The 51,989-nt window shown below is 38.6% G+C and carries 35 protein-coding genes and 1 pseudogene (1 of these 36 only partly in view); 22 read left to right on the top strand and 14 right to left on the bottom strand.

All coding sequences use genetic code 11. From position 1 onward, the window contains the following. Positions 1-471, top strand: partial view of a DNA replication terminus site-binding protein gene (locus GQR39_RS15515; protein ID WP_101217264.1) — the 3' portion only. 405 nt of this gene lie to the left of the window's left edge; the window shows 471 of its 876 coding nt (coding positions 406-876); its start codon lies off the left edge, out of view; its stop codon occupies positions 469-471. A gap of 69 nt (positions 472-540) precedes the next feature. On the opposite strand, the gene GQR39_RS15520 is transcribed toward GQR39_RS15515, so the two are convergent. Then, a complete protein-coding gene (locus GQR39_RS15520) occupies positions 541-1,755 on the bottom strand; it encodes a hypothetical protein (protein WP_024591590.1) in 1,215 nt (404 codons plus the stop codon). Between the two features lie 773 nt (positions 1,756-2,528). Here GQR39_RS15520 and GQR39_RS15525 point away from each other — a divergent pair. From GQR39_RS15525 to GQR39_RS15545, 5 genes are all read left to right on the top strand, one after another. Next, on the top strand, positions 2,529-3,767 hold the full coding sequence (locus GQR39_RS15525; protein ID WP_007583176.1) for an AAA family ATPase: 1,239 nt from the start codon (positions 2,529-2,531) through the stop codon (positions 3,765-3,767). Positions 3,768-3,782: 15 nt separating this feature from the next. Next, complete coding sequence (locus GQR39_RS15530) at positions 3,783-4,745, top strand: transcriptional regulator (protein WP_165736078.1); 963 nt, start codon at positions 3,783-3,785, stop codon at positions 4,743-4,745. Between the two features lie 426 nt (positions 4,746-5,171). Further along, a complete protein-coding gene (locus GQR39_RS15535; RefSeq protein ID WP_010552907.1) occupies positions 5,172-8,318 on the top strand; it encodes a DEAD/DEAH box helicase in 3,147 nt (1,048 codons plus the stop codon). Between the two features lie 1,258 nt (positions 8,319-9,576). Next, positions 9,577-11,043, top strand: a complete 1,467-nt coding sequence (rmuC, locus tag GQR39_RS15540; protein WP_007583680.1) for a DNA recombination protein RmuC — start codon at positions 9,577-9,579, stop codon at positions 11,041-11,043. 61 nt (positions 11,044-11,104) lie between these two features. Next, on the top strand, positions 11,105-11,296 hold the full coding sequence (locus GQR39_RS15545; RefSeq protein WP_007583678.1) for a DUF3185 family protein: 192 nt from the start codon (positions 11,105-11,107) through the stop codon (positions 11,294-11,296). Positions 11,297-11,647: 351 nt separating this feature from the next. Here GQR39_RS15545 and GQR39_RS15550 read toward each other — a convergent pair whose 3' ends face one another. Further along, entirely contained in the window at positions 11,648-12,055 is a 408-nt protein-coding gene (locus tag GQR39_RS15550; RefSeq protein ID WP_165736079.1) for a MerR family transcriptional regulator, read from the bottom strand. A 100-nt stretch (positions 12,056-12,155) separates the two neighbouring features. Here GQR39_RS15550 and GQR39_RS15555 point away from each other — a divergent pair, with 100 nt between their 5' ends. Both GQR39_RS15555 and GQR39_RS15560 read left to right on the top strand, forming a co-directional pair. After that, the gene (locus GQR39_RS15555; protein ID WP_101163558.1) at positions 12,156-13,394 is read left to right on the top strand and encodes an NADH:flavin oxidoreductase/NADH oxidase family protein; all 1,239 of its coding nucleotides are present in this window, start codon (positions 12,156-12,158) and stop codon (positions 13,392-13,394) included. 351 nt (positions 13,395-13,745) lie between these two features. Next, complete coding sequence (locus GQR39_RS15560) at positions 13,746-14,912, top strand: aldo/keto reductase (protein WP_165736080.1); 1,167 nt, start codon at positions 13,746-13,748, stop codon at positions 14,910-14,912. Between the two features lie 496 nt (positions 14,913-15,408). On the opposite strand, the gene GQR39_RS15565 is transcribed toward GQR39_RS15560, so the two are convergent. Further along, on the bottom strand, positions 15,409-15,837 hold the full coding sequence (locus GQR39_RS15565; RefSeq protein WP_010552903.1) for a PACE efflux transporter: 429 nt from the start codon (positions 15,835-15,837) through the stop codon (positions 15,409-15,411). A 90-nt stretch (positions 15,838-15,927) separates the two neighbouring features. Here GQR39_RS15565 and GQR39_RS15570 point away from each other — a divergent pair, with 90 nt between their 5' ends. Beyond that, on the top strand, positions 15,928-16,809 hold the full coding sequence (locus tag GQR39_RS15570; protein ID WP_165736081.1) for a LysR family transcriptional regulator: 882 nt from the start codon (positions 15,928-15,930) through the stop codon (positions 16,807-16,809). 37 nt (positions 16,810-16,846) lie between these two features. Here GQR39_RS15570 and GQR39_RS15575 read toward each other — a convergent pair whose 3' ends face one another. Next, positions 16,847-17,749, bottom strand: a complete 903-nt coding sequence (locus GQR39_RS15575) for a LysR family transcriptional regulator (protein ID WP_165721998.1) — start codon at positions 17,747-17,749, stop codon at positions 16,847-16,849. 106 nt (positions 17,750-17,855) lie between these two features. Here GQR39_RS15575 and GQR39_RS15580 point away from each other — a divergent pair, with 106 nt between their 5' ends. Beyond that, on the top strand, positions 17,856-18,632 hold the full coding sequence (locus GQR39_RS15580; protein ID WP_165721997.1) for a class III extradiol ring-cleavage dioxygenase: 777 nt from the start codon (positions 17,856-17,858) through the stop codon (positions 18,630-18,632). Positions 18,633-18,712: 80 nt separating this feature from the next. Then, positions 18,713-19,390, top strand: a complete 678-nt coding sequence (locus GQR39_RS15585) for a haloacid dehalogenase type II (protein ID WP_024591580.1) — start codon at positions 18,713-18,715, stop codon at positions 19,388-19,390. Positions 19,391-19,451: 61 nt separating this feature from the next. Here GQR39_RS15585 and GQR39_RS15590 read toward each other — a convergent pair whose 3' ends face one another. After that, positions 19,452-20,327: a LysR family transcriptional regulator gene (locus GQR39_RS15590; RefSeq protein ID WP_010552899.1), complete on the bottom strand. Its 876-nt coding sequence runs from the start codon at positions 20,325-20,327 to the stop codon at positions 19,452-19,454. Between the two features lie 114 nt (positions 20,328-20,441). Between GQR39_RS15590 and GQR39_RS15595 the strand changes: the two genes are divergently transcribed. From GQR39_RS15595 to GQR39_RS15605, 3 genes and pseudogenes are all read left to right on the top strand, one after another. Then, the gene (locus GQR39_RS15595) at positions 20,442-20,942 is read left to right on the top strand and encodes a lactoylglutathione lyase family protein (protein ID WP_002959229.1); all 501 of its coding nucleotides are present in this window, start codon (positions 20,442-20,444) and stop codon (positions 20,940-20,942) included. A 112-nt stretch (positions 20,943-21,054) separates the two neighbouring features. Continuing rightward, positions 21,055-21,332: pseudogene (locus GQR39_RS15600) on the top strand (IS3 family transposase); the annotation flags it as partial. A 45-nt stretch (positions 21,333-21,377) separates the two neighbouring features. Continuing rightward, positions 21,378-22,130 carry a TonB-dependent receptor gene (locus tag GQR39_RS15605; RefSeq protein WP_346774500.1) on the top strand — a complete coding sequence of 251 codons (753 nt, stop codon included), beginning with the start codon at positions 21,378-21,380 and terminating at the stop codon, positions 22,128-22,130. Positions 22,131-22,712: 582 nt separating this feature from the next. On the opposite strand, the gene GQR39_RS15610 is transcribed toward GQR39_RS15605, so the two are convergent. Both GQR39_RS15610 and GQR39_RS15615 read right to left on the bottom strand, forming a co-directional pair. Continuing rightward, the gene (locus GQR39_RS15610) at positions 22,713-24,236 is read right to left on the bottom strand and encodes a sensor domain-containing diguanylate cyclase (RefSeq protein ID WP_165736082.1); all 1,524 of its coding nucleotides are present in this window, start codon (positions 24,234-24,236) and stop codon (positions 22,713-22,715) included. A gap of 276 nt (positions 24,237-24,512) precedes the next feature. Beyond that, the gene (locus tag GQR39_RS15615) at positions 24,513-28,367 is read right to left on the bottom strand and encodes a S8 family serine peptidase (RefSeq protein WP_165736083.1); all 3,855 of its coding nucleotides are present in this window, start codon (positions 28,365-28,367) and stop codon (positions 24,513-24,515) included. Between the two features lie 1,006 nt (positions 28,368-29,373). On the opposite strand from GQR39_RS15615, the gene GQR39_RS15620 reads away from it, so the two are divergent. The 3 genes from GQR39_RS15620 (at position 29,374) to GQR39_RS15630 (ending at position 34,092) form a co-directional block, all read left to right on the top strand. Beyond that, the gene (locus tag GQR39_RS15620) at positions 29,374-31,185 is read left to right on the top strand and encodes a glycoside hydrolase family 3 protein (protein WP_165736084.1); all 1,812 of its coding nucleotides are present in this window, start codon (positions 29,374-29,376) and stop codon (positions 31,183-31,185) included. A gap of 1 nt (position 31,186) precedes the next feature. Then, a complete protein-coding gene (locus tag GQR39_RS15625; protein ID WP_165736085.1) occupies positions 31,187-31,921 on the top strand; it encodes a 5-oxoprolinase subunit PxpA in 735 nt (244 codons plus the stop codon). 152 nt (positions 31,922-32,073) lie between these two features. After that, on the top strand, positions 32,074-34,092 hold the full coding sequence (locus GQR39_RS15630; protein WP_165736086.1) for a S9 family peptidase: 2,019 nt from the start codon (positions 32,074-32,076) through the stop codon (positions 34,090-34,092). A gap of 816 nt (positions 34,093-34,908) precedes the next feature. Here GQR39_RS15630 and GQR39_RS15635 read toward each other — a convergent pair. Next, positions 34,909-36,510 (bottom strand): isocitrate lyase, encoded by a 1,602-nt coding sequence (locus GQR39_RS15635; RefSeq protein ID WP_165736087.1) that lies wholly within the window; start codon positions 36,508-36,510, stop codon positions 34,909-34,911. 241 nt (positions 36,511-36,751) lie between these two features. Here GQR39_RS15635 and GQR39_RS15640 point away from each other — a divergent pair, with 241 nt between their 5' ends. Further along, on the top strand, positions 36,752-38,941 hold the full coding sequence (locus tag GQR39_RS15640; protein ID WP_165736088.1) for a malate synthase G: 2,190 nt from the start codon (positions 36,752-36,754) through the stop codon (positions 38,939-38,941). A gap of 200 nt (positions 38,942-39,141) precedes the next feature. Here the strand turns inward: GQR39_RS15640 and GQR39_RS15645 are convergent, their stop codons facing one another. From GQR39_RS15645 to GQR39_RS15660, 4 genes are all read right to left on the bottom strand, one after another. Continuing rightward, a complete protein-coding gene (locus tag GQR39_RS15645; RefSeq protein ID WP_024591562.1) occupies positions 39,142-39,867 on the bottom strand; it encodes a YebC/PmpR family DNA-binding transcriptional regulator in 726 nt (241 codons plus the stop codon). A 133-nt stretch (positions 39,868-40,000) separates the two neighbouring features. After that, positions 40,001-40,618, bottom strand: coding sequence for an HAD family hydrolase (locus GQR39_RS15650; protein WP_007583617.1), 618 nt, complete (start codon positions 40,616-40,618; stop codon positions 40,001-40,003). A gap of 322 nt (positions 40,619-40,940) precedes the next feature. Then, positions 40,941-41,435 (bottom strand): DUF6702 family protein, encoded by a 495-nt coding sequence (locus tag GQR39_RS15655; RefSeq protein ID WP_024609288.1) that lies wholly within the window; start codon positions 41,433-41,435, stop codon positions 40,941-40,943. Beyond that, positions 41,435-43,882, bottom strand: a complete 2,448-nt coding sequence (locus GQR39_RS15660) for a M1 family metallopeptidase (RefSeq protein ID WP_165736089.1) — start codon at positions 43,880-43,882, stop codon at positions 41,435-41,437. The genes GQR39_RS15655 and GQR39_RS15660 overlap by 1 nt, the downstream gene beginning before the upstream one ends. A gap of 580 nt (positions 43,883-44,462) precedes the next feature. Between GQR39_RS15660 and GQR39_RS15665 the strand changes: the two genes are divergently transcribed. The 4 genes from GQR39_RS15665 (at position 44,463) to GQR39_RS15680 (ending at position 50,357) form a co-directional block, all read left to right on the top strand. Then, positions 44,463-44,699 carry a hypothetical protein gene (locus GQR39_RS15665; protein WP_002959190.1) on the top strand — a complete coding sequence of 79 codons (237 nt, stop codon included), beginning with the start codon at positions 44,463-44,465 and terminating at the stop codon, positions 44,697-44,699. Between the two features lie 78 nt (positions 44,700-44,777). Next, positions 44,778-46,025 (top strand): exonuclease SbcCD subunit D C-terminal domain-containing protein, encoded by a 1,248-nt coding sequence (locus GQR39_RS15670; protein WP_165736090.1) that lies wholly within the window; start codon positions 44,778-44,780, stop codon positions 46,023-46,025. Beyond that, positions 46,022-49,672, top strand: a complete 3,651-nt coding sequence (locus GQR39_RS15675) for an AAA family ATPase (RefSeq protein ID WP_165736091.1) — start codon at positions 46,022-46,024, stop codon at positions 49,670-49,672. Before GQR39_RS15670 ends, GQR39_RS15675 begins: the two co-directional genes overlap by 4 nt. Before the next feature lie 28 nt (positions 49,673-49,700). Continuing rightward, positions 49,701-50,357: a class I SAM-dependent methyltransferase gene (locus tag GQR39_RS15680; RefSeq protein WP_010552879.1), complete on the top strand. Its 657-nt coding sequence runs from the start codon at positions 49,701-49,703 to the stop codon at positions 50,355-50,357. 328 nt (positions 50,358-50,685) lie between these two features. On the opposite strand, the gene GQR39_RS15685 is transcribed toward GQR39_RS15680, so the two are convergent. Together GQR39_RS15685 and GQR39_RS15690 are read right to left on the bottom strand one after the other, a co-directional pair. Continuing rightward, positions 50,686-51,453, bottom strand: coding sequence for a DUF2971 domain-containing protein (locus GQR39_RS15685; RefSeq protein WP_165736092.1), 768 nt, complete (start codon positions 51,451-51,453; stop codon positions 50,686-50,688). 52 nt (positions 51,454-51,505) lie between these two features. Beyond that, on the bottom strand, positions 51,506-51,898 hold the full coding sequence (locus tag GQR39_RS15690; protein ID WP_165736093.1) for an ACT domain-containing protein: 393 nt from the start codon (positions 51,896-51,898) through the stop codon (positions 51,506-51,508). Positions 51,899-51,989 lie beyond the last annotated feature (91 nt).

Below are 51,989 nucleotides of genomic sequence, written 5' to 3' on the forward strand. Positions count from 1 at the left end.
GCTATACCAAATTTAATAACGCTTGCTGCATATCGTAAAATTCATAGTGAAAGCGAATCGCCATTTTCGGTTAGGTTTACTTGGATGCACAAACACGCAACTAAAACGCTGACTAAAAAAATGGCTCTCGAAATGCTCGACAAATCGGCCAGTTATCGAAATCCAAGAATGATAGATCAACAAAAATGGCAATCACTTGTAGCTCAAGAACAATTACGGGTTGCTAGTTTAGGCGAAAAGGAAAAACTTAGAATTCGCCGCCCTACTCGAGTGAGTCCACAGGTAAATGTGAGATATACGGCGCAAAATCGCTATCATGTGAGTGCTGCATTACCCTTTATTCTGATTAATCCAGAACCAGACGTAAAATTAGGTATATTACCTGATTATCAAAAACCCGAAACTCACCCTCGTAAGCGCGAGTATGATTTTTTGGTTGATAGGTTATATTTAGAACAGGTTGAGCGGTAGTCATTATGTTAAAAAGGCCACATAGTGTGGCCTTTTTAGTTATCCGTACAGTATTTAAAATAACGGTTATTATTTTTCTACTATTTCTTCAATTTTATCTTCATCAATCAGTACGGCATTTTCAACAATGCGTTTACCGCCTTGGATTTCAATGCGTTTATTGTGTTTGTTCAATGTAAGTATTTCATCGCAAAACTGATCAGACGGGTGCATTTCGTATGTGTAATCGATAATGTTACCGGTTTTGTCATCTTTAACATTTGTAATGCTGTATTCTGATATTGCACCTTTTTCAATCAAATCTTTCATTGTGGTGGTCATATCACGACGAAGTGCTTTTAATTTATTTTCGGTAATATCATCAGTTGAATAAATAGATCCGTATTTTTCCATAATTGAAAGTAATCTAAAATGGTACGTTTTACCTGGTGCTGCATAACGCCAAAGGTGATACAAACGAAGCATCATCCAACGCGATAATCCACGTTTTAATTCTTGAGCGCTATTAAAGTAATACCCTTTGTATTCAAGGTTATCAATCATGTTATGAACAAATGCATTTAAACAGGCAACACATTTTACATTGCCACCCTGACCTTTTTTGCCACTAAAATGCAGTGACGATAAAAAGTTCATGTTTGACTCGTAAAACGAATCATCTATATCAGAATTTTTAGTATCTGTTGCCGAATATTTAAATGAAAGTTTAGAACCTTGCAATGCTTCAAGTGACTCTTTTATTGCAGGATATGGCATTGACTGCCCTACCGCTTTGAGTTCTTGTGCTAATTCGTTCATAGAAAAAACAACCGCGTATTGAATACCGGATTTAAAATTAATTTTAACTATTTTGCCTTTAGAAGCTAAACGAATAAGTGCTCGCTCTACTTTTTCTTCTCTATCTGATGGCCAAACAAGGTATTCAACATCTTCGCCATCTTTGCGTGTACTTACAACAGCTGGCGTTATTTTTATTTCGCCATCGTACAAAATACCATCTACTTTTTCAGATATTTTACGCGTAATAATTGTTTTTTTAGGCGCTTCTTCAAGTGGCAATTTTTTATAGCCCGAGCGAACAAAGCGTCCCCACAAATCATAGTGATTAAACGTGTTTGAATATGCACGTAATCCATGTGCTGCGTTTTCAATAGAAATTCGCACGTCTTTGTTGTCTGTAAATAGTGCTAAACTTTCGTTATCTATTGCACTTTCCACCCCGTGGATTTGGCCCCTAAGTGTATCGGGCAAGTTATCTACCGAGATGTTGACCTTTCGGCTCATTGTTCTTATTTCCATTTTTATTGCGACAGCTAATAACAACACATTAAGCAACAAAAGTTAAATGTTTAAGTTAGTATAAAAGTGATCTGACTTTAAATAAAACGTTTGGATCACTATTATACTAAGTGATGTACATTACTTACGATTTCAGATCATATTTATACTAACTGGACTATCACAAATCTAATTTTTACTAACTCAGCTGTTATTTTGTCCATTACAATGGCTTAATTTTAAAATTAAGCACGACAAATACACCAAAAAATATATTCCCCTGTGGATAAAGCCTTACCGAGTTAGAATAGATCTGATCTGTACCAAGTACAGATCAGATCTATACTAATTAAAAGCGTATTTTTATGTTGCGACTAGTGCATAACTTTATAATTTACTTAGTAAAAAACTGATCTGCAGGGCTCTTTTTGTTCATAACTTCATGCGTAACCTGTGCATAACTCTATATTTAAAATAGACCTTAGTAAAAAGCTGATCCGCAGGTAGATAAAGATCTGATCTTAACCAAGTATAAACCTGATCTGCTTTTTTAAACATTATTCATATAAATCATAATGTTATGTGCTGTTTTTACACCCTTAGCCTTTATTACCTTATATATTTAACCACCTTTAAACTTCTTTATTTATACTAAGCAATATTAAAGGTGTAAAAATATTTTTAGATGTCTTGTTTTTAAAATGCATGTCGTCTTAAATAGTTGTTTACAGCTATTTGAATGGACATTATACTAACTGCCTAACTTTGAGGAAGAAAGTATGTCTATCAACAATAACGCATTAAGTACCTATCGGCTTTTGAAAGCCACAGCTGAAGTTGCTGAAAAATCATTAGAAGGACGTATTCAGCACTACCGTGCCCATCTTAAATCAGAAGAAAAAGAATTAAGAACGTATACACAAAAAGCAGCTGCTGATTTACTAGGTTGTAATAATCGTACTTTAAAAAGACGTCATGATAATGGCGACTTCGATGATTTAAACATAAAACGCGGTGCTAACGGTCACTATGCTTACACATTAGTAAATATTTTTGCTATGGCCGATATTATGGACATTAAACCAGATCATCGTACTGGTGATGACAAACTGCAAGTTATTGTAATTAATTCTCTCAAAGGCGGCTGCGGTAAAACTACCAGTATGGTTAATATAGCGGCAGCGCTTGCAACTACAAATATTAAACGTTATCGCATTGGTATTATAGATTTAGACCCACAAGGCTCTTCTTCAAGCTTTTTTCCTTCAAGTGAGCACGACCCGATTACTGTTGGTGATTTAATGCGTGATTGCATAGATTTAGACGAGGGTGAAACATGGCCTGAATTTGTGTCTAACTCATTTTTACCAACGCATATCCCAAATATTCGTGTATTACCATCGGGTATGGATGACTTTTACTTTGAGCACGAAACGGCAACATTGCTCAAAGATACCTCAAATTATGAGCAAACTCGCCATTACCACAAGTTACTTGAGAAAGTAATTGATCCCGTTAAAGACGAGTTTGATATTATCTTAATTGATACTGCACCTACCCTTAACTTTATGTTTTATAATGCATTAATGGCATCTACTGCGATGCTTATTCCTGTTCATCCGGAAGCTGTAGATTTTGATGCTAATAACAAATATTTAAAACGACTAGGTGAGATTTACCATACAGTTGCAGCACTTGGCCATGAGGGCTGGGACTTTATGCAATTTTTAGTGACCAACTATGTGAAAGGTAATCACTCACAGCGCGATATCGTTAAAGATGTTCGTAGTGCATTTGGCCGCCAAGTAATGAGCTACCCAATCAATCACAGCTCCGCGATTACCGCTAGTTCATCGTCTTTCAACACTATTTTTGATCAAAAAGCATCAGACAGCTTAGCAAGTCGTGAGTCATTAATGCGCGCTCAAGAAAATATTAAAGACGTGGTCGATGAGCTAGAAATGCTTATTCGTTCAAATTGGCAGTCAACTCAATCAACACTCAATACCCCTAAGTAAGGATGTTAAATAAAAATGGCTAAAAAACGTAAAAATGACACCCGCTTAGATCCATTTGCAACTGCTGTAGGTAGCAGTAGTCTTGATGCATTACTAGAACAAGCGAATGCTGGCGATGTAATTAGAATGCCTGCACCGAGCGACCCTGCTCGTCAAATTACGCTTGTTTGTAAAGTGATCGCACATGCTGATATTGAATCTACCACTGGTGTATATGGCAAAAATCGTCGTGTACAGGCACTTCTAAACGAAAAGTCAGTATCAGACATTCTTCCTGCAATTCGTGAGGATGGCCGAAATCAACATCCTGCCCTACTTTGGGATCAAGGTGACAAAAGTTTAGTTCTGGCAGGTTCACGTCGTCGTATGGCCTGTATTTTAGGTAACGCAGATTATTTAGTACTTAGTTCAAGCGATTTTACTGATCAAGATGCAAAAATTTTAGCGGTATCTTCAGATCAATACATTGCTCCTAGTTTATGGGAGCTTGGCCAAGCTTACCAACAAACTAAAAATGAGCTTATTGAGCAAGGTAAAAAAGGATCTTACAGAGAGATTGCCGCGGTAGAAGGTGTATCGCATACTGCAATTGCAGATGCAATTAAAGCTTATGAGCAAATTCCTGCTGATGTCATTGCGCTTTACCCTACTGCTAATCACGTAGGTCGCGAAGTCGCTAAAAAGCTTGTTAGCGCAAAGGAGCGAGACGAAGAGGCGTTTAATCAACTTGTTAGTGCCCTTGCTAGTGATGAAGAGTTAAATGCGATTACAAGCGACGACAAGCGTGCAATGGCGATCACTAAATGCCTAACTTCAGAGCCACAAGTAGTTGTTAAGCGCGAAGCTGTACTAGAAAATAACTTTATATCGGTACAACGCAATTTAAAAAGCGGTGATGTCTCTATCAAAATTGATAATAAAGTGATGACAGACAAACGCTTAGAGCAATTAACTAAGTTATTAAGTGCCTTTAATTAGTTAGTTAAATAATGATCTGTCAGGCATATTTACTTAGTTAAATAGTGATCTGGCAGATTGTTTTGTTAGTAAAAATCTGATCTTTACTAGCCTATTTCCTCTTTAAATAATCATATTCCTTCCTCAAGATCACTTTTTTACTAACTAATCTCCTCTTTTTAGCTACATTCCTTCATTTATTATTATTGTTAGTAAAATCGTGATCTGTAATGCTTACTTTTATGTTTCTAACTATATGTAACTTCTACCATTGCAGTTGTTTTAAATATTATTTTGTAAAATTGGATGCTTATTTTTACTTACAAACCGATTTTTTACTAAGTTATCAGCTCCAACCAGTTTATATCTTGTTAATAGTGCTTTAGCTCAGAGCACATAAGGCATATACTGGCAGGATTATTTTTAAAATTTAATGCTTAGAGTGACATGTCTGCTAACTTATCAAAAAATGATTTAATGGCTATTTTTGAAGAAATTAAAAATGAGCAGGCTACCCAGTTTCCTCTGTCTGAACGCTTTATTAAAAAACTTTTCCGTGAAAATGTTTTAGATAAAGGAAAAGAATATTACAAGAAAGGTCAAATCACTTGGCTAGAACACACCCCTAATTTTTCTGTAGTCGACTCTACTGTACAAGTGGATAATGGATCATCGTTTAACCAACGTATTGAGATCAGTAAAGTACCAACTGGTTATTCTGTTGATACGCATTGTACGTGTAATGCAAAAACTAAATGCCGACACTTAGCTGCTATTTTATTTAAGCTCAAAATAGAGCACTCTGGTGAATATGGCGAAGATTACTTTATTAATGACTGGTTTAGCGAATTAAGCGCACTTAAAAGTGGTGATCAAAACACGCCATCGCAAGTATTATTATTTGTATTAGATATTGAGAATAACAAAGTATTCTTAACACCTAAAATAGCGAATGTTGAGACTAAAAAGAATTACACGCTAGGTCGAAACCTGACCGAGCAGCAGTTAAATAGTTTTGTAACGCCGAGTGACTTACTCGAAAGTGATTTTAGATTATTTAGTTGGATACGCTCACAAAATGCAGTTGGGAGTATTGAGCTAAAAGGCCAGTGGGGTTTTAGTGCCTTACAACAGTTGATAGCTACAGAACGCCTGTTTTTCCAGCGTTCTCGAGTGCCAATTAAAGCGCAATCTGGCCAAGCATTAAGTTTTAGTTGGGAGCAAGATAAAGATCTCTCACAATTAGTTATTAAGCTTGAGCAAACACAAAACTGGGCTTTATTAAAAACAACACCACCTACTTACCTCGATTTAGATCATTTAAAAGCGGGCCGTCTTCGCACCCCATTGAGTGCAGACGAAATAGCACATTTACAAACTATGCCTGCTTTGCATGACGCTAACTTTGATAGAATATATAAGCAGCTTGCCGATAACTTTGGTGCAGGTGTAATACCCCACCCTACTAATTTACAGCCAACATTGCCTAAAATCTCTAGTAATGCTGTTTTAAAAGTAACTATGGGCGATCAAGGTTTATCTCTTTCGTTGTTATTTAAGTATAAAAATAAAAACTATTTAGCAGGTGCTGCACCTGCAAGTACGATTAATAGTGCATTTGAAAATACTGTAACTAACGAGCTAATTAACTTAGGATTTGAATTTTGTAAAGGGGGTTTACAAAGTGAACTGGTATTTACAAAGCAGTCTTCAATCCATTTGCATTGGCTAATATACGAAGTATTCCCTGGCTTTAAGCAACGCGGTTGGCAAGTAAGTGTAAGTAAAGTAACGAGTCCTAATCCGCAGTGTGAAGTTAGTTTACATGTACACCGCGCAGCAGGGCATCAAATGCACTGCAAAGTATTGCTATGTGATGCTAAGGCATCGCTGTTGTTTACTAATACTGACCCGCTATATCAGTCATTAAATCGCCAAAGTGAACTATTTTACTACTATCCGCTTGGTCGTGAATTTGGGGTTATTAATAAGTCAGCAATTAACTTATTAAATGAATTTAAAGAGCGTTTTGAATTTGTAAAAACACGAGACGAATTTAATATTCCGCTTTCGTATTTACCTGAATTAGTAAAGCACACTGCTATAAACGTAGAGCTTCACGACGACTCATTAGAGCTATACTTACAAGAGCTAAATAGTCCCGATAAAGCAATTACTAAGGTTTCATTACATGGCTTAAATGACTCAGTAACACTTCGTGAGTACCAACAGCAAGGTGTTGACTGGCTTAGCTTTTTAAAACGTCACCAATTAGGTGGTATTTTAGCTGATGACATGGGTCTGGGTAAAACCTTGCAAGTTATTGCATTTTTAGCCAGTACATTTAACCGCCCGCAAGCGGGCCCTACACTTATAGTGTGTCCAACTAGTTTGGTGAGTAACTGGAAAAACGAAATTATTAAGTTTGCTAAAAGCTTAAAAGTCACCACTATTTTTGGTTCAAACCGTAACGATCCTTTACAGCACTTAGCGCAAGCGCAGTGTATACTTACTACATATCCACTTTTAAAGCGTGATATTGCATATTATTCGCCATTATATTTTGAAAATATAATCCTCGACGAAGCACAATACATTAAAAACGATACCGCACAGGTTTCGCGATTAGTTAAACGCTTAAATGCCGACTTTAAACTTTGTTTAAGTGGTACTCCAATCGAGAATAATTTACTTGAGCTTAAATCGTTACTCGATTTTGCTATGCCATCGTTACTTGGGTCTCAAGCCCACTTTAAGCAGCACTTTCAAACGCCTATTGAGCGTGAAGCTGATATGGAGAGAGCTGAGCAGTTAAAAGCGTTAATTATGCCTTTTATAATGCGCCGCACTAAAGCACAAGTAGCGCAAGAGCTGCCTGAAAAAACAGAGCTAACTAAAGAGTTTGAGTTTGAGCCTAAGCAAAAAGAAATGTATCAAGGTATTACACGTTCATTAGAAGAGAAGCTAATAGACTTATTTGCCGAACAAGGCGCACAAAAAAGTAAACTTGCATTTTTAGAGGCACTTTTAAAGTTAAGGCAAATTTGTTGCCACCCTAAATTAATAGATCCAGACACTCAAGCAGGCTCCGCTAAGCTTGAATGGTTAACAACACACTTACCGCTTATGTTAAGTCTCGGTCGTAAAATTATTATATTTAGTCAGTTCACATCGGCACTTGATTTAATAGCCCAACGCCTTGAAGAAATAAACATTAACTTTAGTATGCTTACAGGCCAAACGCGCCACCGAGATAAAGTAATCGACGAGTTTACCAGTGGTAAAACATCAGTGTTTTTAATTAGCTTAAAAGCTGGCGGTACAGGCCTTAACCTTACACAAGCCGATACAGTTATTCACTTTGATCCATGGTGGAACCCTGCTGTAGAAAAACAAGCGACTGATAGAGCTTACCGTATTGGCCAAACTAACCCTGTATTTGTGTATAAGCTCATAATGAGTAATTCAATAGAGCAAAAAGTATTTAAAATGCAACAAGACAAACAAGCCCTTGTAGATGCGTTATTTACTGATAAATCAATGAGCTTTACAAAATTTGATGAACAACAAATGTTATCGCTAATTAAAAACTAAATTGATTTAAAAAGTTTTGATCTTTTTATGAACTTAATTAAAAAGCGGACGTCTACAATTATGCTTGTTGGTTAATTGCAGTTAGCACAAGCATCATGTTGATTCCCCATTTAGTTACTAATTTTAGTAATGATTAAGCCAGCCCATTTTGAGTTGGCTTTTTTTATGCCTAAAATTTAGCGTTCGGCACTTATTTTAAAAGTTTTTACTTTTTTATGAACTTAATTTAAAAAATGGCGTCTACTATTATGCTTGTTGATTAATTGCAGTTAATACAAGTTTTCATGTTGATTCCCCCATTTAGTTACTAATTTTAGTAATGATTGAGCCAGCCCATTTTGAGTTGGCTTTTTTTATGCCCAAAATTTAGCGTGTAGCACTTATTTTAAAAGTTTTTATTTTTTTATGAACTTAATTAAAAAAGTGGCGTCTATTATTATGCTTGTTGATTAATTGCAGTTAATACAAGTTTTCATGTTGATTCCCCCCATTTAGTTACTAATTTTAGTAATGATTGAGCCAGCCCATTTTGAGTTGGCTTTTTTTATGCCTAAAATTTAGCGTGTAGCACTTATTTTAAAAGTTTTTATTTTTTTATGAACTTAATTAAAAAAGTGGCGTCTATTATTATGCTTGTTGATTAATTGCAGTTAATACAAGTTTTCATGTTGATTCCCCCCATTTAGTTACTAATTTTAGTAATGATTGAGCCAGCCCATTTTGAGTTGGCTTTTTTTATGCCTAAATTTAGCATTCAATTTTTATTTTAAAAGTTTTGATCTTTTTATGAACTTAATTCAAAGAGCGGCGTCTACTATTATGCTTGTTGATTAATTGCAGTTAATACAGGTTTTATGTTGATTTCCCCCTATTTGATTACTAATTTTAGTAATGATTAAGCCAGTTCATTTTGAACTGGCTTTTTTTATGCGCATAATTTGATTTGTTTAAATCAACCCGAATAAAAATAAATGATCTTTCGTAAATTAATTTGAATTAATTATTTTGTTTTCCGGTCTACTCTAATGCCTGTTGTTATATAGCCTCACCCAGTAATATTAGTTATTTTGGTGATTATGTATTTAAGTTGCAGCTTACTCGGGCACATGTTGATTTTCCCTTTGATTACTTAATTTAGTAATATTTGACCAGCTTATTTTGAGCTGGTTTTTTTATGTCTGTAATTTCTTTGCTCCCCTACTTCTATTGCGTGTTATTGGTTATGATGGCATGTCTCTAAATTTTATAAGTTTATTTTATGCTCACTCAAGTACTCACTAATATTGATTGGCTAAGCGCCGGTGCTGGTGTTGCGTTAGGCGTTGTATTTTACGGCGTTGTATCAACACAGCTTCGCAAAAAGCTACATCTACAAATAAGCGAACAGCAGCAACAGCTTTCCCTATTACAAAATCAATTTGATAATAAAGAGCTGCAATATAGTGCCTTGCAAGAAGATCACGAACTGCTAGAACATACTCACCAAGAACAGCGCGATGAAGCCCAGCATTTTAAAACGCGTTTTAGCGAACAAGAAAAACAAAGCATTCAATACAATCACTTTTGGCGTAAAGCCGAAGGCGAGCTTGCAGCGCTTCGTGAGCAATATAATCAACGCGATGTTGAATATAATAATATGCGCACCACCCTCGAGCAAAAACAACAAAGCTTTACCGAGCAACTCGCGCAAATTGAGCAAAGTAAAAATATGCTCAAAAAAGAATTTGAAAACCTAGCCAATAAGATTCTAGAAGAAAAATCACAAAGCTTTAAAACCTTAAATCAAGAAAGCATTGAACAATTATTAAAACCGGTTCAAGGCGAGCTAAAAGGCTTTAGAGAAAAAATGGAATCAATACATGTTGAAGACATAAAACAACGAACCGCGCTTAAAACCGAGCTATTGCATTTGCAAGCTAAAAGCCAAGCTATAACAGATCAAGCCGACAAGCTCAGCAACGCGCTACAAGGGCAAAAGAAAACCCAAGGTAATTGGGGCGAACTCATGCTCGAAAACGTCTTAGATAGCGCTGGCTTACGTGCTGGCGTTGATTATAAGCGCGAAGTGTCGTTTAACACTGAAGATGGCCGCTTACGCCCTGATGTAGTTGTTTACTTACCACAAGGCCGCCACTTAGTCATTGATGCTAAAACATCATTAAATGCTTATACACGCTATGTGAACGCTGAAAATGAGCTAGATGCTAATCAAGCAATTAAAGAGCATGTAAACGCCGTTACAGCACGTATTAATGAGCTTGCGAGTAAATCGTACGACCGTTTACCAGGGCTTAATTCGCCTGAAGTTGTGGTTATGTTTGTACCAATAGAATCAGCTTTTGTAGAAGCACTTAAATATCAAAGTGATATTTACCAACAAGCAATCGAAAAAAATATACTGGTAGCTACACCTACTACCCTGCTTACTAGTTTAAATATTGTTAAACAGCTTTGGCGTTTTGAAGAGCAAACCAAATACTCAAAAGAGCTGGCAAATCGGGCTGAGCGTTTTTATAACAAGCTCAATGGTTTTTTATTAAGTATGGAAGGCGTAGGTAAGCAGCTTGATAAAGCGAAAGAAAGTTACGACAAAGCGTTCTCGCAATTATACCGCGGTAAAGGTAATTTAATTAAACAAGCATCAGAGTTTAAAGAGCTTGGTGTATCGGTACAAAAAGAGTTACCTAGTGAGAGCGTTGAACGTGCGCAGCTAGAGCTTGATTAGATTTATTAAGTGTTTTCAATTAAGTATGTTAAATAATGTACGTTAGAAACCAGAGGTGTTTATGAATAATAAGATTATAGGTATTGTTTTAATCGTTATAGGTATCGCTTTAATTATGTGGGGATATGACGTTTATGATGCGGCGGCTTCGCAGTTAAGCCGCGCATTTAGTGGTGATACACCAATAGAAGCATGGGCGGGTATTATTGGCGGTGCCATCTGTGTGTTAATTGGCATTAAAAAGCTTAAGTAACATAAATAAAATACAGCTTACTGGGGCTTGTTGACCTCTCAGGATAAAATTTGTTCAATCTAGGGGCTATTTAATCGCGGCGCGAGGTTTGTAATTTAGTGGGCTCGATAACTGCTCCTGCGTTATTCTAATGGCTTACATCCATGTAATAATAAGTAAAAACCGAGCTACAAAGAGTAAATTGCCCCTAGGCAGAACCCTTAGGGCAGCACATGTTTGGCATTTATACTACGTTATCGTCTGTTTATGGGGAATAACCACACTACATAGACTCTGCCTTGCCTAAATACCAAACAGTCGCTGCAAATTTAACCTCAAAAGATAAACAGGCCCTGAATAAGCTGTATTAGTTTATTTGTAATCCATCACTTCTAGTAATCCATTTAATTTACTTTCTGGCAGGCATTCGCCTTTATCCCAATAAGAGTTTAGTAACGCAGTTAAACTGCCAATACGCTGTGACTTTTTCTGCATTTGCTCAATCAAAATGTCAGCTTCTTTTTGTTTTTTTTCTAAACGTTCGATTATTACTGTGTGGTTTAGCTCGCCGTTTTCGTTACGTAATAAAGGTATTTCGTTGAGTGAAAACCCCAAGCTTTGTGAAAATTTAATTAATTGCAGTTTTTCTAAGTTTTGTTGGGTGTAAAGCCTATAACCATTAGCACTGCGAGTGGTTGGTGCTAATAACCCTTTGCTTTCGTAAAAACGAATAGTGCTGGCAGGTATGTTGGTAAGTTTTGCAAGTTCGCCTATTTTCATAACTAATAATAACTCCACTTTACATAAACTTAGTAGGTTGACCTTCAAGCTAACTTTAAGGTTATAGTTGTTTTAATGTCAATTTAATTAGCCAATAATTATGCGCAACCCTGTGTTTACCTCCTTTACCTTGCCAAGTGGTTTAGTATTAAAAAATCGTATTGCCAAAGCCGCTATGGAAGAAAACCTAGCACAAGAGGACCAAACGCCCTCCCAAGCACTTAAAAATGTTTATAGCGCATGGGCTAAAGGCGGTACAGGGCTAATTATTACTGGCAATGTAATGGTTGATCATTTAGCGATGACAGGCCCAGGTGGCCTAGTGCTTGAGCAAAGTACCGATATTACTGCCTTTGCAGAGCTTGCTCGTTTATCAAAGCAAAATAATTGCAAAGTGGTGATGCAAATTAATCACCCTGGTAGGCAAGTATTTAAAAAAATGGGTGGAAAGGCTCTATCAGCGTCAAGTGTTGCACTTAATATGGGTAAGCACTCGCACTTATTTGGCGTACCAAAGGCAATGACGCAAACCGACATTGACGATGTTATTACCCGCTTTACGCAAACTGCACTACAAGCTGAAAAAGCCGGTTTTAATGGCGTACAAATACATGCAGCGCATGGCTATTTACTTGCCCAGTTTTTATCGCCACTTACCAATAAGCGCGACGATAAATGGGGGGGAAGTTTACAAAATAGAGCCCGTTTACTTCTCGAAATAACCCGCAGTATTAAAGCAGCTTGCTCCCCCACCCTTTCGGTTTCGGTAAAGTTAAACTCTGCAGATTTTCAACGTGGTGGGTTTGAACCCAGTGACGCGCAAGTTGTAGTGGATTTATTGAATGAACTCAATGTTGATTTTGTAGAGCTTTCGGGTGGTAGTTACGAAGCCCCTGCCATGCAAGGTAAAACAGGTGACGAACGCACACTTGCCCGCGAAGCATACTTTTTAGAGTTTGCTAAAGCGATTAGCCACCGCTCATCAATTCCAATAATGACCACCGGCGGCATTAGTCGCTTATCTATTGCCAACAACGTGATTGAAAGTGGAGTGGCCCTCGTGGGTATTGCCACTGCGCTTGCATACCAACCAAATTTACCAAACAAATGGCAAAATGAGCCACTGCAACTAGCCGTATTACCCAGTGTTACTTGGCAAGATAAAACCCTTGCAGGGCTTGCCACTATGGCACTGGTAAAAAGGCAAATACGCCGTTTAGGCCAAGGCAAACCTGTAAAAACGAACGCTTCACCAATATTTACTTTAATTAGCGACCAGCTACGTTCGGTTAAATTAACTAAGCGTTACCGCAATCGCTTTGCTAGAGAGATTAACTAAGCTTTGGTATTCACTCTTTTTATGTATTCCGGTTTTGTTTACTAATTTTTACACTTGAATAAATGTAACCATTTTTATGTTGTGTAAATGAGTATTAAGGCGTGCACCAATTTGGAAGTTTGCTTTTTTATCAAGCTATTATAGTGCACTATTTTGTGCATGTTAAAGTACTGTACGAGTAAAGAAAATAATCATTCTAAAATGTTAATTAAAGTGCGCGTTCAGCGTTTGTTAATTTAACCATCTTATTGAAATTATTGATATTTATTGTTTTTCTCCCGCTTGAGTTTGGTTGGTATTTATACTAGTTTATAGCGTAGATATTTAACCTTACTCAAGGAGAATAGTTACATGGTATCTCGCAGAAATTTTATTAAAGCAGGCGCTGCTTTAAGTTTAGGCTCTATTTTTAGTGCTTCAGCTTTGGCTGAACAATTAAAAGTAAAAATGTCTAACGGCAGTGTTATGCAAACTAAAGGAGCAATAGATAAAAGCGCTGCTCTGCCCACAAACGATGTTACTAACGCTAAGCATTACCGGCCTGAATCCAGAATGGGCTTAGGCGGTCTTGCCGCTGGGAATGGCTTTAATACTATATCAAGCGATGCAGAAATTTTAACAATGCTAAATGCAGCATGGGATTCTGGTATTCGTCATTTTGATACGTCACCTTTTTACGGCTTGAGTTTAAGTGAAAGGCGCTTCGGTGATTTACTTCGAAACAAAAAGCGTGAAGATTATGTTTTATCCTCAAAAGTAGGTCGCCTTCTTACTCCTTCAGCAGAGCCTCTAGAAAATAGCTGGCATTGGGCTGATCACTCACCTTTTCATTATAAATATGATTACTCTGCATCAGGTACGCGCCGTTCAATAGAAGACACGTTGCATCGTATTGGAGTAGCTTCACTCGATATTGTTTATATTCACGATTTATCACCGCAAAATAGTGATATGGGAGATGATTGGCTTAAGTATTTTGATCAGGCAGCAAAAGGGGCTATTCCTGAGTTAACTAAAATGCGTGATGAAGGAATAATTAAAGGCTGGGGTTTTGGAGTAAATACACCTCATGCTATTTATAAAGCGCTTGATATGTCAGACCCTGATATTTGCTTACTAGCGCTGCAATATTCAATTTTAGATCATAAGCAGGCACTTGATAAAACCTTTCCTATGCTTGATAAACGAGGTGTTTCAGCAGTCATTGGTGCTCCGCTTAATGGTGGTTTTTTAGCCGGTCGTAACCGCTTTAATTATTCACCTAAAATTCCTGGGCCTATGCAGCAAAAGTTTAATGCAATAAACGACATTGCATCTAAACATGGGATTGATATTAAAACAGCTGCACTGCAATTCGCAGAGGCGCCTTCAACGGTATCCTCAATTATTCCTGGCGCACGCACGGCAGAGCAAATTAAAGCTAATGTAGCCTCAATGAAAGTTACCATACCAAGCGAATTTTGGAGTGAATTGAAATCTAAACAGCTTATTGCAGAAAACGCCCCCATACCCACATAACAAAATAGGTGTGCCATTTGCTTGGCACACCTCGTTATAGCTAATGAGGTTGATTTTCAAGCAACGCTTAGTAGTAAGTACATTGATTGTTGGGCATTTGTATAAGCGCAGCTTGCTGGCGTTTAAAAACGAAGTTTTTAAACTTAGTTATTAGGTAGTCAAAAGCATTATTACGTGCCTATTACATATTACGTGCCTATTACATATTACGTGCCTATTACATATTACGCATATCGGTATCATGCAGCGCTTCATCCAGGTGGTGAGAGCGTGTGGAACATATCGAAAGAGCTAAATATATAAAGTAAAAAGTTACTGTAAACCCCCATTACAGTTAGCCGGTAAATTGTACAAGTAGTAAATTAGCACTACTTAGTCAATTGAGCAGTGCTAATTGGTTTAATTAAAAACCACGTTTACCGTTATTTATTGCCATTGCTCTTTTGCCAAAACGATCTCAATACCCCACAACTTTGCTTTTATAAACTTAAAAATATCAAGCACATTGCGATTTATTAACCCATTTTTTGTAAGGTTGGTACTTATCGTACAACACATTAAAAATATACGTGTATATAAGTATAAAAACTAAAAAGCCAGCTTCTAATGCTGTAGCGGCTAGCCATGTAATATTTAAATACCAAGCAAGTATTGGCAGCGTTATAACCACCATACCCAGCTCAAAGCCACATGCATGCGTAATGCGGGTTACTAAACCTCGCTCGATTCGGTTATGCCCAACTATTTTATCAAACACTATGTTGTAAATGTAATTCCAAAGCATGGCGAAGATTGATAAACCAATACCTACTATTGCCATTTTTCCTGTTGCAAACCCACCAAAATAAGATGATGCAGGTACAACAAAAGATAATGCTATCATCTCAAATATTAGTGCCTGAAAAATACGTTCTGCTGTGTTCATATATAAATAACTTCTTAAGTTGATGACGATGGCTGTATTTTCATTCATTATAAAGATATGTGTTAGTTACTTAGTATCGGGAAAAGCGATATGTTTAGTGTTGAACAGCTTCAAGCATTTGTGGCTACCGTTGAAGCTGGATCGTTTTCAGCTGCTGCGCGCGGTTTAAGTAAAGCGCAGTCGGTAATAAGCCAGCATATTATTAATTTAGAAATAGACTGTAATGCGACATTATTTGAGCGCACAGGGCGCTATCCACAATTAACCGAAGCCGGTAAACAGTTACTACCCCAGGCTAGGGCCGTGCTTAATCAACACCAGCGATTAACAAACTCTGCATTAGCACTAAACGAAAAAACACCAACCGAAATCACTATCGCACTTGACGAAGGGATCCCGTTTAAAACTATCGCGAGTATTATTAGCAAGCTGCAAAGTAAGTATCCTTACGTATCGCTTGAGTTTTTAAGTGCATCCAGCCATGACATAATTGACATGCTAAACAGCGAAAAGCCTATAACGGGTATTATTTTTAGTGAATTAAATATACCGAGTTACTTAGACTATGAATGTATTGGATCAGTAAAATTTGATTTATATGTTGCTAAATCGCACCCTTTAGCGGGGATCAGATGTGAAAATATGGATGGCCTTCGGCTACATCGACAACTTCTTCTTCGTTCTCGCAATACGCAAACAAGTAGCTTTCAGCTAAAAATTAGCCCAGAGATTTGGTATGCCGATAATTACTTTGTATTACTCGAGCTAGCAATACAAGGTAACGGGTGGTGCTTATTACCAAACCATGTAGCTGTAGATGCAGTACAAAGTGGTGAGCTGGTTAAACTTCCTCTTGAGTTTGAAGAAATGGGTTGGTTGGCTAATGTTGATGTATTACAGCATCAGCAACACAGTAATCAAGAGGTGTTTAAAGTACTAAGAAATTTACTACGGAATTTTTTAAAAATTTAGCTTTTTATATAATGCCTGTTAGGCGGTTTACTTTTTATTACGCTAAATCCCAGTAAGGTGTATCGCCATAATAGCCACTTGCAAAATCAACAAACGCACGTACTTTACTGGGTAAAAACTGTCTGTTTGCATACACCATGTAAAGCCCCATTGGCTCGGGTTCATAGTCTTTTAAAATGCGCACTACTTTACCTTGAGCCAGTGCTTCCCCTGCTATAAATGTTGGCTGCATAGCAATACCACCACCCGCAATGGCTGTATTTAGTAGCAAATCACCATTGTTAGCCACAAAGTTACTTTCAAGCTTTAGTTCGCTTTTTAACTCATTAACTCCAAATAGTCGTTTTGTGGGCTCACTGTGGGAATAGCGTAAATAATTATGTGACTGTAAATCTAAAAGCGTTTGTGGCGTGCCATGGCGTTCTAAATAGTCGGGTGATGCAAACACCGCTAGGTGTATAGGTGCAATTTTTTTAGCTATCAATGTTGAGTTTTTTAATACACCAATGCGCAGAGCAATATCAATACCCTGCTCTACTATATCTACATATTGGTCTGTGAGCCGTAAATCTAACTTTAAATTTGGATACTGCTTTTGAAAATCAACCAACAAACCTGCTAAATGCTTAGTACCAAACGACATAGGCGCACTAATACTAAGCACACCCGATACATTTTCGCTTAAGTTGTTTAGTGAGTTTTCCATGTCTTCAATATCAATAACCACCTGCTGACAACGCTGATAATATTGATTTCCAGCCTCTGTAACACTTACTTTTCGCGTTGTACGATGTAATAAACGCGTGCGTAGATTATCTTCCAATGCAGAAATATATTTGCTGACTAACTGCGGCGAAATATCGAGTTTATCGGCCGCTTTTGAAAACGAGCCTTCTTGCACAACGGCTAAAAAGGTCTTCATGGTGGTGAGCTTATCCATTTTTTAACAATGCTTTGTTGATAATGTATAAATAAGTATCATATTTATCGTCAAATTAGAAACTTATATAGTGTTTATAACACGTTTATTTGTTTAAGGTTTTAGTATGACTCAGCCTGCTTTATTTATATCTCACGGCTCGCCAATGATGGCTGTTCAGCAATCGGCTACGTCAGATTTTTTTGCATCATTAGGTCAAACGCTTAGTAAGCCTCGTGCTATTGTGGTGTTTTCTGCCCACTTTGATGAAGAGCACGATATAGTTATTACATCAGGAGATGCGCCGCATACTATTCACGACTTTTATAACTTCCCCAAGCCCCTGTATGAAATTCAATACCCCGCACCAGGAGACCCTAAGCTTGCTAATACTATTAGTGAGTACTTTTACAAAGCGGGGATTAAAACGGTGAAAAATGCAGATCAAGGGTGGGATCATGGTGTGTGGATCCCGCTGCGCTTAATGTACCCAACAGCTAATATTCCCATTGTTCAGGTGTCTATTAACACGCGTTTAGGCGCTCAGGCGATGTATAAATACGGGCAGTTACTTGCACCACTGCGCAGCGATAACGTATTAATTATTGGCTCCGGCGGTATTAGTCACAATCTACGTGAAATATTTAAAAGCCCTGCTACACCTAATCGTGTTCAAATGGTTAATGAGTTTACTCATTGGGTTGAGCAAAAATTAATAGCGCAAAACACCCAAGCGTTACTTAACTATTTAAATGAAGCACCCCATGCTTTATTTAATCACCCTACCCAGGAGCACTTTTTACCTCTTTTTGCAGCGCTTGGAAGTAGTGACGGTAAAGCAAAAAAAATACATGAAGATATAGAAATGGATATTTTAGCACTCGATGCTTATAAGTTTTATTAATTTGAGCGTTCGTTCAAATTAAGTTAAGCTGTAAGCAAGTACTCTAAAACCAACTTAATTTATTTTATTGCGGAGCAAACATGGCAACTACACTTGCATTTGACGTATACGGTACGCTAATAAACACTCACGGCGTACTGTCCTTACTCGACGACATGATTGGCGATAACGCCCAAGCATTTTCAAATACATGGCGCGAAAAGCAATTAGAGTATTCATTTAGACGTGGATTAATGCAAAATTATATTCCCTTTTCGCTATGTACAAAACACGCACTCGATTACGCCTGCTTAGCGCACAAAACCGAGCTAAGTGAAGATCAAAAAGGGCAACTGCTAGAGCTTTATAAAACGCTTCCTGCGTTCGACGATGTAAAAGCAGGCCTTGAGCAATTAAAAGCGAAGGATTACCGTTTGTTTGCATTTTCAAACGGCGCTGCCGACGCAGTTCATACCTTATTAGAAACCGCTGGCATTAGTGAGCTTTTTGAAGGGGTAGTAAGTGCCGACGACGTTAAAACCTTTAAACCAAACCCTGGGGTTTATAGCCACTTTTTACGCGAAACCAATTCAACAGGCGCAAACACGTGGCTTGTATCAAGCAACCCGTTTGATGTAACCGGTGCCATATCGCACGGCATGCGCGCGGCGTGGATTCAACGATCTAAAGACTCAATCTTCGATCCGTGGGAAATACAGCCAAATACTATTGCAACCGATTTACTCGATTTAAAAGCAAAATTAGAAAGCGTTAACTAATTTTCTGTACCCCCTTTTGCTTATGGTATTAAGTGCCGTGGGTGTAAAGGGGGTTTACGTTTTAACTATTTACTCCCGCCTTTATTAGCTCAATTACTGTATTCATACGTTTTGCCAACGGCCTATTTCGATGATGGCACACATAAATAGATTCACTAACCGGACATTCTAAATGATGCGTTTTAATAAGCGCGGGCTTATTGAATGCGCCAACAGCATGAGCAGGTAATACCGTAAAACCCAGTCCTAAGCTTACAGGTTCTAGTATTAAACTAATTTGGTTAGAAAATCCCGTACGTCTTATTTGGTCAATATGCTCAAACTCACTGTAGTTTTCGCTTAGTAGTAGCTGCGCATGATGGCTTGCATCGGGATGAGCAATAAACCCTAGCTCACACAGGGTTTGCCAATTAGGCATGTTTATACCTGCAGGCGTTACAAGTAGTAGTGGCTCTTGGCTTATTTTATGGCTGGTTAGTTCGCTAAATGTTGGAGCTTGAGTTAAAAACCCGATGTCGGCACTATGGTTTGCTACAGCTTGTTCAACACTTACATTGGGCGCAAAGCGGTAATCAATAATCAGCTCTTTATGCTCAGATTGCAGTGCTAATAATTGATTATAAAACTTTAAACCACAACTGCCCGGAGATTGAATCTTTACCGCTCCGCTGTACGGCGAATCATCTTTTAATTGTTGTTCTAAAAACTGCCAATCTTTAAGAAGTAGGCTGCCCTGCTGATACAAGTTTTGGCCCTGAGGGGTAAGCGAAAACTGCTTACCATGGCGCTCAAGTAAAGCGCAGTTAACTTGTTGCTCTAGCTTTTTAATGTGCTGGCTTACACCAGATTGGGTCATATAAAGGCGTTCAGCTGTTTGGGTAAAATGATTTACCTCAACCAAAGTACAAAACGTATTTAACCATGTTGGATTTATCATTACAAAACGTACTCAAAATGATGATTAATGATAATTTTACTTAATGTTGGTCGATTCGTAAACTAACTCCATCAACTAGTCACAAGATAAGTCACAAGTTAAAGAGGAAGCATTATGAGTCATACATATCCACGTAGTTTTTCGCACATTGGTATTTCGGTTCCCGACGTTGAAAAAGCAGTCGAGTTTTACACTAAGGTTATGGGTTGGTACACCATAATGGAACCGACTTTAATTACCGAAGACAAAAGCCCAATCGGCGAAATGTGCACAGAAGTATTTGGCGAAAAGTGGGAAAAATTCAAAATAGCGCACCTATCTACAGGGGATCGTATTGGTGTCGAAATTTTCGAATTTAAAAACCAAGAAAACCCAAAAGACAATTTTGAATATTGGAAAACAGGCATCTTCCATTTTTGTGTTCAAGACCCTGATGTAGAAGGTTTAGCTGAGCGTATTGTAGAAGCTGGCGGTAAAAAACGTATGGAAGCCCCTCGTTATTACTACCCGGGTGAAAAGCCGTATCGCATGATCTACATGGAAGACCCGTTTGGTAACATCCTTGAGATTTACAGCCACAGCTACGAGCTTATTTACAGCGCAGGCGCTTATTAAGCTGTCTTGAACTTAATATTAAACTTAAAAATAAAGGTCGCAGTATTTGTACAGCGACCTTTTTGTACTTTATGTCTCGTCCAGAAATGTGTTTACACACTTAGGACTTATTATGACCAAGTCAAACAATACACCGCTCAAACGAACACAACGAGATTATTCATTAGGCTTTAAATTACAAACTGTTGATGCTGTAGAAAAAGGCGATATGACTTACAAACAAGCCCAAAAAATTTATGGCATACAAGGTCGTTCAACCGTGCTTACTTGGCTAAGAAAACACGGTAAGATGGATTTGACTCGATCACCTAAGAGAACTATGCCTACATCCCCTAAAGCAAAAAAAATCCTGTTCAGAAAATCAAACGCCTCGAACGAGAGCTTGACGATATTACCGATTCTGCTTTTTCGCCTAAGCTAGGTGTTATATACCAAGTGGATGATAACTTATCGTTGTACGGGCAATACGTACGAGGCTTTAAAATACCACCACACGACCAAGCCTATCAAAGCCACGGTGTTGAGCCGTTTTATCAAATATTACCAAACGCCGATTTAGACCCAGAAAGCAGCGACTCATTTGAGCTTGGGCTAAGATACGCCAGCAGCGATATTAGCGTAAACTTAAGTGCTTTTTATGCAGCATTCGATGACTTTATTGAAACTGCAGTAGTGGGTGTTGAGTCAACGTACATTCCTGGCGTAAACAAAACTTTGTATCAATATCAAAATATTAGCGAAACACAAATAAGCGGTGTAGAAGCCGGAATTGCCATGTATGTCGCTGAAAATATACTACTTGAGGCAAACGTAGCCTACGTTGATGGTGAAAATAAAGAAACTGATCAGCCACTTACCAGCATTAGTCCGTTAAATGGCTCAATATTGTTAAGTACAGAGCTGGGTAATATTAACTGGACCGCTGCGTTGCGTTTAGCTAAATCGCAATCGGATGTAGTACTTGATGCAAACGATGATAAAACTACGCAAGGGCATGGTTACGGCGTTGTTGATTTATACGCAAATTACGAATGGCAAGCGTGGCAGTTAAATGTAGGGATACTTAACTTGCTCGATAAAGAATATGTACCTTTTGAGTTGATTGCAGGTCAATCGCAAAGTGCTGATTTTAGCCAATACACCCAACCTGGGCGTAACTTTTCAGCAAGGGTAAGCTATCAGTTTTAATTAGGGCTAAACAAATGGCAATAAACGCTGCATGGGTATGCAGCGTTTGCCTGCCACATATTTACTCAAGTCAAATTACTTAATGGTGAGTATATTCAGGTAAAGGGTTTTTAAATAGCTGGGGGCGTTTTTAAAACATGCCGTTAGTTTACTTGCAAGCGTTGTATTTATTGCGCTGTCGCACTCTAATTCCCCGTTATACTTCCCCCTAGTAAGCGGCACTAAGCTTAACGATTACTTTGTATTTTATGAATTACCAAGCCTTATTGCTGCGTTATTTTAACTAATGAAAATGCATTTTTTGTGTTTTATTTGTCGTTAGCTTTTCAACATATAACTGATTTTAAAAGGTTAGTTTGGTAGTGAAACTGCTTTGGGATTAGCGTATTTATCAAATTTTGTGATTGACGATTTAGGGTTTACTAAAATAACTGTAAAGGGGGTTAACAGTCACTATAGCAAAGGCATAGTAATGATTTACAAGCCATCAAAAGCAGATGGCTGGCTTAATAAACTCATGCACTCTGTGTAAAGTATTTATCAATTTAAGGTAATACAGAGTATTACTTAACAAAGCTGTGGTTAGCTAATATCGGCCACTACGCATCGGTTACGACCATGCTCTTTAGCATGGTATAGCGCCTTATCGGCACATTTATATACTTGGGCAATATCAGTACTATGCTCAGGCCAGGTTGCAATACCTATAGAAATAGTGATTGTTCCAATGGTGTTTATTTCTGTCGATTCTACTGTTTTACGTAAACGCTCTGCTATTTTATAGGCACTTTTGCTGTTTTCATTTGGTAGCACAAGAACAAATTCTTCACCGCCGATTCTTGATACTATGTCGTCTCTTCTTGATAGTTTTTTAATTATATTTGTTAGCGAAACTAAAGTTTCGTCGCCTTTATCATGTCCAAAAGTATCGTTAACACGTTTAAAAAAGTCGATATCAATTTCTAATATAGCGAATGGGGTTTGCTTTAGCATAAGCTGGTTAAGTAGGCCGTTTAAGCTTCTTCTGTTATGCGTATCTGTTAAGGGATCTGTTTGTGAGTCATGGCGTAGCACACCTATTTGTGCTTGTAATAAAGTAACCTCTCTTAACATCGCTAACTTCAGTTTTTGACTTTCAAAATACCACGACTTCACGCTTTCAAGTTTTTCTAAGCTTTTTGGATCATCGAGTGTATTTGCGTTATCGGCTAATCGCTTTAGCGGCCTTGCTATAAAGTGTGCGAATAAACCAATAAAAATAAATGTGACTAATGCCATAGGTATTGTTTGTTCAATGACTTCAATAGTTAATGTATCTAGCGAAGAGAGCGTTGATTCTAATGGTCTTTGCGCCACTATTCCCCATTTAGATAAAGTAATGGGTGCGTAGCCTGCGAGCATCGGCTTATTTAAGCTATTAATAACCGTTGAAGTGCCTATTTCGCCATCTATAACAGCGTCAATCACAGCATTGTTAGCAATAACGTTGCCGATTCTGGCAGGTTCTGGGTGATATAAAATGCGCTTATTTGAGCTAACAACATAAAGGTACGAACCACCTTTGTAGTAATGTTGTTCTAAAAGCTCATTTAAAATATTTTTCTCTTTTAAATAAAGAGAGCCCCCAATATAACCTAAATACTTATCTTCAGAATCAAATAGCGGGTGCGAAATAAAAACAATTAAATTATCAGCTGCCGATAAATAAGGCTCACTAATTAATGGGCGTTTTTCTTTTAGTGCTTCTATTGCTCCCGGAGACTGTATTTGTTGGCCTATTAAACTTTCAAAGTGAGGCGACGTCGCTGCAACTACACCATGTAAATTAATCACAACAGAGTTAAAGCTATCCGTTTGATGATTTAAACGAATGGCTTCATCGTTTAATAATTTGGAGTTATTTGGTGATTGCTCAATAATTTTAGCTGAGTATTCAAGCTGCTGAAGCGCAGACTTTAAAAAGTTATCAGTTGCGGAGGCTAATTTTTGTGCATAGGCTAAATTACTTTTTAGCGTATATGATGTTAACTGCTCTTTTTGAACCTGATAGGTAGAATAAAAACTCCCTATCAATGTGCTCAGTGCTGCAGAGAATGCGAGTAGCAATATAAGAAATCTTAAATTTAAAGCGGGTAGTAATTTATATAGCAAAGCTGCATTCCAAAGCACTCAAATTCAGCGCGTATTATACGAAGTTAGGTATTATACCCGTTTAAGTGTTTTTAATTAAGTTGGTTTGTTCAATTTAGCGACAATGCGTTAGGGTATGGCGTGATAAATAATATATTCCAGCATTGCCATTTTTTATCCTCCAGAAAGTAATAAAAAAACCATTAGATTCAAATGAAACTAATGGTTTTTATTTATAGTACGTATTTAATCTTACGAATTATTTTTTCTACGACGTGCGAACAGCAATGGTGTAAGCAAGGCCATTAACCAACCAAATGAACCACTTGAGCTCTTATTAATAATAGACGTTGATGCAACAGCTGTATCTGTATTACCTTTGCTATCACTAACTTCTAGTTGGAACGAGATAGTTTCATCGCTTGATACCTTAGGTGCATTAAATTTAACTTCAGAAGCCGAAGATAAAATAATAGTAACAGGTGTACCAGATAACTGAGTCCACGTATAAGTTAGTTCGTCATTATTTGCATCTGTTGATTCAGAACCATCAAATATAACAACATCACCTTCAGTTGTACTTGAAGTACCTGTAATTACAGCAACAGGTGCAGCTTCATTAACACCAAAGCTATAAGTAGATGAAACAGTACTATCGCCAATCGTATTTGTAAGTGTTAGCTCTTTTTCAGTTCCTACTTCTCTAGGAATTAAATCAAAACCTACAGATAGCAACTCAGTTGATTCGCCAGCCTTACGAGTAATAGTCCACTCAGCAGTATTTCCGCTTACAACACCATCATTAGTTACATTAGCAATTTCTTGACCTTCGGTAACCATTGCTTTTAATGTATAAACTTTATCTGCATTGGTAAAGTTTGGCTCTATATCAAAACTTACAGATTGCGCTTTACCTGCGATCATTTCTTGATTGCCCGCAGCTAACTCAGTAGATACAGTTTCAGTTACTTCATCATTAGCAAACGATACTGTTAATGGGATTTGAACTTCTGTAGAACCATCACCTGATTTCAATGACAGTAATGAGCTACTACCGCTGTTATCAGACCATGCAACTGTTAGGTCAAACGAGCCATTGCTTTCTTCAACGGCAGCACTAACAGTGTCACTTTTAGATTCGTCATTTGTTAAGATTGATACTGCACTAATTACAACTTCATCTGTTGCACCTGGTGCTGAGGCAGTGTAACCGTCTGCTACAATGTAATAAGTATCAGCTGGTAAATTAAGGAATGTTAATGACTCGTTTGAGTTAGGACCAGCACTGCTACCAATGTTATTAAACTCGCTATCTAAAACTCGTAAATCAATGTCCGGCGCTGTTGCTGATGAAGTACTAAATACTACATTCGGTACAACTTCATCAAAAGTAAGTACTACAAAGTCTAAACCACCATCTTCAACAAATACTGTTTGTGGTTCAACTAAGTTAGAGCTTTTATCAAATACACCAACTTCAATATTATTCAAACTTTTAGACATTAAATCAGTGAATGTATAAGTACCGCTTGAGCGAGATGCCGCTATTGATAATGCTTCTGGTAAATTACTTTCAGCTACTTGCACTAAAATAGGCAAATGAGCATCTGGTAAACCGGCTGAAGTTAGTTCAAGGCTACCAAAGTTCCATACATCTGCAGCAGATGCGCTTACATCAGCAGTTACAGTTACGGTTTGTGTTTCGCCTGCTTCAATATCAAAGCTAGTTGGTGAAACAGTTAATGACATATTATTAGATGTTGATACTGGAGTTGCAGTCCAGTTCGCATCTTTAGTTGCTGTAAATGTACGAGTCCAAGTACATGTATCAATACATTGTGTATTTGTCATTGAAGGAATGTTAAGTGATAAAGGAACGCCACCCGTTGCAGGGTTTGCCTTCATGTAGTTACCAAACGTTTCATCCATGATAAGACCAGTATTAGTCGCTAAATTAACGCGAATACTACCTGAGCCCATATCAAATACGTCAGCTGGTGTTGAACCGTCTTCTTTACGCACATCGGTTGTAGCCGTCATCATTAATGCTGAACGAATGTTATCTGGTGTCCATGTTGGATGTGCAGATTTTAATACTGCACCAGCACCCGAAGTATGAGGCGCTGACATTGATGTACCTTGTAAGAAGGCAAAGTCACCAGGAGAAGGGGCTGTTACATCATTACCAAAATCTTGGTCATTGTAAGCCGCGTAAATTGATACGCCTGGCGCTGTAACAGAAGGAGTCATAATATCAGCAGTAGTGCTGTTAGGACCACGAGATGAGAAGTCAGCCATATCATCAGCTTGACCAACAACCAAAGTGATTGCAGGGTCGATAGAAATTGTCGTACCTGAAGTAGAAGCTAATGCATCTAATAAATCTTTACCTGAGTTTTCAGATATAGCTACAGAAGGAATAGTTGTACCTTCTAAGCCTGACATAGTAAGACGTGTATCACCATCTGTATTATTGTAAATAATAACGGCTTCAGCGCCTGCAGCAGTTGCATTAGCAACTTTATCTGAGAATGCACATGCACCACGACTAATTACAGCAACAGCATCTTTAAATGAATCAGCAGCAAAAGCACTACAGCCTTCAAAATTATTTGCATCAACAGATAAAGACGTAATAGGAGGAGCCGTTACAATTTCAGTAAATATAGGACCTGTGCCGTTTGAATATGCAAACGCTTCATCGTTAAATGTAACAAAGCTATCTAATGATCTACCATGCGTTGAAGCACCAACAACAGTATACCAAGGTGCATTTTTTGATGTTGTGTACGCTTCTGGACCATCGTTACCAGCAGATACTGCGGCAAAAATACCCGCTTCTTGTGCTGCTAAGAAACCAAGTTCAGTAGAACTTGCCCAAGGGTTACCACCACCACTAATTGAATAGTTTAAAACATCAACGCCATCAGCAACCGCATCATCTAAAGCGGCAACAATAGCTGCACTAGGGCAACCTGTATATTTATCATCGGTATTACCAGGGCTACAAATTTGGTAAGCAACAATATTGGCGTGCGGTGCTACACCAGATATTTGTTCAAACGAAAATGTATCATTAACGATACCATCACTTTCTAATACACCAGTTTCTAGTGCAATTAACGGTACATTTTTTAAAATATTACCGCCTGCTGTACTTGCTGTGTGTGAGCCGTGACCGCCGTAATCTTCACCATTTTTAGCTGGCGGTGTAGTACCAAAAACTTCTACATCGTCATAGTTATCAGTAACACTTGCATACGAGCGAACGCCAATTAATTTGTCGTTACATAGTTCAACAAAGTCACCTGCACAATCACCTACGTAATTACCAGCACCCCAAGGGTTAGTATGGTCGTAACCATCACCGCCAATGTCAGCGAATGAGTCGTGATCTGTATTTACACCACTATCAATTACACCAATAATAACGCCTTCACCCATATTAGTGGCTGAATTACCTTCGCCTTGCCATACTTGGGTGGCACCAATATGAATAGGACCTGTGTCAGTATCCATTGTTTCCATACGTTCACGTTCAATATAATCAACGCCATCTAAAGCAGCTAACTTTACAGCTTGCTCTTGAGTTAAGCGCATAGCAACACCGTTGAATGCATTTTTGTATTGATATACAACGTTTGCTTGTTTACCTAATGAAAGGCGTGCTTTAGAAAGGAAACTTTGTTGTTTATCTTCAAGGTAGTTGGTGTATTGAACCGCGTCAGTAGATTTAACATCTAAACGTAATTCATTACGTACCTGTTGCGAGCTCATTTTGCTATTAGCTAATTTTGAAAAGAGTTCTTTTTTTGCTATTTTAGGGCTTGTAGCAGCAAAACCAACAACGCTGCCATCATAGGTCGCTAACGGTAGATCTGCTAGGCGAACAATATAAGTATATTCACCAGATGCTAAATCAGGCTCAACAACGATTTTTTTTACTGCTTTAGCTACACGAGTAGTTGAAGTAGATGATGTTTTAGTTTTGTCGACTGCTGACTTTGCAAGTGCTATTTGTTGATGAACACTGCTTCCGCCGGCTGCTGAGCTTAACGAAACGGTTAATAGAGCTGCTGAAACAGCTAATGCTACTTGGGTCTTCACTGAACACTCCTTGCGCTTTTGTACGCATGTAATTATTATTTTTGGTAATTTATTTAAAAAATTTAAGTGAATTTAAATTAAAATAAATAAGGTTGCTTTGAAAGATAACACATGTCATTGGAATGTAAATATGGTGTGCTTTAGCTTTGGTTGTAGTTTATGAATACTGTAATTTTAAAAGTAAAAAAGTAGGTGCTTAAATAGACTAATAAAACATACAATGATCAAAGAGAGCAATTTACAAAGGGAGGTTGGTGTCTGATTTGTAAGGGTTTTATATTTATTTTGTTCCAAATACGCCAATGAACAAGCTTAAATAAACCGTTAACTAAATTTCATTAATTGCAAAAACAAAGGTTTACATTCGTTTACATGATGTATATTTGAATACGTTATTTTATTTGAGAGGAAACATACTGGCTTGGCTTTTATTGAAATTCTATCTATAAAAAATGCATATTTTATCACCCTGCCATCATTGAACTTAGAGTTTGTCCACCTTATATAGTTACAGTTTGCTTAATCCTGAGGTACTCTTGCAAGCTATGCCTAGTGTCAACAGGCCTAAATTAAGCTGCTACTTTTAATCTGTATAGAGGTAAATGAAAGCAACTGTGTTGCATGCAAAAAACGTAAAAAATACGAAGCTAGGGCATGTTTCCCTTTATATTTTGTTATTGTCTATTTATAGCGAATAATTACACTGCATAAGCCTCACCTTGTCAAAAAACCAAACACACAGCAGTAAATTCAACCTCAAAAGATAAGCTCGACCTAACAATATATATTTTATTTACATGCCAACTATAACGCTCATATGCAATTAAGTTACTAATAAATACAAACCTTAAGCACCTATTAAATTAGTAAAAACACTTAGCGTATGGCTTTGCAGTTGCACTGAAAAGTAGTTAAGCTGCATACATTTATCTACTTTTTAGCCTTGGAGTGTGTTTTGCTAAATAAGTGTATTGTACCGTCTATCGTTTTTTTATCTGGGTGTTTAATGCCATTACAATCCTCGTTTGCTAAACCCGTGCTTTCTCTTGAACAACAACTTGGGCAAAAGTTAATACTCGACTTTCGCTACTTTTGCCAGCAAGGAGCAAGTAATAAATGCCGAACTCCAATGACCGAGTTACCTAATGAGCTTGCTACCGCTATTGCTAAATACGATATTGGTGGAGTTATTTTATTTTCTGAAAATACCCAATCAATAGAACAAACAATTACGCTTAATAGCCAATTGCAAACAGCTGCAAGTAAATCCAGTAGTAAGCTGCCTCTATTTATATCAATAGATCAAGAAGGCGGACGTGTAGCGCGTTTACCACGCGATGTTGCCACCTCATTTACCGGTAATATGTCGATTGGCGCAACCTACAAAAAACACGGTACGAGCTTTGCGACAAAAACAGCAACTGTTATAGCTAAAGAACTAAACTCGCTGGGTATCAATGTAAATTACGCGCCCACGGTTGATGTAAACATGAACCCCGATAACCCCGTTATTAACGTACGTTCGTTTGGTGAAAACCCAGCATTAGTGAGTAAATTAGGCGCCGCACAGGTTGCAGGATTTGAGAACAACGGTGTTATTACCTCGTTAAAGCACTTTCCAGGTCATGGTGATACAAACGTAGATAGCCATACAGGTTTGCCTAAAGTAAACCATGCAAAAGAAGTTATTTACGAGCAAGACTTAGCACCGTTTAAGCACATTATCGCCAAGCAAAACCCAGGCATGATAATGACGGCGCATATTCAATACCCTGCCCTCGATAGCACAACGTTCATAAGTGTTAATGGCAAAACTATGATAAAACCGGCAACAATGTCGCGTGCAATCATTACTGATATTTTACGTGGTGAGCTTAATTACCAAGGTGTTGTAGTAACTGATGCGCTTGATATGGCTGGCATTAGTAACTTTTTCACACCAACTCAAGCGGTAATAAATACGTTTGCGGCTGGGGCTGACATTGCCCTAATGCCCGTTGAAATTAGAACGCCGGATGATTTAAACAAGCTCGATGACCTTATTAAAGAGCTTGTTGCAGCGGTTAAATCAAACCAACTTGACGAGCAAGAAGTAGCACAATCAGCGATGCGTATAATTACGCTTAAAAATAAATTTAGGTTAAGCACTAATTTTGACCCTATTACCGCGCTCATAAATGCAAAGCAAACCATTGGCAGTGCAGCACATCGCGAAATAGAAGCGCAGCTTGCTGTAGAGGCAATAACGCAGGTTAAAAATAATAACAGTACTTTGCCGCTTAATTTAAAAGCAGGAAGTAATGTTCATATTATTATGCCCGACACGCGTAAATGTATGGCAATGCAGCAAGCGATTGAAGCTATCAGCCAGCAAAAACTAAACTATAGCTGTAGCAGCCTACAAGGGTTTAACCATGCACAAGCTAAAACACAAATACACGCTGCTGATGTAGTTATAGCCGGCAATGCAACGCCTAATCAAAGTGCGGTAGAAATTGGCGGTATGGATGATTTAAAAGACGATCCTAATTTTGCACTTAATAATGCAGAGCAACCAAAAGCACTTGAGTCATTATTAAATATGGCAAAAGAGGAAAACAAAAGCACTGTTTTTATAAGCCTAAGAGCGCCTTACGACATTGCTAAATTTGGCAATTATGCAAATGCTGTACTTGCATCTTACGCATATAATATTGATGTAGATAAAAACGATATTGTATCTGGCCCTGCTTTTACCGCACTTGCAAAAGTGTTACTAGGAGAAGCACCGGCTAACGGCGTATTACCTGTCACAATAAAACCGCAAAAGGCGCACTAATATGAAACTCAATTGTGATTTAGGCGAAAGCTTTGGCGCGTGGAAAATGGGGCTAGACGATGACGTTATGCCACATATTGATATGGCTAATATTGCGTGTGGGTTCCATGCAGGCGATGCCGATGTAATGGCAAGCACGCTCACTCTTGCCAAACAACATAACGTACAAATTGGTGCTCACCCAAGCTACCCAGATAAGCAAGGCTTTGGTAGGCGCTCAATGGTACTTAGCGAAAAAGAGCTTACAAATTGCCTGCATTATCAAATAGCCGCTATTGAGGGCATGGCAAAAGTACAAGGTTTAACACTTAGCTATGTTAAACCGCATGGCGCACTTTATAACGACATGATGGCTGATGAGCAAATATTACAAACCGTTATAAATGCAATTGCTAGCTACCCAATAGATTTGAAACTAATGGTCTTAGCGACTAAAAATGCCAATAAGCACATTCAAATAGCTAAAGGCTCAGGAGTTGATCTAATACTCGAGGCATTTGCCGACAGGCAGTACACCGACGACGGGCATTTAGTGTCACGAACACTTGAGGGTAGCGTTCACAACAAAGCTGCATTACTAAAACAAGTAACTCAGCTTTTATCCGATGGCAGCGTGACAACACGAACTGGAAAAAAACTAACGCTCAACGCCGATAGCTTATGCGTACATGGCGACAATGCTGATGGCATAGCGCTTATAAAAGATATAAAAGCCCTTTGTAACTCAGCTAACTAAACTTTTACACAACTTCAAATAGAAGCTGTAAACCCCCTTTACAGCTTTAACTCATAGAGTTAAATAAGAGCTTCATCGCATCCTACTGTTAATTTAATAATCCCTAACATATAACTACTTAGCAAATTAAAAAAGTAACAACAGGGATTAAAATGAAAAAGCTTTTAACACTTAGCCTCATTTTAGGCTGTAGCAATTTAGCCTACGCTGAAACAAATACACTACAACTGCAAGACGTGTTTAATTTAGAATATGCCAATCAAATAGATATAACCGAAGACGGTAAAACTGTTTATTTTGTGCGTAACCGCATGGATATAAAAACAGATCGCAAAGTTGGTAATATTTGGTCTGTTGATTACAAAACCAAACAAATGCAACCGCTAACCTCTGGCGTGCATATGGATTATTCGCCAGTCCTCTCTCCTGATGGTCAACGCCTTGCGTTTATATCAACTCGCGATGGCAGCAGCCAAATATATATAAAATGGCTTAAAACAGGTGCTATGGCAAAAATTAGTAACTTAACGAGTAGTCCACGTTCGATTACATGGAGCCCTGATTCTAACCAATTAATATTTAGCATGTTTGTTCCAAGCGCTAATTCAGCGCCAGTGAGCTTACCAGGCAAACCAAAAGGCGCAACCTGGGCAGAACCCGCTAAATTTATTGATGATGTTTATTATCGTTCAGATGGTGGCGGTTACACACAAAAAGGTTTTAGCCAATTATTTTCCATAGATGCTAACGGTGGTAATGCCAAACAACTCACTCATGATGAATTTGATAACGCAGGCGATGTAAGTTTTAGTAAAGATGGTAAGTCGCTTTATTTTTCTGCAAACAGGCACACAAACAACCAGCTAAAACCCACAAACAGTGAAATCTATCAACTCGAGTTAGCCACACAAAATATAACTAAAGTTACTGACCGAAACGGACCTGACGAGCAGCCTAAAGTATCGCCCGATGGTCGTTACTTAGCGTACACAGGTTACGATGATAAACGCACTAACTACGAAAACGCTCAGCTTTATATTCGTGATTTAAAAACAGGTAACACAACTAGCTTAACGCCAGATTTTGATCGTAGCGTAGGTCAAATAAAATGGAGTGCAAACTCAAAAGGCATATACTTTAGCTATGCAGATAAAGGTCAAACCGCCCTCGCCTATCAACCACGCAGCGGCAAGCGTAAAATAATAACAACTCAAATTGGCAGTGTTGCCTTTGGTCGCCCTTATTCTGGTGGTGACTTTGATGTAAGCGAAGATGGCGAAGTAGCCTTTACCCTTGCCGATACTCAGCGCCCTGCTGATATAGCAACAATTAAACGCGGTAAAGCGCAGCGCTTAACTACGCTTAATAAAGATGCACTAGGTAGTAAACAACTCGCTAAAGTGGAAGAAATTTGGATTAAATCAAGTCACGATGAGTTACCTATTCAAGGATGGATTGCTTACCCACCAGAATTTGACAGCAGCAAAAAATATCCGCTAATACTAGAAATACATGGCGGTCCAGTAGCTAATTACGGTCCACACTTTAGCGCTGAAATTCAGCTGTTTGCAGCCAAAGGAAATGTGGTTTTATACATGAACCCACGTGGCAGTGATTCATACGGTAAAGAGTTTGCACAAACTATTCATCATAATTATCCAAGTAACGATTTTGATGACTTAATGACTGGCGTTGATGCGCTAATAGCGAAAGGCTTTATTGACGAGTCTAAATTGTTTGTAACCGGTGGTTCTGGCGGTGGTGTATTAACAGCTTGGATTGTAGGTCATACCGATCGCTTTGCTGCGGCTGTAGTTGCTAAGCCTGTTATTAATTGGATCAGCTTTGTACTAACTGCCGATTTTTACCCGTTTTTTGCTGATTACTGGTTTCCGGGTAAACCGTGGGATCACATCGAGCATTACATGAAGCGCTCGCCTATTAGTTATGTTGGAAACGTTAAAACTCCTACTATGTTGCTCACTGGCGAATCTGACTACCGTACACCAATATCAGAAACTGAGCAGTTTTATCAGGCATTAAAACTACAAGGCGTTGATACTGCAATGGTGCGCATTCCTAATGCATCGCATGGTATTACAGCTCGCCCATCAAACTTAATGACTAAAGTAGCTTATATTCAATGGTGGTTTGATAAACACACTAAATAAACTCTGGGTAATAAATTTATAGCTCAAATAAAAGCCACTTCAAATAAGTGGCTTTTGTATTTACCGCCTTAGTATTCAAACTGTAAACCCCCTTTACACTTCTGTGACAGTTAAATATCGGACTTAGCTAAAACTTCAGTTAGTAAAATTTCGGTTTATAGCATTTTTTGTAACTTGAGTTGGTAAAAAATCGGTTTGAGTCACTGTTTATAGCCTATCAGTTAGTAAAATTTTGTTTTATAGCACAGAGAAGTTAGTAAAAAATCGGTTTATAAATTCGCTAAGTTTGCCTATTAAAGCAAAAATCAGTCACTTACCTGCCTTTTAAAGTTGTTGTAAACGCTTTTTACAGCAAAATCACCCCAAATATGCCGTTTTATGAAAGGTTAGTTAAACTCTGATCTGTAAATTCACTCAGGTAGTTAAATAGTGATCCAACATGATTTGGCAAGGGCGTGTTGAACTTTGGTGGGTTAATTTGCAGCAGTATGTTTGGTTTTTAGGCAAGGCGGAGCTTATGTAGTGTGGTTATTCCCCATGAATAGGCGATAACGTAGCATAAATACCAAACATGCGCTGCCCTTTGGGTTCTTTCTAGGGGCGATAAACTCTTTGTTGCTCGGTTTTTACTTAGCCCACTAGGTTACAAACCTCGCGCCGCGATTTAATCGCCCCTAGATTGAACAAATTTCAATCCACAAAGATCAACACGCCCTAGTTAAAGTCTGATCTGTAATTATGCTTCAATGTTCTAACTTTACTTAAAGCAATAAAAAAGGGCCTATTGGCCCTTGAGTAACACTATCTAGTTAGAAATTAAAACTGGTTCATGGTGTTGTCTTCACCACCGGCTTTTAGCGCGTTATCACCAGAGAAGTATTCTTTGTGTGTATCGCCCATGTTAGACCCTGCTAGGTCTTGGTGCTTAACAGAAGCTTGCTCACGGCGAATTTCTTGGCGTTGTACATCACGTACATAAGCCAGCATACCCATATCGCCAAAATAACCTTCAGACAAAATATCAGTGCTCAACGCAGCTGTATGGTACGTAGGCAGAGTAATTAAGTGATGGAAAATACCTGCTTCACGTGCGCCATCGCGCTGGAAGTTTTGCACTAGTAAATCGGCTGCTTGCGCAAGTTCTGTTGCATCCATTTCTGGTGCCATAAGGCCTTTATTGTCGCCAAGGCTTGGGTAAGGACTAAGGTCACGGCCTGCTTCTTCCCACTCTTGATATACTTGCTCACGAAACTTAAGCGTCCAGTTAAACGAAGGCGAGTTGTTGTATACCAGTTTTGCATTTGGCACGTGTTCTTTTACACGATTCACTAGTTCTGCAATTTGTTTAACATGTGGTTTTTCTGTTTCAATCCACAGTAAATCGGCGCCCGACTGCAAGCTAGTAATGCAATCTAATACTACGCGGTCTTTTTCAGTGCCTTCGCGGAACTGATATAAACCGTTATCTAGGCGAGTTGGTTTACATAACTGGCCATTAATTTTCATTGCCGTGTCGCCTTCATTTAAGTCATCAACACCGTTAATTGGCGTCGTTTCTAAAAATGCATTGTATTGGCTTGCTAAGTCACCTGGTGTTTGCGACACAGGTACTTTTTGAGTAAGGCTTGCACCTAATGAATCTGTACGTGCCACAATAATACCGTTATCAATACCAAGTTCTAAAAAGGCGTAACGTACTGCGTTAATCTTTGCTAAAAAGTCTTCGTGTGGAACGGTAACTTTACCCGCTTGGTGACCACATTGTTTGGCGTCAGATACTTGGTTTTCTATTTGAATGGCACACGCACCGGCTTCAATCATTTTTTTAGCCAGTAAGTAAGTTGCTTCTTCGTTACCAAAACCTGCGTCAATATCAGCAATAATTGGCACAACATGAGTTTCAAAGTTGTCTATTTTATCAATAACAGCTTGAACATCGCCGCCATTCGCTTTTGCTGCATCTAGATCGTTAAACAAGTGGTCTAGTTCACGTGCATCAGCTTGCTTTAAAAATGTGTAAATTTCTTCAATTAATGCAGGTACCGATGTTTTTTCGTGCATGCTTTGATCTGGCAGCGGACCAAATGCAGAGCGAAGTGCTGCAACCATCCAGCCACTTAAGTATACATAGCTGCGTTTAGTTGTTTTTTGATGGCGCTTAATAGCCATCATCATTTGTTGGGCAGTAAAGCCATGCCAACACCCTAAAGATTGGGTGTACAGGCTTGTGTCGGCGTCATATGCAGCCATATCTTCACGCATAACGTCTGCTGTGTATTGCGCAATTTCAATCCCTGTACGAAAACGGTTTTGTAAACGCATACGGCTTGCGTATTCAGGGTTAATAGCTTTCCATGCGCTGCCTTGTGATTGGCAAAGAGTAGAGAGTGTGTCTGTTTCGCGTTGATATGTTGTCATAATAAAATCCTTCGAACGAGTGTGTAAATTATTTTAATGTTGTGAGAGTGGCTAGGAGTGTGTGCTCCGTTTCGCTTGATTCAACATTAGGCTCCTTTTCTAGATTTAGTAAATTTATAGTTGTTATTGTGGCTATACATTTTGTGAATGGCTAAAAAGCACTCAACATTGCCTTTTTGAGTTATTGTTGCCTTGACGCACAAGCACACAACAACATCGCGACAGTTTAAGGAAGGCAATTATGTCCCACACTCTCACACATTCAGGACTCAGCGTAGACACACAACTCGCTGATTTTGTTAAAAATCAATTACTACCAGGCACTCACTTAAGTGAGCATCAATTTTGGCAAAGCTTTGCACATATAGTTCAAACACTTACCCCTACAAATAAGGCACTGCTTGAAAAGCGAGAATTGCTTCAACAGCAAATAGATGACTACCATCTTGCTAATAAAACGTGGGATAGCGTTAAGTACCATGCCTTTTTGCAAGATATTGGCTATTTAGTTAAAGAGCCTACCAACTTTGAAATTGAAACCCAAAATGTAGAACCCGAAGTAGCCCTTACAGCAGGTCCTCAGTTGGTTGTGCCTGTCAGTAACGCACGCTTTGCACTTAATGCCGCTAACGCACGCTGGGGTTCGTTATACGACGCTTTATACGGTACAGATGTGTTAAGCGAAGACGATGGAGCCGAAAAAGGGAATACCTACAATCCTGTTCGTGGTTTTAAGGTAATGGCCTACGCTCGCCAGTTTTTAGATAAAGCATTGCCGCTCACTAATGGCTCGCATATAGAAAGCACTAATTATTCAGTAGTAGATGGCGCACTTTTAATTACGTTACGTGATAGCTCTCAAACCACATTAGCTGACCCATCTCAGCTTATTGGCTATCAAGGTGAAGCACAAAACCCAACCGTAGTGTTATTAAAAAACAATGATTTACATATAGAGCTACATATCGATCACCACCACATTATTGGCCAAGCAGATAAAGCAGGCTTAAAAGATGTAGTGTTAGAGGCCGCGCTTACAACCATTATGGATTGTGAAGATTCTGTAGCTGCGGTAGATGCAGAAGATAAAGTACAAGTTTATAAAAATTGGCTTGGTTTGATGCAAGGTAACCTAGTTGAATCGTTTAAAAAAGGCGATAAAACTGTAGAGCGCACTCTGCAAAGTGATAAAACATACACCGCACTCGATGGCGGCACCGTTACTTTAAAAGGCCGTAGCATGATGTTTGTTAGAAACGTTGGCCATTTAATGACGAATCCTGCGATTACCGATGTGTACAATCAACCGGTATTTGAAGGCATTATGGATGCGATGTTTACTGCCACCGCTGCCCTGCACGACCTAAATAAAAAAACAGGTATTAAAAATACCAGCGCGCAAAGTATTAATATAGTAAAACCAAAAATGCATGGCCCTGAAGAGGTAGCGTTTACTAACACTTTATTTAGCTTAGTAGAGGAAGCGCTAAGCTTACCTAAAAACACGCTTAAAATGGGTATTATGGATGAAGAACGCCGTACTTCTGTAAACCTAAAAGCCTGTATTTATGCAGCCAAAGAGCGTGTTGTATTTATAAATACTGGATTTTTAGACCGCACAGGCGATGAAATTCATACCTCTATGCAAGCGGGCGTTGTGCTTCCAAAAGCACAGATTAAGCAGCAACCATGGATACAAGCTTATGAGGATCGCAACGTCGATATTGGCCTTGCTTGTGGCTTAAGTCATAAAGCACAAATAGGTAAAGGCATGTGGCCAATGCCAGATAAAATGGCATTAATGATGGAGCAAAAACAAGCTCACCCTAAATCAGGCGCTAATACTGCATGGGTGCCCTCCCCTACTGCGGCTACTCTGCATGCAATGCATTATCACGATATAAACGTATTTACCGAGCAGAAAAGTATAGCTAAACGTACTATTGCGAGCCTTAATGACCTGCTTACACCGCCGCTAATGACAGACCCTAAAACGCTTTCAAAAGAAGATATTCAAAGTGAGCTAGAAAACAACGCACAAGGCATTTTAGGTTACGTTGTACGTTGGATTGATCAAGGCGTTGGCTGCTCAAAAGTACCCGACATTAACCATATCGGGCTAATGGAAGACAGAGCAACACTGCGTATTTCAAGCCAGCATATGGCTAATTGGTTACTAAATGGCGTGTGCTCAAAGGCGCAAATAAAATCAACAATGGCTAAAATGGCCAAAGTGGTTGATGGTCAAAACGAGCACGACACTGCATATACACCCATGGCAACAAACGAAGAAACCCTTAATAACAGCATAGCGTTTCAAGCTGCACTTGCACTGGTTTTGGAGGGTGTAACACAACCTAGTGGTTACACTGAACCACTGCTACATAGCTACCGTATAAAATATAAAGCACAAAAAACGAATACGCTTTAACCGCTTAAGCAAAGTTCAGATTAAGTGCTAAACCAGCTTTTAAGCTGGTTTTTTATCGCCTAAAATTAGAATAACATCACTTTTAAGGCATTTTAAAGGTATATAGATAATACACATGAATATCTAACATTTATTCAAACGTAAAAAAACGTGTTTTGCATACACAAAACACGCTTTTTAAAGCTTTTAGCTAATTAAATCTAATTTTTTACAATAGCATTGTGATAAATGTTTTGTACATCGTCACAATCTTCAAGCATATTTATAAACTTATCAAAGTTAGCAATAACTTCTTCGTCTTCAATTTCAATATTAACTTGAGGGATAAACGTAATTTCGTCTACTTCAAAGTTAATGCCTTCAAATGCGTCTTCAAGGGCAGTTTTAGCTTTAAAGTATTCTGTTGGCGGTGCAAATACCGATATTTTACCGTCCTCGGCTTCAACATCGCTAACATCAACATCAGCCATCATTAATGCTTCTAATACTATTTCGTCGTCATCACCCGCAAAGCCAAGTACCGCATAATGATCAAACATGTGTGCTACGCAGCCAGGAGTACCAATTTTTGAGTCTGTTTTAGTAAACGGTAAGCGTACATCTTTAATTGTACGGTTCGGATTATCAGTTAAACAGTCAACTATAACCATGCAATTACCAGGACCATAGCCTTCGTAACGGGCAACAGAGTAATCTTCCCCTGCGCCACCGGCTGCTTTTTCAATTGCTTTATCGATAACGTGCGCGGGTACTTGGTCTTTTTTAGCTTTTTCGATTAGACGGCGTAGTGTTTGATTTACTTCGGGATCGGGATCGCCACTTTTTGCTGCAACGTAAATCTCTTTACCATACTTTGAGTTTACTTTTGTTTTTGCATTGGCTGTTTTGATCATAGAACTTTGACGAACTACAAATGCTCTGCCCATTTTGTGCCCCTAATGAATACGTTACGTTTTGCGGTATTTTACCAATTCAAAACGTATTGGGCTAGGAACAAACGTTATTTTGTAATTTAAATAACGTAGCACTTATTCTTAAATAAATTTAATAGTACGCTATTTAACATAACTCTATTTTTTCAGAATAACTCTCAACTAATGTCACTAATTCAACAAAGTCATGTAAAACGTAATCTGCCTGATCGGCATAAGCAGGCGTTGACTCTGGAGCGTATAAACACGCGCGCATATTTGCATTATGCGCAGCTTGAATGTCGTAAAGGTAATCGCCTACATAAAGTAAATTTCTGGCGTTAATGTTCCAAAGTGTAGCAATGGCATTTAAAGCGCTGGGATCTGGCTTTGCTGGGGCATCGCTTCGCGTTAAAACCGTGCTGATAGGGAGTGGATTATTTTGTAATTTAATTGCCGCTGCTTTATCAAAATTGCGAGTAACAATCGCCATCGGAATATTTTTAGACTTTAAAGCATGAATAGCTTCACTCACACCAGGTAATATACTGGCATGTTGTGCATCTATTAATTCGTGTTGGTGAACTATATTCATTGCCTCTTCACGCATATACGGTGAGGGCAACTGAGCAATGTAATCAAGTAAGTCTTGCTCGCAAGGGCAACCTATTTGGGCCTTTATTAATGCAAAATCTAATTCTGATGAAACCAATGTTCCATCTAAATCAAAAATCACTCCAAAAATAGCCTCAACCTGAGTAGTCATATCATTCCCTGAATTTAGTTATTACTAAATGAAATTTAAACATAAAATTCTCTACTGCTTATGCCCTAGGCCGGTAAATACAAAGGGATAAATGAAACTAACTATATTTAAATATTAATACGCACCATTATCAATCTATTGATAACAAAGTAATTTAAGTGCTTGATATATCATGCGCAAAAAAAGGTAAATATACAAATTGAACTCACAAATTTTACGTAAATTTACAAATAACAGATCAAACATGAACGCAGTTTAAACGTATGAAGAAAACGCGCACATAAACAACTGCTGTGCGCGTCGGTTGGGGAAGTTTTAAATATTAATTTTGCTCAAAGCGGGCTTCGAGCCAAGTATCATCTTGAGCAAAGTTTAAAGTTTTAATCTTACCTTTGCCCTCAACGTTTACCATATTTACCTGAGATGGCCATAAATCACGAAGTGCGCCATTACTCATTTTAATTCCTTCAATGTTTTCAGGAATTGGTGCTTCTTGGTAAACCCAAAAAAACTTACCATCAACTTGTGCCCCTACAAAGCTAAGTGGTAAAGGTTCGCCACTTAACGTTTGTAGAGCAACATGCGATTCAACATACTTAGCAAAACGTTGTTGGTCGGCTTTATTACTAATAATATCAATTTTGCCTTTAAACAATGTTCCTACGGCGTGTTCGGTATCATGTAAATAAAAGCGATGCATTAATTCAACATTATGCGTTCGTTTATTAAAAAGCACGGTTGTAACTGACGACTTTAGTTGATGCGCCATACTTGGCGCAGCAACTAAAAGGCAAACAATAATAAGCAAAAAGCGCATTATTGCTGCTCCTCACCGTCATCCTTTTTGTCTTTCTTCTCATCAGTTTTAAGCTCAGTTTTAATATCTTGCATGATATCGCGACTTACTTTAGCTTTACTCTTTTCCTTTTTAAACACTTCAATACGTGAAGGAATAATACGACGAGGGTAGTTATTGTTTTCAACATCTACGTCAGCTGTTTCCCAGCCTGGGTCAACAGTAACTGATACAAGCGGTTTGTTTTTATCGGTAACAATCAGCTTTTGAACGTTTTTATAATTACGACGCCAAATTTCAGCAGGAATATAGCGCTCTTCTTTAGTGCCATCTTCATATGTTAGCTCTAATAAAATAGGCATTACCAAACCACCAAGGTTTGAAAATTCCATAACGTAATAGTTTTTATCTTCTTCTAAAGCACGCTCAAGCGTTTTACGCTCCCACGGCTCTAAGCCTTTTAAAAACTTATTGTACGAGTTACGTTCTTTATTGGTTACAGTAAAACGGTCGTTTTCGTCATAAAAATCGGTAACATCAGAGTTTTTCTCAACCCATGTTTTTTTACCTTGTGCGCGGTTACGCTCAACAAATAATGAAGTAGGTTTGTCTGCTTCAATATCACGTAAACGGCTGTAATCAATATCAGGGTTTTTAGTGTCTAAACGTAGTTGATATACTTTATCTAAAGAGATATCTACATGGTCTGTGGTGTAAAACCAGCCACGCCAAAACCAATCTAAATCAACACCAGAGGCTTCTTCCATTGTACGGAAAAAATCAGCTGGAGTAGGGCGCTTGTATTTCCAGCGCTGAGCATACTCTTTAAATGCAAAGTCGAATAAGTCACGACCTAAAATTACTTCACGTAAAATATTAAGGGCTGCTGCAGGTTTAGTATAAGCATTAGGACCTAAGCGTAATACACTGTCTGACTGAGTCATAACAGGTACTTGGTTTTCAGACTTCATGTAGCTCACTATATCGCGAGGCTCAACACCCCAAGGAATAGTAGGATCCCATTCACGACCAGCAACGCCATCTAAAAAGCTATTTAAGCCTTCATCCATCCACGTCCATTGGCGCTCATCTGAGTTAACAATCATTGGAAAGTAAATATGACCCACTTCATGAATAACTACGCCAAGTAAAAAGCGCTTTTCAGCTTGAGAATAAGTACGTGTACCATCATCTTGTAACTTAGTACGCGGGCCGTTAAAGGTAATCATTGGGTATTCCATACCGCCAACAGGGCCATTTACCGATTGCGCAGTTGGGTATGGGTAGTCAAAAGAATACTTAGAGTAGACTTCCATTGTGTGTACTACCGCTTCAGTTGAGTACTTCTCCCATAAGTCACCACCTTCTTTAGGGAAGAACGACATTGCCATAACTAAAGGCTGAACGTCACCACCTTGCTGATAACCCTTTGCATCCCACATAAACTTACGAGACGACGCCCAAGCAAAGTCACGTACGTTTTGCGCTTTAAAGTGCCACGTTTTAGTTTTGTCGGTGCCTTCTTTTTCGTTTTCTAGCGCTTCTTCTGCGTTAACAATAAACACAGGACGCTTAGATGTTTCGGCTTGCTTTAAACGTTTACGCTGAGTACTTGTAAGTACTTTGCTCGCGTTATCAAGTTTACCTGTTGCCGATACAATGTGATCTGCCGGAACAGTAATCTCAACATCGTAATCACCAAACTCAAGCGTAAACTCACCAGAGCCTAAAAACGGCTTGTTTGTCCACGCTTCGTAATCGGTATAAGCCGCTAAACGAGGAAACCACTGAGCAATTAAGAATATGTCGTTGCCGTCTTCTTCAAAGTGCTCGTAACCAGAACGTGCACCCACTGCATCTTCTTCAACAATGTTGAAGGCAAAGTTCATGCTAAATTCTACTTCTTTACCTGGTTTTAATGGCTCGTTTAAATCGATGCGCATTAAGGTATCAACTACAGTTACGCGTAGCTCTTTACCATCGTCATCTTTTACGCCACTGATTGTATAACCCAGTTCGTTGTCGCTCATAAATTGCTGACGACGTAATTCACCTAAACTTAATTTAGCGGGCTTTTGAGCTGGTAGGCTTTCTAAAGTGCTTTTAAACGTTTTAGTTGTTTCGGCAATAGAGTCACTTTTAAAAATATTTTGATCTAACTGTAACCATAAATATTTAAGCGTATGTGGTGAGTTATTTTTATATTCAATGCTTTGGCTACCGGTAATGCGGTGCTTTTTTTCATCTAGCTTCACATCAATATCGTAATTTACACGTTGCTGCCAGTATTTTTCACCTGGTTCGCCAGCGGCACTACGATAAACATTGGGTGTAGGAAGTGCTTCGTCTAATTGACGAAATTTATCAACAAAAGAACCTTTTGTTTGCTCAACCGAAGACGCCATAACTGCACTCGACATTGCCAATGGCAATACAAAAGCGCTCAGCGTAAGAACTGTTTTTTTCATTGTTAGTCCTGATAGATTTTAGTAGGCGTACTTTGACAAAATAATGGCTATTGTTCAATAAATTAACGACAAAGTGCAGCTTTTATAAGGTGGTATTCACTAACGTTTTACAGCTTTTTATTATGTATAAAACTATGACTAAAATAAACGGGAGCAAAACTGTAAAGGGGGTTTACAAAATTGGGTTTTAATAATGGTTTTGATCAGTTAAATACAAAGTCCCAGAACTTAAAAAAATATCATTCATTTTATATATATTGCTAAAAAAGTATTGCTTTGGCATTACCAGGTAAACCATTAATCCTACGTATAAGTATTACTAATTCGCAACAAGTAAAATGGCCTAAAAGCCCTTTCTACTGAACAAAAACACAGTGAAACGAGTAAATAATTGGCTTAAATATTGCCGAACTTCATTAATATTCGCTATTTGTACGATAAATGACAAATAGTGTAATTTTAGGTTGATCTTTAGTGCTGTTTATATTTAAAATCGCCAACCTTTTTATTTGAGGCAAATAAATTCGTCACATTTATCCTCAAATTAATATCGATTACTAGCAAGAAATGCGGTGGGCTTATGGATTTTTACATCCTAAAAAAACAACAAGAACTAATTGCGATTCCAGCAAGTGAGAATAACTGTAAGCAGTATCTCGATTCGGGTTATTTTTATATCGATAAAGTAGCAGCGTGCAACGAAACTAATGCATTAAAGGCGCTACACGCAAAACAAACTAAAACGTTAAAAATTCCATTATTAATGGCACTTTTAGCATTACCGGTTGTTTTTTCAGCTTGGTACAGTTTAACCTAACGTAATGCATGCCTTAGGCTTGCATCTTTAACAGCCTTGGGTATATTGGCGCTCTTACGGTTTTATTAAGAGCGCGACATGAAAGTCCTCCACACCTCAGATTTGCACCTTGGCCAACAATTTTACGAACACGATCGCCGTGTTGAACATCAAGCTTTTTTTACATGGTTATTAGCCACTCTTGTTGAACAACAAATAGACTTACTTTTAGTTGCTGGCGACATTTATCATACAGCGACTCCAAGTGCTAGCGCTGAAAATCAGCTTTATCAATTTATTAAAGACGCCAAAAAAGCATGCCCACTATTACACGTAGTGATTATTGCGGGTAACCACGACTCTGCAAATCGTATTTTGGCAGCTCAGCCATTACTTGCACAGTTTGATACTCACGTAGTAGGGCGCTTTGATGTCGCAACACCCGATGAAACTGTTATTACCATAAATACCAATGGTAAACGCGCTGTAATCGTCGCTATGCCATTTTTACGCGCAAGTGATGTAAGTTTACTTAGCCAAACCGAAAGCGGCCCTAGTTATGCTCAAGGCGTTTCAAAAGCTTACGAACTTGCACTAGAGCAAGCTACTAATATAAACGAGCAAAACTCACCATTAATAGTTATGGGGCATTTACACGCAAAAGGCGGGGATATTTCAAGTGATTCTGAGCGTAACTTAGTAATAGGTGGTGAAGAGTCTATTTCTGCTAATGTATTTGGTAAACAAGCCAACTACGTCGCTCTTGGGCACTTACACAAAGCGCAACAAGTCGCTAAAAGTGATGTTATTCGATACAGCGGCACACCTATCCCTATGTCGTTTTCAGAACGTAACTACACGCACCAAGTAAATGTTGTTGAGTTTATTATTGATGAAAAACAACATATTAGTACAACTGTAAACCCCCTTTACATTCCGCGCTCTGCCGATGTGATTATTTTACCAAAAGGGGAGTGTGTACCATTAAGCGAACTATGCGAGCAAATTAAAGCGCTCGACACCGCACAAAATATAATAGCGCCTTATTTACGTGTAAAGCTTAAATCAAGCGATACCGACACCACCTTCAGAGAACAAATAGAACAAGCACTTGAAGGCAAGCATATTAAATTTTGTGGTATTGAACGTGTACGTGAGCAATCAGCGCAAAATGACGACAACACCGTATTTGAAGATTTAAGCGAAGTTGAAATGCTCAATCCACTAAACCTATTAGAACAAGCATTCGCAAACGATAAAGACATGGCAGGGCAAAGCGTACCCGATGAGCTAAAAGCACTTTTAAGTGACGTGATAAACGAGCTAACGGAGCAGGAACAACTATGAAAATAACCGCAGTTCGTATTCATAATTTAGCCTCAATAGTTGACGCTGAAATAGATTTTACTAAAGCTCCATTAAAAGACGCAGGTCTATTTGCCATTACTGGCGATACTGGCGCTGGTAAAAGTACCTTTTTAGATGCCATTTGTTTAGCCCTTTATACAAAAACAGCGAGGCTGCGCGGTGATAAAGGTAACTTAATTGAGTTTAACGGCGACAGCATTAAGCTTAATGATGCGCGAAACTTGCTACGCAGAGGTACATGGGAAGGCTACGCCGAGGTCGACTTTTTAGGACAAGATAAACAGCTTTATCGTGCGCGCTATACAATTGCACGGACCCATAAAAAAGTAACAGGCAAACTTAAAGTAGCAGAGCACACTTTAGTAACCCTGCCAGACGAAACCCTTATAGCTGACAAAAGCCACACAATAAAAGAAGTCGAGAGTAAAATAGGGCTTAACTTTGAGCAGTTCTCCCGTGCCGTACTTTTAGCACAACATGAGTTTGCTGCGTTTTTAAAAGCCACTGGCGATGAGCGAGCGCAACTTTTAGAGTGCTTAACAGGTACCGATAAATTTAGCCGTATTGGCGTGCGTATTTTTGAACGTCATAAAGAGCAAGTAGCAAAGCTTGAAGCGCTTAAAGCAGGCCTTCAAAGCTATACTTTGCTAGCACCAGAAGAACTTGAGCTACAACAAACCAAGTTAACCGATTTAAAAGCGCAAACCGAACACACTAAAAAAGAGCTATCCAAAACCGAAAAAGCACTTAACTGGTATCAGCAAGCTACAGTACTTGAGCAAAACTTACTGCAAGCACAGCAAACCCAGCAACAAGCAAGCTCAGCGCTTGAAAGTATTACCTCACAAAGCGAGCAGGCAAAACAAGCCAAGCAGGCGCTTGAAATAAAAGATAACCGCAGCCGCTTTAATTTGTTAACCGATCAAAATACGGCTTTGGATCAGCAAATAACATCGCTTAAAAGTGTTGATCATTTAGCGGTAATTAACGAGCGTAATACCGCGCTTACTAAGCATACCGAGCTGCTTAATAACGCCAATGAGCAAAAACAAAATGCAGCGCCCGTTATAGCTAAAGCGCGAGAGCTCGACAGCAATATTGCCTTGCAAACTCAAGCTGTAAAAGGTACTGAGTCGCAAATAACCAAAGAGCAATCTCAGTTTGATGAATTCACACAGCAGCTTAAACAAAGCAATAGCGAGCTTGAACTCGCTAATACCGAATCAACTAAAAGCCAGCAATGGCTTAATGAGCATGCACAGCTGCATGTTTTAGCAAAAGACTGGAGCTACTATCAGCAAAGCTTTAATACTTACTTAAATGCACAGCAGCAATTAACCGCAAACCTTGCACAAAGCCAAACTCTTAATAGCGAGCTTGCAAGTCAGAGCGATCTTTTAAATGCGCAAAATAATAAAGTGCAGCAGTGCGAGGTGGCACTTAGTGGTGAGCAATCAACTTTACAGGCATTAAATACTCAGCTTAATGAGTTTAATGCAGAGCACTGCGACGCGCAGTTAAAAAGTATTGATTACTTAAAAGAGCAGCGAGAGCGCTACGGGCAATTTAACGCAGAACTAAAACAAAGTACTCAACGCCAACAAGTACTTAATCAGCAGTTAAATGAAAGCCAGCAAGCCCATGCTTTACTTAATCAGCATTTAATAACCAGCGAGCAAGCGCTTAAAGGCAACGAGTACGCACTTAACCAAGCGCGCTTAAGAGCCAGCGAGAACGTAGAGCATTTACGCACTGAGCTTCGCCCTAATGAGCCTTGTTTAGTGTGCGGCGCAACTGAGCACCCGTATGCGGTAAATCAAAATCAGCAATTAAATAACTTAATTACTGATTTTGAAAATGCTTTTAATATAGCTAAAAAGCAATTTGACCATGCACAAAGCGAGCTGCATAAGCACCAAACTCAACACGCCGTATTAACTGCTGAACACGGACAACTTGAGCAAGTAATACAAACAGCAAAAGCCAAACAGCTCGACATTAAAAATACCATGCAAGGCGCACGTACAGAGCTTAACGACTTAACGCCTGATCAGCTTGAAGTAACTTATAAGCAGTTAACGGAGCAAAAAGCGCAATACTTTGAGCAGCAAAAACGTCAACGTACACTGCAAACTAAAGTAAATGAGCTACTTGCAGCACTTAAAGCAGAGCAGCAAGTACAGCAGCAACTTAGTAATAAACACCTTGAGCTTACACATCAGCAAAACCAAATAACGAGTAAGCAAAGCGAGCTTAGTGCGCAAATTAACGAGCTCGGTACAACGCTCAATAGCCAATTTGAAAATAGTGATTTTTGGCAGCAACTACAAGCCAATACGCTTGAACTTAGCGAGCTGCACGAGCAGGTTACGCAGTATCAGCAAACTCAAACGCAACTTGAGCAAAGCCAAAAACGTCAAGACACAGCTAATGAACAAATAAAGCAGCTCACACCGCTTATAAGTAACAACGAGCAGTCGTTAAAAGCACTTAATGAAGAGCTTGTAAAAGCTAAAAATTTACTAAGCACTGTACAAAGTGAGCGCTTAGCTTTATTTAATAACGAGCAAATAAGTGCAGACGACTACCAAGCAAAACTTACAAGTGCGCAAGAGCAACTGCAATCGCAGGTTCAAGCGAGTCAAAAAGCATATGACGACGCTATAAAACAACGAGATGAGCACGCCATAACGCTTAAAAATGTAGAGCAACGCTTACTTGAAAACAGCCAAGAGCTAGCAACGCTTGAGGCACGTTATAACCAGTGGTTTACTGACTTTAAAGCGCAATATAGCAATGCAACGCACGAACAGGTCAAAATTTTACTAACGCTTAGTAGCGAGACTATTAAAGCGCATTTAACTCAGCACGAGCAGTTAACTCAAGCCCTAACAGATGCAAACGCCGCATTAAAACAGCAGCAACTTACGCTTGAAAAACACAACAGTAGCGATAAACCAACGCAAAGTGCAGAGGCTTTAAGTACGCAACTAAGCAGCTTAAACGAGCAACAAACGCAGCTGCAAAATTCATTACTAGCAACTAATACCGCTATTGAGCAACACAACCAAAACGCAAAAGCGCTTGAAGGTAAGCAGGCTGAGTTAACTAAACTTAAAACGCTGGTTGAACAGTGGCATTTGCTTAATAAAGTCTTGGGTGATGCAACGGGTAAAACCATGCGTAACTTAGCGCAAACACAAACGTTAAAAATATTACTGCATTATGCCAACAGCCATTTAAAAACGCTCAATAAACGCTACGAATTAACCGCCATAGCGCAAACACTCGACATTGCAATTATTGACCGCGACATGGCCGACGAGCAACGCTCTGTTAATACACTCTCAGGCGGGGAGTCATTTTTAGTATCGCTCGCACTTGCACTTGGTTTAGCATCGCTTTCGTCAAACAAAGTACAAATCAATTCTTTGTTTATTGACGAAGGGTTTGGTACGTTAGACAGCGAAACCCTAAGCATTGCAATGGACGCTTTGGATTCTTTGCAAGCACAAGGCAGAAAAGTAGGCGTTATATCGCACGTAACACAAATGAGCGAGCGTGTAGCCACTCAAGTGCATGTAGCCAAAAAGCCAGGTGGATATTCCACAGTTGAAGTTTTATAAGCAACATTACTGAAAACAAGGAGATACAATGCCAACGTTTACAGGCGAGCAAGCAACACAATACGATAGCCGTATAACCCGTTTAGTTCCTGGTTATGAATTATTACATCAGCTCACTAACGCACAGCTAAAAGCAACGCTAAGCGATAATGCGCATATTTTAGTAGTAGGGGCAGGCACAGGCAAAGAAGTACTTGCACTGGCTGCATTAAACCCTACATGGCAATTTACCGCGCAAGATACATCAGCCGATATGCTTGCTATCGCGAAGCAGCAATTTGATGAGCAAGGCATAGCAAGCCGCGTCAATATTCACAACGGACCTGTTAATAAATTATCGGTTAAAGCCGATGCCGTTTTATGTTTATTGGTAATGCATTTTGTACAAGATAATGGCGATAAAAAAGAGTTATTAAAAGCGATTAAAGGAAGCCTTAAAAAAGACGCCAACCTTTATATTGCAGATTTAATGCGCCCTGAAACTTCATTTGAGCGCGAAGCTCAGCTTACAACGTGCGCGCAATTGGGTTTAACCGAAACAGGTAAAACACAAACAGGGCACGACTTAGAAAATGAGTTTTACCCGCTAGATAGAATGCGCTTTAGCGAACTGCTAAATGAGTGCAAATTTGGCATTCCGAAGCTGTATTTTAAAGCTCTAGGTTTTAGCGGATATGTAGTTTAAGTTTTACAAGCTAAACAAGCACCCGCTATTTAGCACCAATAAAAACACCGAGTGAACAAACTCGGTGTTTTTATATAAACCTCAGCACAAGTCCTCACCGATTCTAATCATAACCCACAAAGTATTATAAAGTACTCCGTTTTTATTTGGAGCGTAGGTAGGTTAAACGAAGCCATATTTGCTGTTGAAATAAGTACTATCGCCGACAGAAACAATTAAGGATAGTTAAATATAGACTCTCTTCTACTTGGGTTTTTACGTCAGTGTCCAGATATAAATTAAAATATTTATGTATTCTTTTATTATTTAGTAAGCTAATTACTCTAACTTATTTCGGTTTATATGGGATATCAGAGCTGTAAACTTTAATACCCGTAAGTTTGTTTGACTTCAAAAAATCACGCATATCAGTGACCAATTGAGCCTGCTCAGATTGGGGACCGATGTATACTGCTTTAATAGAGCTTTTAGGTAATAAAACTTTTATATAAGGTACTTTTTTGCCATTACATTCTCTATGAAAAATCTCTGTTGTATGATGTTTATCTAAAGAAAAAATAGCTCTTTTTTCTTTTTCTGCATAAAATGCAGAGTGTTTTATGGCGGCAGCGGAATAAACTAAAGAGCTTATAAACCTAACTTTATCACCTTTTAGGTAACACTCATCATAGAGTGTTGATATAAATTCAAAGTCAATAAAACTATCTGATTTTCTTAATTGCACAGGGTATAAGCAAGGGCGAACATCACTTTGTGTGAATTGTCCGCTTACAGTTAAGGATAAGGTTATCGCATTATTGTCTAATTCAATGGCGTAAGGCCCGTACTCTCTCCACATTGATAATTCATCTTTAGCTAAACATAAAGATACTATGAAGATATCTAGCTTGCTAAGGCTATGCATAACCTGTTGCTTTAAATCTTGAATTTTCTCAATTGATAGCTTTTTACTTTCAGCTAGTCTATTGAGAATTAATTCTATTCCCTGCTCAATTTCTGAAGTGTCATTTAAATATTGATAATGAGTAGCCCATAACTCTTGGGTTCTTAAAATGCTTTTTACTGCATTTATGTCGGTATATTGATATAAATTCATTTAATTCCTTTTTAAATATTTATTAGCTCAATGTTGGTAATTAACAAAAAACCTAACCAATCTCTCCAAGCGCTTTCATTGCAGCTTGTGCTTTATCTGTTTGTACAAAAATATGGTCGTGATAAAACGCAGCTACTACATTAGCGCTAGTGCCATGCTCAGTCAGCTTTGCAGATACCGCTGCAGTTAGCCCAACGGCCTCTAAGCTTGAATGTACATTAAGAGTAATTAAATTATATTTACCCTCGTAAGTAATACCTGCTTTATCGGCGGTTTCAGCTTTTAAAATAAGGGTTAGCCCTTCTTCTTCAACATAAGTGGCAAGTGGCGCTAAGTGAACATAATCGGCAAGTGAGCCTGCTAAGCAACAAAAAATATACTCGCCTTGCTTAAGCGCTGGCTGCATTGATTTTAATAATTCGTTTAACTCTAAAATTCCGGCCATGGTCGTTCCTTACAATGTGTTATTTAACCTGAACTCTGGTTAAGATATTTACTAACATATTAAATTATTTTGATATTTAAATTTATTTTCT

The sequence above is a fragment of the Pseudoalteromonas sp. C8 genome (assembly GCF_011378685.1).
Lineage (GTDB): Bacteria > Pseudomonadota > Gammaproteobacteria > Enterobacterales > Alteromonadaceae > Pseudoalteromonas > Pseudoalteromonas arctica.

Coding starts and splice junctions, on each gene's coding strand:
- GQR39_RS15620 (WP_165736084.1), top strand. CDS start 29,374: ATGCCATTACAATCCTCGTTTGCTAAACCCGTGCTTTCTCTTGAACAA.
- GQR39_RS15595 (WP_002959229.1), top strand. CDS start 20,442: ATGAGTCATACATATCCACGTAGTTTTTCGCACATTGGTATTTCGGTT.
- rmuC (WP_007583680.1), top strand. CDS start 9,577: ATGCTCACTCAAGTACTCACTAATATTGATTGGCTAAGCGCCGGTGCT.
- GQR39_RS15680 (WP_010552879.1), top strand. CDS start 49,701: ATGCCAACGTTTACAGGCGAGCAAGCAACACAATACGATAGCCGTATA.
- GQR39_RS15570 (WP_165736081.1), top strand. CDS start 15,928: ATGTTTAGTGTTGAACAGCTTCAAGCATTTGTGGCTACCGTTGAAGCT.
- GQR39_RS15585 (WP_024591580.1), top strand. CDS start 18,713: ATGGCAACTACACTTGCATTTGACGTATACGGTACGCTAATAAACACT.
- GQR39_RS15530 (WP_165736078.1), top strand. CDS start 3,783: ATGGCTAAAAAACGTAAAAATGACACCCGCTTAGATCCATTTGCAACT.
- GQR39_RS15560 (WP_165736080.1), top strand. CDS start 13,746: ATGGTATCTCGCAGAAATTTTATTAAAGCAGGCGCTGCTTTAAGTTTA.
- GQR39_RS15640 (WP_165736088.1), top strand. CDS start 36,752: ATGTCCCACACTCTCACACATTCAGGACTCAGCGTAGACACACAACTC.
- GQR39_RS15670 (WP_165736090.1), top strand. CDS start 44,778: ATGAAAGTCCTCCACACCTCAGATTTGCACCTTGGCCAACAATTTTAC.
- GQR39_RS15655 (WP_024609288.1), bottom strand. CDS start 41,435: ATGCGCTTTTTGCTTATTATTGTTTGCCTTTTAGTTGCTGCGCCAAGT.
- GQR39_RS15565 (WP_010552903.1), bottom strand. CDS start 15,837: ATGAACACAGCAGAACGTATTTTTCAGGCACTAATATTTGAGATGATA.
- GQR39_RS15535 (WP_010552907.1), top strand. CDS start 5,172: ATGTCTGCTAACTTATCAAAAAATGATTTAATGGCTATTTTTGAAGAA.
- GQR39_RS15635 (WP_165736087.1), bottom strand. CDS start 36,510: ATGACAACATATCAACGCGAAACAGACACACTCTCTACTCTTTGCCAA.
- GQR39_RS15525 (WP_007583176.1), top strand. CDS start 2,529: ATGTCTATCAACAATAACGCATTAAGTACCTATCGGCTTTTGAAAGCC.
- GQR39_RS15650 (WP_007583617.1), bottom strand. CDS start 40,618: ATGACTACTCAGGTTGAGGCTATTTTTGGAGTGATTTTTGATTTAGAT.
- GQR39_RS15545 (WP_007583678.1), top strand. CDS start 11,105: ATGAATAATAAGATTATAGGTATTGTTTTAATCGTTATAGGTATCGCT.
- GQR39_RS15645 (WP_024591562.1), bottom strand. CDS start 39,867: ATGGGCAGAGCATTTGTAGTTCGTCAAAGTTCTATGATCAAAACAGCC.
- GQR39_RS15630 (WP_165736086.1), top strand. CDS start 32,074: ATGAAAAAGCTTTTAACACTTAGCCTCATTTTAGGCTGTAGCAATTTA.
- GQR39_RS15550 (WP_165736079.1), bottom strand. CDS start 12,055: ATGAAAATAGGCGAACTTGCAAAACTTACCAACATACCTGCCAGCACT.
- GQR39_RS15590 (WP_010552899.1), bottom strand. CDS start 20,327: ATGATAAATCCAACATGGTTAAATACGTTTTGTACTTTGGTTGAGGTA.
- GQR39_RS15690 (WP_165736093.1), bottom strand. CDS start 51,898: ATGGCCGGAATTTTAGAGTTAAACGAATTATTAAAATCAATGCAGCCA.
- GQR39_RS15580 (WP_165721997.1), top strand. CDS start 17,856: ATGACTCAGCCTGCTTTATTTATATCTCACGGCTCGCCAATGATGGCT.
- GQR39_RS15685 (WP_165736092.1), bottom strand. CDS start 51,453: ATGAATTTATATCAATATACCGACATAAATGCAGTAAAAAGCATTTTA.
- GQR39_RS15520 (WP_024591590.1), bottom strand. CDS start 1,755: ATGAGCCGAAAGGTCAACATCTCGGTAGATAACTTGCCCGATACACTT.
- GQR39_RS15665 (WP_002959190.1), top strand. CDS start 44,463: ATGGATTTTTACATCCTAAAAAAACAACAAGAACTAATTGCGATTCCA.
- GQR39_RS15555 (WP_101163558.1), top strand. CDS start 12,156: ATGCGCAACCCTGTGTTTACCTCCTTTACCTTGCCAAGTGGTTTAGTA.
- GQR39_RS15625 (WP_165736085.1), top strand. CDS start 31,187: ATGAAACTCAATTGTGATTTAGGCGAAAGCTTTGGCGCGTGGAAAATG.
- GQR39_RS15575 (WP_165721998.1), bottom strand. CDS start 17,749: ATGGATAAGCTCACCACCATGAAGACCTTTTTAGCCGTTGTGCAAGAA.
- GQR39_RS15660 (WP_165736089.1), bottom strand. CDS start 43,882: ATGAAAAAAACAGTTCTTACGCTGAGCGCTTTTGTATTGCCATTGGCA.
- GQR39_RS15675 (WP_165736091.1), top strand. CDS start 46,022: ATGAAAATAACCGCAGTTCGTATTCATAATTTAGCCTCAATAGTTGAC.